Source organism: Pseudomonas sp. S150, from assembly GCF_004526365.1.
GTDB classification, from domain to species: Bacteria; Pseudomonadota; Gammaproteobacteria; order Pseudomonadales; family Pseudomonadaceae; genus Aquipseudomonas; species Aquipseudomonas putida_A.
The window spans coordinates 4,472,004-4,529,094 of record NZ_CP038207.1 but is presented as its reverse complement, the minus strand read 5'-3'; the positions used below and the strand labels follow the sequence as shown (position 1 = coordinate 4,529,094).

Below are 57,091 nucleotides of genomic sequence, written 5' to 3'. Positions count from 1 at the left end.
CACTTTGCGGCGGCGTATCGGCGTGATTTTTCAGGACTACATTCGCTACCAGTTCACCGTGGGCGAAAACATCGGCGTGGGGGATACCTCGGCGTTCAACGATGAATCGCGCTGGCAGGCCGCAGCGGCCGAAGGCATGGCCGCGCCGTTCATTGAAGGCCTCGACCGTGGCTATGCCACGCAGTTGGGCCGCTGGTTTGCTGGCGGTCAGGAGTTATCGGGCGGGCAATGGCAGAAGATTGCCTTGTCCCGGGCGTACATGCGCCGCGATGCCGACATCCTGATTCTCGACGAACCGACCTCGGCGCTGGATCCGGCAGCGGAAGCGGCAGTGTTCGAGCATTTCAGCCAACACACCGAAGGGCGCATGACCTTGTTGATTTCCCATCGCTTTTCCAGTGTGCGCAATGCCGATCAGATCATGGTGCTGGAGGGTGGACGGATACTGGAGAAGGGCGATCACAACAGCCTGATCGCTGCAAACGGGCACTACGCCAAGCTGTTCGATCTGCAGGCTCGCGGCTATCGCTAGGAATCCTGCGCGCTGCGCACCAATGCTGGGCCGGCCACGCGCGGCGCGGGTTTGGACTGCATCAGCGCATCGATCGCCTTGCGATAATTCTGCCCGCCCAGCGCCATGCTGTTGTTGTGGGTGGCACCCGGCACCAACAGCAGTCGTTTCGGTTGTCGGGCGGCGTTGAACAGCTGCTCGCTGAAGCGTGGCGGCACGAACGCGTCGGCCATGCCGTGTACCACCAGCAATGGCATGTGAATCTCGGCGATCTTGTCGATGGAGTCGAATTTCTGCGACAGCAGCCAGCGTACCGGCAGCGAAGTGTTGGCCACCGCCGCCGCCACATCGGCGAGAGAGGTGAAGGTCGACTCGATCACCAGGCCTTTGACCGGCAGCGGGGTATGGTCCCGAGCCGCGTCCTGGCCGAGTTCGGCGGCCAGATCAATCGCCACGGCACCGCCCAGGGAGTGACCGTAGATCAGGCGCTTGCTCGGGTCGGGCTGCAGCAGTTTGAAGCGCTCCCACGCCACACGGGCATCTTCGTACACGCTGCTTTCCGAAGGCAGATCGCCCTTGCTCTGGCCGAAACCACGGTAGTCGATCGCCAGTACCGAGTAGCCGGCCGCGCGCAATTGCTCGATGCGGAACAGCTGTCCGGTGAGGTTCCAGCGCACGCCATGCAGATAGAGAATCGCCGGAGCGTTCGGTCGTTCTGCGGGCCACCACCAGGCATGAATATTCTGCCCGGCCTTGAAGCTCTTGGGCTGCAAGTCGAGTTCCTGCACGCTGCCCGGCAAGCCGTGATACCAGCCGGCCGTGCCCGGTTCGATGCGAAACAGCAGTTTGCGCTCGGTGTGTTCGAGCACCGCACAACTCGTCGGCACGCCAATGATCAGCGCAGCCATGCAGGCGAACGCCAGACGGCGACGACGCAAACGGGTCATGAAGGACAGGAACATTAAACGGTTCACCACAACGCAGACAAAGAAGGCTTTTTACCAGAAGGCTCGGTCTGCGCGTGACTTTTTCGACCACCGTCTACTCGCAACGATTACAAAATGCTGCAGCTCAGCCCACGCGCAGGACGATTTTGCCGATGTGGTCGCCACCTTCCATGCGCGCATGCGCCTGGGCGGCATCGTTCAGCGAATAAACCTTATCGATGATCGGCAGGCAGCGTCCGGCGTTAAGCGCCGGCCACACGTGTTCGCGCAGTTGCTCGGCAATTTCGGCTTTTTCCTCTGCGGTGCGCGCTCGCAGCAACGAGCCAGTGATCACCGCACGCTTGGCCATGATCGCCAGCAGGTCGATGTCGTTGGCCTTGCCGCCACCAAGAAAGCCCAGCATCACCAGCCGGCCATCCATCGCCAGCGCGCTGACATTTCCGTTGAGGTACGAGGCGCCCATGATGTCGAGAATCGCGTTCACCCCCTGGCCTGCAGTTTTTTCGGCGATGACCGTGGCGAAATCCTGCTCGCGATAATTGATCGGCTGCCCACCCAGTTTGCTGATTGCCGCGCATTTATCGGCACTGCCGGCGGTGGCGAAGGCTTCGATGCCGAACTCGCGGCACAGCATCAGCGCGGTGGTGCCGATGCCGCTGGTGCCGCCGTGAATCAGCACGCGCTGACCGCGCTGAGCGTCGCCGAGGCCGAACAGGTTGGCCCACACGGTAAAGAAGGTTTCCGGGATAGCGGCGGCCTGCACCCAATCCAGTCCATCGGGGATCGGCAGGGTTTGCCCGGCCGGGACGTTGCAGTATTCGGCGTAACCGCCACCGTTGGTCAGCGCGCAGACCTTGTCCCCCACGGCAAACTGACTGACACCGGCACCCAGCGCCACCACTTCGCCGGCCACTTCCAGACCGGGGATCGGGTTCATGCCCGGCTTCATCGGGTATTTGCCGGCGCGTTGCAGGGCGTCGGGGCGGTTGATCCCGGCGGCATGCACGCGGATCAGCACTTCGCCGGCTGCCGCGACGGGCAGGGACACACGTTTGGCTTGCAAGACTTCCGGGCCACCGGGTTGAGTGATTTCGATCCGGGTCATTTCGTTGGGCAAAGTCATGTCGATTCCTGTTGCTTTAGGTTCTGAAGATGGGAGCGCAGCCCGCGGGCAATGATTCCCTTCAATTTTCACAGACGCGTGGTTCAGTCGCTGAGGGCAGCCATTTCAGGGCGTGCTCCAGAAGGATCGCCACGGCAATCGCCCCTGCGGCGATCACGAAGAGCATTGCGTGCTGACCGCCCGTGGCATTGAACAGCGCCGAATAGGCAAATCCGGCCAGCGCCTGAAACGTGGCAAACGATACGGTCGCGCGGCTCCAGGCGATTTGCTGGCGATGGTGATCCGGCACCAGTTCATGCACGCGGGCCAAGGCCAGCGGGACGATGCCGGGCGGGAATGAACCGATGATCACTGCCAGCACGGCCAACGCCATGAAAGAGTGGGAAACCGCCAGCAGTCCCAGCGCAATCGCCTGCACCACCAATACCAGCCGGATGCCCATCCGCGCGCCAAGCCGGTCCGCGAGAAAGCCGTAACTTACCGGGCCGACAATTGCGCCCAGGCCATACATCACCCAAACCAGTGCACCAATCTGCGCCCCGGCACCGAGCCCGCGAGCCACGTAATCCACCAGAAACACCATGGCCGGCACCAGACCTGCGGCCATGAATGCGTATTGGCCGAACAGCAAATAGACGGCGGAGGGCGTTGGCTCAACCGTCGCGCCTGCGTGAGTGGCGGTCGGGTGCGGTAGATCAGCAGGCCAGCCAAACCAGCTGATCGCGGTCAGCAACAACGACAATCCGCCCAGTCCCAACCAGGTGGCGGGCAGGCCCATATTCAACAAGGGCGGGACAAGGGTTCCGGAGGCGGCGATGCCCAGGCCGATACCGAGAAAAATCGCACCGCTGGCCAGCCCTTTGCGGGATGCCGGCACGTGGGGCAGAACAGTCGCCGCCACCAGCACCATAATTGCGCCGCCGGTAATCCCCGACAACAACCGCCAGCCAAAGAACCAGCTCACCGACAATGGAAATGCACAGGCAAAAAACGCTGCGGTGACCAGCAGCATCATCAGTCGCAGGGCGTTTTTATTGCCCAGTTGCCGCGCTATCGGCCGGCCGAGCAGGGCGCCGATCAGATAGCCGACCAGATTGGCTGCGCCGAGGTAGACCACGTCGTTGGCAGAAAACCACTGCGCCTGAATCAGCGAGGGAATAAGCGGTGTGTAGGCAAAACGCGCCAGACCAATGCCGACCAGGCTGGCGCAGAGTCCCGAGAAAATCGGTAACGCTGAGGTGGATGTACGCATGACAGCATTCCTGAGGAAGGTCTATGGCGCTCAGGATATCGGCTATCTTTGCTGCGGTAATGCAGCGATTTGGCTTTATAGTGATGCAAATTCGCATCGGTGGAGGGCAGCATGAACTGGGATGATGCGCGGGTATTTCTCGCAGTATGCAGAGAGTCGACCTTACGCGGCGCAGCGCGGGTTTTGGGGGTGGATCAGGCGACTGTCGGGCGACGGATCACGGCGCTGGAAAAGTCCCTGAGCGCGACCTTGTTCCTGCGCACCTCCGACGGCTACGCATTGACCGCAGTCGGCGAAGCCGCGCTCAAAAGCGTGGAGAAAATGGAGCAGTCGGCGCTGGAACTTGAGCGGCAGATTCAGGGCCTGGATGATCGTCTGACCGGCACCGTACGCGTCAGCACCACCGACTCGCTGGCCATCGACTTCCTGATCCCGGCCATTAGCCGCCTGCACGCGCTGCACCCGGACGTGCGTGTGCAACTGGACGCCTCTACGCAGATCCTCAGCCTGGCCAAGCGCGAGGCCGACATCGCCGTGCGCAATACCCGGCCTGACAATCCCGATCTGATCGCGCGGCGGATTGCGCGCTGGCCCGTGGGATTGTTCGCATCACAGGCGTATATCGACGCCCATGGCATCCCGCCTCAGGGTACGGCGTTCGAAGGCCATGATCTGGTGGTCTACCAACCGTATTTGCAGACGCACAAGGACATGACGCTGGTTTGCGAACCGCTGCATCGCGGGCGGATTGTCGCCAGCCTGAGCTCCAGTCTGCTGGTACGCCGCTCGATTGCGGCTGGCCTGGGCGTAGGAGAAATTCCGCTGTACATGGGCGAGCGCGATGGCCTGATCAGGCTTTGGCCGGAGCGCAATCGCCCGCAACCGTATGAGGTCTGGCTGGTGACCCACGCGGACTTGCGCCACACCGCACGGGTCAGGGCGGTGATTGAGCAGATTGTCGAGGCGTTTGCACTGGAGAATGAGTGACGGCTCAAAGCGCTTTGGAGAAGCTACATCGTCTGATGAAACGCCCTACATCCACAGCAGAATCTGCCGGCTTGTGGGCTTGGAGCGCCAGTCCTAAGGTTGATGCAACTCGCAGCGCCAGGAAATCGGTGCGCCAGAGAAGGTATCGCTAACCCAGGGAAGGGGATCGGATTGAAAGCCAGGGAATTCGAGCAATATCAAAGCTTCGACACATTGAGCAAAGGTCGTAACACACAAGCCATGAACGCTATCAGCCGTGAAGAATTCAACGCCAGGATCGAGACCATCGAGGCAAGGATGGATGCTCGGGTAGAGCGAGTGCATGCAGATATCCGAGAGTTCCTTTGCTCCCAGGCAGAGCGAGACAAGGCGAATGAGCGCATTCAGGTCGAACGGGATAAACGCTACGACTCGATGATTCAAGGCATTGCCATCGAGTCCAGAGAGGCGCTCAAAAAGGCGGGTACCGTCAATGCCAACGTCTGGATGGCAACGGCTGTGCATCTGTTTGGTGTGGTCAGCATTGTCGTGGGTGGCTATTTCGCCAGTCAGGCCAACCTGTATGCAGCGATACAAACAACCTTGGCGGCGGTTCAGGCGGGCAAAGAAGTCGGCGCAGCCAAGCCTGCCGAGCAGCCATCACCGGTGTTGCCAAAATAAAAAAACGGCCTTCAATCGAAGGCCGTTTTTGTTGGCTTTGGAAACCCTGCCTCATGGCATTTGCGGCAGCTCTTGCGGACGCAGGTCAAACACCAGCACTTCGGCATCCACGCCATTGCTCAGGGTCAGTGCCTGTTCTTCACGAACCCGCACGCCGTCACCTTCCTGCAGCAACTGGCCGTTGAGTTCAACACTGCCGCGAGCCACATGCACGTAGGCGTAACGGTTGGCGGACAGTTTCAGGGTGGCGCTTTCCTTGCCGTCGAACAACCCGGCGTAAACCCGCGCATCCTGGCGTACTGTCAGCGAACCATCGCTGCCGTCCGGCGAGATGATCAGTTGCAGGCGACCACGTTTTTTTTGCGCACTGAAGTGCTCCTGTTGATAGCGCGGTTTGGCGCCGCTGATCTCCGGCACAATCCAGATCTGCAAAAAGTGCACGGGCTTGGTGGCCGAATGGTTGAACTCGCTGTGCGCCACGCCGCTGCCGGCGCTCATCAGTTGTACGTCGCCAGGGCGGATCACCGAGCCGGTGCCCAACGTGTCTTTATGTTCCAGCGCACCTTCGAGCACGTAGGAAAAGATCTCCATGTCGCGATGCGGGTGCTGGCCGAAACCTTTGCCGGCGGCAACGCGGTCATCGTTGATCACCAGCAGGTCGGAAAAACCCTGTTCACGCGGGTCGCGGTAGCTGGCAAAGGAAAAGGTGTGGAACGACTTCAACCAGCCATGATTGGCGAGGCCACGATCGGAGGCTTTGCGAAGAGTCAGCATGATGAAATCTCCTTGGGGGACGTGAATTCGTCCGAGTGAGGAGAAGGTTACTGTTTACTCTTCGGGGTAATAAGTAGATGGAAATTGAAATACTGTCCCTTTCTGGTTGACAGTTGTGTGCGCTTGATCACGTATTTTTTTCCGACGATTGTGTCGCAGTTGGCCATAATGCTCAGCCAGTCTTGTCCGTCCATTTTTCATTATCAGTGATGTGTACCCCATGAAAACCGTGGCCATGGTGTTGTTCCCCGACTTTCTGCTGCTCGACATGGCCGGGCCGCTGGAAGTGTTCTCGGTGGCCAATCGCTATTTGAAACCGGAGTCGCACTATCAGCTGACGACCCTTGGCACCGAGCGCGGGCCATTGCGTGCGTCCAACGGTGTGCTGGTACACACCGACCGGCATATCGAACAAGCCCTTGAGCGCTACGATTTGCTGCTGGTACCCGGTGGGCCGGGGGCTTACAACGAAAAACACCCGGCGTTGCTGGCCTGGCTGAAAGCCGCCGTGCCCTGTGCCGAGCGATATGGTTCGATCTGCACCGGCGCCTTCGTGCTCGGCCATGCCGGGTTGCTCGACGGCTATCGGGTGACCACTCACTGGAACTACACCGAACGCCTGATCAAGGCATTTCCAAAGGCGAGCGTCGCCACCGACCAGATTTTCATTGAGGATCGCAATCTGATCACCTCTGGCGGGGTCACGGCCGGCATCGACCTGGCGCTGGCGCTGGTGGCGCAGGATCACGGCAAGAAGTTGGCCCAGGACGTCGCCAAAGTGCTGCTGGTGGTGATGAAACGTCAAGGCGGACAGGCGCAGTTCAGCCCCTTGATGGCGGCGGTGGCGCCTCAGGAAACACCGATCACCCGAGTACAGAATTACGTCCTGGACCATCTCGACGAAGTGTTCAGTGTCGAGCGCATGGCAGGATTGGCCAACATGAGTGCACGGCACTTCGCGCGGACGTTTGTCCGCGACATCAATATGACGCCGATGGAGTTCCTGCAAAGTGCGCGTATCGACTGCGCACGAAATCTTTTGGAAACCACTGACCTGCCTTTGAAAACCGTGGCCTACAAGAGTGGTTTTGGCAGTGTTCGGCACATGCGTCTGTTGTTCGCGGAAAAACTTGGCCTTACCCCTGTGCAATACCGCGAACAGTTCAGCTAGAGCGGTTCTGTCCGTTGTGCGCACCCGGATGTCCGTGCTGCGCCCTGTGTGAAGGTTGTGCCGTCATCGCAGGCTGCCAAGATAGTTGGCATGAACAGCCTCAACGATTTGCACTCGGCGTCAGTCCTGTATTTCGGCCCTTACGCCTTTCATTTGCGCCAACGGCTGATCCTCGACGGGGATCGGCAACTGCGCATGGGCGGGCGTGCGCTGGATATTCTGCAGGTGCTGGTCGAGCGTGCAGGCCGAGTGGTCAGAAAGGAAGAGTTGATTGCACGGGTCTGGCCCACTTCGGTGGTCGAAGAGATCAATCTTCGCGTCCACATTGCCGCCCTGCGCCGGGCGCTCGGTGACGGTGAGAACGGCCAGCGCTACATCGTCAATGTGCCGCAATGTGGCTACAGCTTCGTTGCTCCGGTGCACGGCGACAATTTCGAGCACGTGGCCCTGGAACACCTGCAAGCGCCACAACACAACTTGCCTGTGCGGCTGACGCCGGTGACCGGTCGCGATTCAGTGGTGGGCTCGATGGTGCGGCAATTGCCACTGTGCCGATTGATGACCGTGACGGGGCCTGCGGGTGTCGGCAAAACCACGGTGGCGTTGCGTGCTGCAGAGTTGCTGTTACAGCATTTTCGCGACGGGGTCTGGCTGGTGGACCTGGCGGTAGTCAACGACGCCACGCCACTGCTCGATTATCTGTTGCACACCCTCGAAACCGATCTCGTCACGCTGGCAGCGCGTCACAGCTTGCTGGTGCTGGATAACTGCGAGCATCTGCGTGAAGCCTGCAAGGCTCTGGTTGAACGTTTACTGGAGGCCGCGCCACGGTTGTCGATTCTTGCGACCAGTCGCGAAGCATTGCAGGCCAGTCTGGAGACCGTGCAAACCCTGCCGCCACTGGCCATTCCCAAGTCCTCAGCGTTGGGCAGTGTCGAAGAGACCATGAGCTATTCGGCCGTGCAATTGTTTGTCAGTCGTGCCCGAGCCCGGCAGCAGGGTTTTACCCTGCGTGAACAGGATCTCAATGCTGTGCGCGACATCTGTCGGCGGCTCGATGGGCTGCCACTGGCGATTGAACTGGCGGCGGCGCACATTGATGCGCTGGCGTTGGTCGGCTTGCAGTCACAACTCGACAATTGTTTACAGCTGCTCAGCCATGGTCGGCGTACTGCCGTGCCACGCCATCAAACCCTGAAAGCCGCGCTGGACTGGAGCTATCAGCACCTGAGTGAGCAGGAACAGCGGGTGCTGCAACGCCTGTCGGTCTTCAAAACGGCGTTTGCCATTGATGCAGCGATGGGCGTCATCAGTTGCGCGCTATTACCCCCGTCGACGTTGGCCCTGATGATTGATCGGTTGGCGCAGAAGTCTTTGCTGGTGGTGGAGCGGGGCAGTGCCGGGTTGCGCTATCGCATGCTCAACACCACTCGTCGATACGCCCGCGAACAACTGGAACGCAGCGGTGAATCCAACGAGTACGAGCGTCGGCATGCGCGCTTCGTCAGCCGCAGTCGTTGGGTGTCAGGCTCGCAGTTGGCGGCCCAACTCGTCGAGTAACCAGCGCACCTTGCGCAGGTCCGGGGTGGCGTAGCCCTCGGTGAAGCGTTGATAGATCGGGCTCAATAATTCCAGCGCTTCGCGGCAGCGGTTCTGCCGTTGCCACAACTGCGCCAGCGAAGTGGCGCTGCGCAGTTCCCAGGCCAGCGCGCCCTGGGTTTGCGCGATCGACAGTGCCTGGAGCAAGACCTTTTCGGCTTGCCGGGTGTTGCTGTCGGGGCAAGCCGAATCTTCAATCAACATCTGATCGGCCCGAGCCCGCAGAATCTCCGCCGTGCTCCAGCCTGCTGCTCCGCTGTGTGCCCGCTCAAGCAACGCGTCATCAACAAAACTGCTGTCCAGGGTGACCATGATCTCCCTGATCAGACCGCTGTCATCGGTCGCTATCGGCACGGCGGCATCGGCGTCGAGGACCTGCGCGTATTGCCGTGCCCAGCGATAGAACAGCAATACGGAATGCTTCTGCGCCTGCTCCAGCAACAGCTGCAGCAAAGCACGGGCGTTTTGCGGGTCACCGTTGTAATGAGCAATCAGGCAACTGGCCAGCGCCAGGGTGTAGCAGATCGAGGTGCCGTGGTTGATTTGCACGGCGATGTCCAGTGCCTGCCTGGCCGTACGCCAGGCCTGTTCAGGGAAACCTTGCAGCCACAACACCCGGGCCAGCACCGTCAGCGAGGCGACGCTCTGGTCGTACTGCACGCCGAAGCCATGGGTGAAGCGATTGGGGTTGCCGTTTTGCGCCATGCGCTGAATCACTTGCTCGGCATGCAGGCGTGCCTGCTGCTGGTCGCCGGCGTAATGCAGCGCCAGCACCCGCAGGCGATGTGTGCTCAGCGACAGCTGCGGGTCGCCGTGCAGGCCGAGTCGATCGAACTGTTCGCTCTGTTCCAGCGCCGACCGATAGTGGCCACAGCTGAGGTTGACCGCCATGTGCCCGGACACCGCACGCAGTTGGCCAGCCACGTCGTCGTACGCTTGCGCCAGCGCATGGGCATCGACGAATGCGGCGATGGTTTCCGGGGTGCCACCCCAGGTGTGGTAGCAGGCGCTGCCGAGCGCCAGTTTCAGTGCGATCTTCACCCGAGGGCAAGGTTCGGCAGCGTTTTCCAGCAGGGCCAGCGCCTGACGCACGTAACCGCCGTATTCCTTGAGCAGCGACAACTCTTGCCACAGGGGCGCCGAGGTCGCGGCCAGATAAATCCCCACATCATTGGGGCCTGCACCGTTCAGACTCCAGTCGAGCGCCGCGCGCAGGTCTTCCAGACCGCGTGCGTAGCGTTCGATCCACAGGGTGGTTGAGGTCGTTTCCCAATCGGTCTGCGCCTGATACATCAGCGCCAGACAACGTTCAGCGTGGCGTTCGCGGGTTTCGGCGAGTTCGGCGCCTTGCTCGAGTTTTTCCAGGGCATAGCGGCGCGTGGTGTCGAGCAACCGATAGAACACTTCCTCGTCACCGACTTCGACGTTGAGCAACGACTTGGCGACCAGTTGTGTGATCGAACCGAACACCTCGCCGGGCTGGATGTGCTGTCCACCGATCACCGCAGCGGCGGACTCCAGCGTGAAGCCACCCCGAAACACACCGAGCCGGCGCAGGCAGGTCTGTTCGCAATCGGTGAGCAGGTTGAAGCTCCAGTCCAGCGTGGCACGCAGCGTCTGGTGGCGCTCCACGCTGCTCTGATTGCCGGCAGCCGATACCGGCAGACGCCCTTGCAGCTGGCTGAGCAAACCCTGCAGGCCGAGTTCTCCAACCTGCGCCGCCGCCAGCTCCAGCGCCAGCGGAATGCCGTCCAGACGCCGACAGATTTCAAGCGCATCGGGCAACTCGGCGTCGCTCAATTCAAGGCCCTCGTGCGCGGCCAGGGCGCGTTCGGCAAACAGTTGCAGTGCCGAAAAACTCAACGCCTGCGCACGATCAAGCACGGCAATCGGCGGCGGGTAATCGAGGGATTCGAGACGTTGCACATACTCGCCTTCGGCACGCAGGCTCTCGCGGCTGGTGGCCAGAATGTGGATCTGCGGCGCACCGCGCAAAATGCTCTCGCTGAGCAGTGCCATGGCGTCGATCAGGTGTTCGCAATTGTCGATTACCAGCAGCATCTGGCGCTCGCGCAGCGCATTGACGAGGTGGGTCAGCGGATCGTTGTCATGCGGCACCACATCCAGCAGGGCCGCCAGGTGCGAGCAGATCATTCGTGCGTCGTTGATCGGCGACAGATCCAGCAGCCGGATACCGTCCCGATAGTGGCCGATCATCTGCTCGGCAACGCGCAGGGCCACGGTGGTTTTGCCGATGCCGCCGGGGCCGACCAGTGTGATGCAGCGCTGGCGCGGCAACTGCCTGATCAGGCTGTCGACCAGCGGCTGGCGGCCGATCATTCGCGTGCGGCGCAGTGGCAGGTTATGCCGGGTGCCGGTCTCTGCGCAGGTGTGCTGTTCGATCGATTGCAGCCTGATCGGTGCGACAAAGCTGTAGCCGCGCTGCGCCACCGTGACGATGTATCGCTGCCCGCCCTGACCGTCGCCCAGGGCTTTGCGCAACGCCGCCATGTGCACCCGCAGATTGATGTCTTCGACGACGCTGTCCGGCCACACGCCGGCAATCAGTTGCTGCTTGCTCACGACATCGCCGGCATGCGCCAGCAGGATCAGCAGAATATCCATGGCACGTCGGCCCAGGCGTAACGGCTGCTCGCCTTCAAGCAGCAGCCGTTTGCCGGGCTGAATCCGATAGGGGCCGAAACCGAGGGCCTGATTCGGGGGAAGACTCAACAGCTCACTCCTGCGAAATTTTTATAATCCTGCCCACGGCGTGTGAAGCCTCCGTGAAGGGCAGCGCGGATCAGCGTCAGCGGCACGCAAGCCTTCTAATCCGCAGTTTTGCGGACATATTCCGCAGGTTCTGGCATCAGTGCAACGTGCAGATTGCCGGCAATGCTCGAAAGTGATGCTGCGATCGGCATTTTTGCCCGCTGCAATGTTCAGACCAGCGCTTTGTCTCGCGGACAATTAACAACGATTAACTCGTCTGTGTTCGCTTCAACCCCAAAAATCCGCTGAATCAAGCCTGGCCTCAGGCCAGGACCTGATGGCTGCAATGGAGTGCACCCGAGCGGAGGACGGCGCAATGAGCAACGTGGTGGTGGTCTATCACAGCGGCTATGGCCACACTCGCGTCATGGCAGAAGCCGTGGCGCAGGGCGTCGAACGGCACTTGGGCAGTACCTGTCGGTTGGTGGCGGTAGAAGAAGTCGAGTTCTATTGGGATGAGTTGCACCGCGCCGACGCGATCATTTTCGGTGCGCCGACTTACATGGGCAGCGCGTCGGCGGGTTTCAAGCATTTCATGGAGGCCAGCGCGGCGTTCTATCTGGCGAAACCGTGGCGCAACAAGGTTGCCGCCGGGTTCACCAATTCCGGAAGCCTGTGCGGCGACAAGCTCAATACATTGCTGCAAATGGCGGTGTTCGCCGCGCAGCATTCGATGATCTGGGTGGGGCTCGACCTGCTCCCGGCGCGCTCGGTGGCGGGCTGCTTCGATGGACAGTTGAATCGTCTGGGCAGCGCGCTCGGGGCCATGTCCCAATCCAATGTCGAACAGCCCCCCGAGCAGGCGCCGCCGCTCGAAGACCGGCGTACGGCGGCACACCTGGGCGAGCGGGTGGCGCAAGTGGCGCAGCGTTTGAGGCAGCAATGAAGCGCAGGGAAATGAGCTTGGCGCGCGGCAGCGTCTAGACCGCCAGGCGTATGCCGACAGGCGCGGCCGCTGGTTGCGGTCTTTCGGGCTTCATGCCCGGCACCTCACGACACCGCCAGGCGAAAGGGCTGATCCCTTCGCTGCGGGTGAAGATATGGCAGAAGTGCGCCTGATCACAGAAGCCACATTCCAGGCTGATCTGCGTCAGGCTCAAGTGGGTGAGCCGGATCAACTGCTTGGCGCGAGCGATGCGCTGGGTGCGGATCCAGTCCTGTGGCGAGAGTCCGGTACTGCATTTGAACGCCCGGGAAAAATGACTGCGTGACAACGAACAGGCCTCTGCCAGCTCGGTGACTTCCAGGCTTTCACCCAGGCGATCGAGGATCAACTGTTTGGCCCGCCGTTCGCGTTGCGGACTGAGGCCGCCGATGCGCGGTGTGCGGAATTCGCTGGAGGGGGCGAGGGCGACTGTTTGTTGTAAGTGAGCCATGGCCAATGTCCGTGTCGGGGGGGCAACGCACGCTCGGCACGTTTCCCTCTGGTCAAAAAAACAATGTTTCGCAGAGGGTTTCATTGTTGGACGGGGCCGGAAGACTGACGAGTTAAACGTTGTTAATTGCGCCGTAAAACGTTGAACTCAGCACATCGCTGCAAGTCGCTGCCCTCGACAAACATTTCCAATGGGTGTCGATGGAATACGGCCCATACAAACGCGCGGCCAACGTACCGTTGATCAAGTAAAGTACGGCGCTACCGCACCCGACTGAACACGACTTCTCAAGCAAGGAACACGAGCCCATGAACCGTAACGATCTGCGTCGCGTCGACATGAACCTGCTGGTGATTTTCGAAGCGCTGATGTTCGAAAAGAACCTGACCCGCGTCGCTGAAAAACTGTTCATGGGCCAACCGGGCGGTCAGTGCGGCGCTGGGGCGTTTGCGCGACTTGTTCGATGATCCGTTGCTGCTGCGCAACGGTCGCAGCATGGAGCCGACCGCCCGCGCACTGGCGATTCTGCAGGAGCTGCAACCGGCGATGGATGTGATCTCCGGCGCGGTCAGCCGGGCCAAGGAATTCGACCCGGCGAGCAGTTGCGACGTGTTCCGCATCGGCCTGTCGGGACGACGCCGAGTTCGGTCTGTTTCCGCCGCTGCTGCGACAGCTTCAGCAGGAAGCACCGGGGATTGTCGTGGTGGTGCGCCGTGCCAATTATCTGTTGATGCCGGCGCTGCTGGCGTCCGGGGAAATCTCGGTCGGCGTCAGTTACACCACCGATCTGCCGGCCAACGCCAAGCGCAAGAAACTGCGCGACATTCCCTGCAAAGTGCTACGCGGCGATGATCGCCCGGGGCCGCTGACGCTGGACGAATACTGCGAGCGCCCGCACGCAATGGTGTCGTTCTCCGGCGACCTGAGCGGCAACATTGACCTGGACCTGGCCAAGGTTGGCCGGCGTCGGCGCGTGGTGCTCGGCGTGCCGCAGTTCAGCGGTTTGCGCGCGTTGCTCGCCGGCACTGAAATGATTGCCACCGTGCCGGACTATGCCGCGTGTGCGCTGGTCGAAGGCTGCGCCTTGCGCGCTGAAGATCCACCGTTCCCGATCGACGCCGCACAGCTGTCGATGGCCTGGAGCGGGGTGCATGACAACGACCCGGCGGAGCGCTGGCTGCGCTCGCGGATCAGCCAGTTCATGGCGGCGCCGCTGGATATCCCGCATTCCTGATGCGCCAAATTTCCCTGTGGGAGCGGGGCTTGCTCGCGAAAGCGGTGTGTCATTCAACAATGATGCTGGCTGACCGGACCCCACAGTCGGATCGCCGCCCGCACCAGGCTCGCTCGCACAGGAATCCGACTCGCCTGAAAGAGAGCACATCCATTCAATTTTCCCTCGCCCGCACCGAGCATGATTCAACCCGATAAGGATTAAAGGGTAGGGTCATGAGCGCATCACAACACGATGAACAGGCACAGGATGTCGGTCTGCTGTTTCTGCGGGTCAGCGGCGGGCTGTTCCTGCTGTGGGTCCACGGTTTGCCCAAGCTGCTGGACTTCAACGCGCAATTGCAGCAGATCGAAGACCCGTTCCACCTCGGCGCGCACCTCACACTCTGCCTGGCGATTTTCGCTGAAGTCCTCTGTCCGCTACTGATCGTCGCCGGGGTGCTGGCGCGATTGGCCTGCTTGCCTATTCTTTTTGTTCTGCTGGTGGCGCTGCTGGTCGTGCATCCGCAATGGAGTGTGGCCGAGGGGCAATTCGGCTGGTTGCTGTTGATCCTGTTCGCCACTGTGTTTATCGCCGGGCCGGGACGCCTGGCGCTCAATGTTCGTCTGCCCGGAGTGCTGCGTTATGCCTGAAACCCTGAGTCCAAAAGCACCGGGGGTCGGTGAAACCGTGACCCTGATCGTCAAGCACCGGGTCAAGGCCGGGTTTGAACAGCCTTACGAAGCATGGTTGCGCAACATCGTCCGGGTCGCCGGGCAGCGCGACGGTCACCTCGGGGTCGACGTGGTGCGCGGCAAACTGGCCGGTCTCGACACCTACACCTGCGTCCTGCGCTTCTGCTCCACCGAGGCCATGCAGCTGTGGCTGGAGTCGCCGCAGCGCCAGGCGCTGGTGGATGAGGCGGCGCCGATGCTCGCTGATGGCGACCAGACCGAAGTCGCGCCGGTCAACGAATTCTGGTTCGCGCCGCTGGCCGATGCCGCGAAGCCGCCGCCGCGCTGGAAGCAAGCGGTGATCACCCTGCTGGTGATTCTGCCGCACACGCTGCTGGTGCCGCTGATCTGGGGGCCGCTGCTCAAGCTGCATCCGCTGCTTTCCAACTACGTGGTCGCCACGTTCCTGATCACCCTGACCATCGTCCTGTCGGTGGTGTACGTGTTCATGCCCCGCGTGACCCGGTTGTTCGCGCCGTGGCTGGAAGCCGGTCAGGCCCATGCTCACGTCGAGCCGGCGAAACAGCCGTCACGCTGACACCCATTCATCTACTCGAAAGGAACTGCGATGAACGCCGATCTGATTCTGTTCAATGGCCAATTTCATACCGTAGACCGCAGCAAGCCGCTGGCCAGTGCCGTGGCGATCAAGGACGGCCGCTTTGTCGTCGTTGGCAACGACACCCAGGCCATGGCCCTGCGTGGTGCGGCCACGCAAGTGATCGACATGCACGGACGCTGCGTGATCCCCGGCCTCAACGACTCGCACCTGCACCTGATCCGTGGCGGCCTCAACTACAACCTCGAACTGCGTTGGGAAGGCGTACCGTCGCTGGCCGATGCGTTGCGCATGCTCAAGGAGCAGGCCGACCGTACGCCGACTCCGCAGTGGGTGCGTGTGGTCGGTGGCTGGAACGAATTCCAGTTCGCCGAAAAACGCATGCCGACTCTTGAAGAGCTCAATCAGGCCGCGCCAGACACCCCGGTGTTCGTCCTGCACCTGTACGACCGCGCGCTGCTCAACCGCGCCGCACTGCGCGTCGCCGGTTACACCCGCGACACACCGAACCCACCGGGCGGCGAGATCGTCCGTGATGCCAACGGCAATCCGACCGGGATGCTGGTGGCAAAACCCAACGCGATGATTCTGTACTCGACGCTGGCCAAGGGGCCGAAGCTGCCGCTGGACTATCAGGTCAACTCGACCCGGCAGTTCATGCGCGAACTCAATCGCCTCGGCCTGACCAGCGCGATCGATGCCGGCGGTGGTTTCCAGAACTATCCAGATGACTATCAGGTGATCGAGCAACTGGCCAAGGATGATCAGTTGACCGTGCGCATCGCCTACAACCTGTTCACCCAGAAGCCCAAAGAAGAGCTGACTGATTTCCAGAACTGGACCGGCAGCGTCAAGTTGCATCAGGGCGACGATTACCTGCGGCACAACGGCGCTGGCGAGATGCTGGTGTTCTCCGCCGCCGACTTCGAAGACTTCCTCGAACCGCGTCCGGACCTGCCGCAGACCATGGAACAGGAGCTGGAACCGGTGGTGCGCCATCTGGTCGAGCAGCGCTGGCCGTTCCGTTTGCACGCCACGTACAACGAATCGATCAGCCGCATGCTCGACGTGTTCGAGAAGGTCAATCGTGACATTCCGTTCAACGGTCTGCCGTGGTTCTTCGACCACGCGGAAACCATCACCCCGCAGAACATCGAGCGGGTGAGGGCGCTGGGCGGCGGCATCGCGATTCAGGATCGCATGGCGTTCCAGGGTGAATACTTCGTCGACCGTTACGGCGCGAAAGCCGCCGAAGCCACGCCGCCGATCAAACGCATGCTTGCCGAAGGCATACCGGTCGGCGCCGGCACCGATGCCACCCGGGTATCCAGCTACAACCCGTGGACATCTCTGTACTGGATGGTCAGCGGTCGCACCGTCGGCGGTCTGGCCTTGTACGAAGAAGGTCTGCCGCGCACTACCGCACTGGAACTGTTCACCCACGGCAGCGCCTGGTTCTCGTCGGAGCAGGGCAAGAAGGGCCAGATCAAGGTCGGGCAACTGGCGGATCTGGCGGCGCTGAGCGCGGACTTCTTCCACGTCGAAGAAGAAGCGATCAAGTGGATCGAGTCGGTGCTGACCGTGGTCGGCGGCAAGATCGTTTACGCCGCCGGCGATTTCGAAGACCTCGGCCCACGCTCGATCCCCGTGCTGCCGGACTGGTCGCCGGTGGTCAAGGTGCCGGGCCACTGGCGCCCGAACTCGCCTTTGCAGGCGCAAGTGCACCAGTGCGTCGGTGCTTGCGCAGTGCACGCGCACAGCCATGAAAAAGCCCGACTGTCGAACGCACCGGTCAGCGACTTCGCCGGTTTCTGGGGCGCGTTCGGCTGTTCCTGTTTCGCTTTCTGATCACTACAAAAAAGCGCCGGCCAACCGGTCGGCGCGTCACGCAACAACCATCCACCGAGGAGTTTCCCATGAGCGTTCCCTACAAGCGTCTGAACAAAGATGATGCGGTCGTGCTGCTGGTCGACCACCAGACCGGTCTGATCTCGCTGGTACAGGATTTCACCCCCAACGAGTTCAAGAACAACGTGCTGGCACTGGGCGACATCGCCAAGTTCTTCAAGCTGCCGACCATCCTCACCACCAGTTTCGATGCCGGCCCGAACGGCCCGATCGTGCCTGAGTTGCGCGAGCAATTCCCCGATGCACCGTTCATTCAGCGCCCTGGCCAGATCAATGCCTGGGACAACGAAGACTTCGTCAAGGCGATCAAGGCCACCGGCCGCAAGCAACTGATCATCGCCGGTGTGGTGACGGACGTTTGCGTAGCATTCCCGACCCTGTCGGCCATTGCTGAAGGTTTCGAAGTGTTCGTGGTCACCGATTCTTCCGGCACCTTCAACACCACCGTGCAACAAGCCGCGTGGGCGCGCATGTCGGCCGCCGGTGCACACCTGCTGAACTGGTTCTCGGTAGCGTGCGAGCTGCAAGGTGACTGGCGCAACGACATGGAAGGCCTGGCGCATCTGCTGTCCGAACGCCTGCCGAACTATCGCAACCTGATCAACAGCTACACCAAGTTCACGGCCAAGTGATGCCTGAAGCCCCTCACCCTAGCCCTCTCCCAGAGGGAGAGGGGACTGACCGAGGGGTTTGTTCGCGATACGCCGACCTGCAATACCGAGCCGATCTCCGAAATTGAAGTACACGGAGATCGGCTCCCTTTCCCCTCGTTTGGGGGAGAGGGGACTGACCGAGGGGTTTGTTCGCGATACGCCGACCTGCAATACCGAGCCGATCTCCGAAATTGAAGTGCACGGAGATCGGCTCCCTTTCCCCCTCGCCCCCTTTGGGGGAGAGGGTTGGGGTGAGGGGGGCTCTTGATCTTGCTCTCGCATCAGCGCTTTTGCAGCCAACCTAAAAAACCACCCTTGCGCACCGCCACCGGTTTGGCCATCAACGCCAGCCGGCTGTTCTGCTGTCGCACGGCTTGCAATTTGTTCAGCGCCTGGCCGACTTCGCTGCGTTGCGCCATGCACTGGCGGGTCAGGGCTTTGTCGAGGCGATAGATGATGCTCGACGTCAGCGCGGTGAACGTGGCTTGCGACGGGGTATCGGCGAGGATGCTCTGTTCGCCCATGACCTCGCTCGGCCCCATGCGTCCGGCCTCGGTCTGGCCGTTGCCGTCGGGCACGGTTGCACTGACCACACCAGTGGCGATGACAAACAGACTGTCGGGCACTTCATCCAGCCCCAGCACCACCTGACCGGCCGCGTATTGCTGCGCGACCATCGATTCGGCGAGGCGATCACGTTCTTCATGGCTCAGCGAGCGGAAAACTTTCACTTCATCGAGCAAGGCCCGGGCGCGGGTCGAGGGCTCGATCACGCCATCGGGATGCCGGGAAATTCCTGCGGCTTCGAGATGTCGATGGGCGAGGTCGAACAGTTGATTGCGCACTTCGCCTTTCTTGCTCAGTTCACTGATGAAACCGCTGGCGACATACTCCGACATCTCCTCGCCGGCCTCTTTCAACACGGCTTTGGGCGGCGGATTGAGCAGCAGACTGCTGCTGCCCTGCAGCGTGCGGTCGAGGGCGTCGAGCACCCGCCGCGGGCGAATGTGATTCGGCACCTTGATGCTGATCGACACCCCGTGCAGGTTGGTCGGACGACTGAGATTGACGATCTTCGCCTTGGCCGCCACCGAGTTCGGCACCACGGCCAGCGTGCCGCTGCTGGTCAACAGATGCGTGGCGCGCCAGTCGATGTCGATGACCTTGCCCTCGACACCGTCGATCACCACGAAATCGTCGACCTGATACGGCTTGGTGGTGTTGAGCACGATTCCCGAGAACACGTCGCTCAAGGTGCTTTGCAACGCCAGACCGACGACGATCGCCACTACCCCGGAAGTCGCCAGCAAACCTTTGACCGGCAGTTCCAGCACATAGCCGGCGGCCGCGACGATCGCCGCCAGAAACACCAGCGCACCGATCACGTCTTGCAACAGCCGACCGCTGTGGCCGATGCGCCGCATCAGTGCCAGACCGATCACCTCGGTGAGCACCCGCGCAGCGTACAGCCACCAGACAATCCCCAACGCCGTTGCGCCCAGTTGCATCACCCGGTCATCGGCGAACAGCGGCGCCTGCAACGGGCTGATCTCGGCGTTGATGATCAATGCGCTGAACGCCAGAAACAGCGCCAGGCGAATGCCGACTCTCGGTGCCCGATGCTGAAACGGCGCGAGGTGCCAGAGCAGCGCATCGAGCAGCAGCAGGGCGGCGCTCCAGGACAGTGGGTGAGTGAGGAGGATGGACATGGCGATCTCCGGAACTGCATGAACGTTGGTGTAGAAGAGGCTTTTGTGGTGAGGGGATTCATCCCCGATGGACTGCGCAGCAGTCCCCTGCCTTTCTGGTTAGCGGCGGGGTCGCTTCGCAACCCATCGGGGATGAATCCCCTCACCACAAGGGTTCCTGCAGACAAAAAACTCGCCACACCGTCAGGTGTGGCGAGTGAGGGGGGCTCAGTTCAGATGTGTTTTCAGCTCAGCCGCGGCCTGCCGCACGGCCGCTTTCACTTCGGGAATCTGGCTCAGTGGGTTGAGCAGGCCAAAGTCATGAATCATCCCGTTGTAACGCACCGACGTCACCGGCACACCGGCCGCATCCAGATGCCGCGCATAGCCTTCGCCTTCATCACGCAACACGTCGAACTCGGCGGTCTGCACCAGCGCGGCGGGCAGGCCCTTGAGCTGTTCGCTGTTGGCGTTCAGTGGCGAGGCGTGGATCTGTGCGCGCTCGGCCGGGTTGGTGGTGTAGTTGTCCCAGAACCATTGCATCATGCCCTTGGTGAGGAAGTGGCCCTCGGCGAATTGCTGGTACGAGCCGTCGTCGAACTGTGCGTTGGTCACCGGCCACATCAGCAGCTGGAAGCGCAGGGCCGGGCTCTGCTTTTCTTTGGCCATCAGCGCCACGACCGCCGCCATGTTGCCGCCGACGCTGTTGCCGGCCACCGCCAGACGCTTGCCGTCGACCCCGATCTGCTTGCCGTTTTTCGCGACCCATTGGGTCGCGGCGTAAGCCTGATTGATCGCTGTCGGGTACTGCGCTTCCGGCGACGGCGTGTAATCGACGTAGACCGCGACCGCTCCAGAGCCGACCACCAGATCGCGAATCAGGCGTTGGTGCGTCGGGTAATCGCCCAACACCCAACCGCCGCCGTGGAAGAACATGAACACCGGCAATTCACCTTTGACCTTGGCCGGCCGCACCACTTTGAGGTTGATCGTCTGGCCATCGACCTTGATTGCCTTGTCACTGACTTCAACTCCGGACAGGTCAACCTTTACCGAGGCCTGAGCGCCGGTCAGCACTGCACGGGCATCCTTCGGGCTGAGTTGCTCCAGCGGTTTGCCGCCGCCGGCGGCGAGGGCTTCGAGGAACGCTTGGGTGGTGTGTTCGACACCCGGGCTGCCGGCGGCGAATGCGTTACCGATGGACAGGGCGAGGAGGGATGCGGTCAGGGTCTTTTTGATGTTCATGCTCAATTCCATTTTCGAAAGTTATTGGTGTTGTGTCGGGCTGTTTTCAAACCGTGAGCACAGATTAATGAGCTGTCGAAAAGTGAAAAAGCGGCTATAAAGCGTTTGACTGTCTACCAGAGAGTGACAATGAACCCGTTCGAAGACATGCGTATTTTTTGCCAGGTCATGGACTCCGGCAGTTTCACTGCTGCGGCCGATCAGTTGGGCCTGTCCAAGCAGTTCGTCAGCCGCCGTTTGATGCAGCTTGAAGAGCGCCTCGGTGTGCGGCTGTTGAATCGTTCCACCCGACGCCTCGACGTCACGCCACTGGGCCAGAGCTACTACGAATCGGCGCTGCGTCTGCTGGGCGAAGTGGAACAGGTCGAGCAGGGCATCGCCGGGCAGACCGCCGAGCCGCGCGGGACCATTCGCGTCAGTGCGCCGCTGTCGTTTGCCGTCGCGCATCTGGGGTGTCTGCTGCCGCTGTTCCTGCAGCGCTATCGCGATGTCACCGTGGAGGTGGATTTGAGCGACCGCCCGGTGGATCTGCTTGGCGAAGGTTATGACTTGGCGCTGCGCATTGGTGTGCTGGAAGACTCGACGTTGATTGCGCGGCGCATCGCCGCCATCGAACGGGTGTACTGCGCCAGCCCGGCATATCTGGCCGAACGTGGCACGCCGCTCAATCCCGAAGACCTGCACAGCCACGACTGCCTGCCGTACGGCCACGGTCGTTCGGTGCAATGGCGCTTCAACGCGGGGCAGGGCAAGCCGCTGCTGGTCAATGTCACCGGACGCATGCGGGTGAACAATGGCGAGCTGCTGAGGGACGCGGCGGTGCAGGGGATGGGGATTACTTATCTGCCGACGTTCATCGTCGGCGCGGCGCTGAAGGACGGGCGGCTGATGCCAGTGCTCGACGACTACCGCCCCGAACCGCTGACCCTGTCGGCGGTGTATCCGCAGCACCGCCAGGCTTCGCGCCCGGTGCAGGCGCTGGTCGAATTCCTGCGCGAACGCCTGAACCAGATGTGACCACGCCAAAAGTGTGGGAGCGGGCTTGCTCGCGAAGAGGTCGTGTCAGTCGATGAAGATGTTGGCCGGACCGACGTCTTCGCGAGCAAGCCCGCTCCCACAGGTTTTGTGACGTGTGCAAATCTTGCGTTCTATCTGAAATCTTGTGGGAGCTTTTTGCAGCGATGAGGCCCGGTCGCAAAAATCTCTACGAAGCCGCCGCATTACCCCCTGTGGGAGCGGGCTTGCTCGCGAAAGCGGTGGTTCAGGCAATGAAGATGTTGGCTGGGCCGACGCCTTCGCGAGCAAGCTCGCTCCCACAGTGGAACGGCGGTGTGGCTTACAAAGTCGCAACAACCGTACTGATCGGGCTGTTCTAGACTCGGGTCCGCTCAATCACGAGCATCGCCCGGAGTGCGCCATGGAAGTGCCCAACAATAAAACCGCCATCGACAGCAATCGACAGGCGTGGAACGATTCTGCTCGTCATCACCGTGAGTCGGCGGAATGGCAAGCGCTGTTGAACGACGTGTCAAAGGCTGATTTTTCTTGCCTCGACGACACCTTGCGTGGCGTGCTGGAACAGGTCGGCGTCGACGGCAAAGCGCTGATTCAACTCGGTTGCAACAACGGCCGCGAAAGCCTGTCGCAGTTCGCCCTCGGTGCGTGCAGCGTGGTCGGCGTCGATCAATCGGAGGCGTTTCTCGAACAGGCCCGTGAGTTGAACCAGCGCTCGCCGTACAACGCCGAATTCATCGAAAGCGATATCCATCACCTGCCGGCTGCGCTGCACAGCCGCTTCGACGTGGCGCTGATCACCATCGGCGTGCTGAACTGGATGCCCGACATCGGCGAGTTCTTTCGCCATGTCGCGCTGACTCTCAAACCGGGCGGCAAACTGGTGATCTACGAAACCCATCCGTTTCTGGAAATGGTCGACCCCGACGCCGAAGACCCGTACCGCCTCGCCAGCTCCTACTTCCGCGCCGAGCCATTCGTGCAGGAAGAACCGATCGTCTACGTCGGCAAGGTCGAACAGCAGGCTGCCAAATCCTACTGGTTCGTACACACCCTCGGTGCGATCTTCAGCGGCGCCATCGCGGCCGGCCTGAACATCGCGCACTTCAAGGAGTATGCGCACTCGAATCGAGAGGAGGTGTATGACCAGTATCTGAATCGCGAGGCGCAGATGCCGTTGTGCTTCACCTTGGTCGCTCGCAAAACCTGAGAATTTGTTGCTCCATCTGGCCTCATCGTGAGCAGGCTTACTCCTACACGTGATCGGTGTCGTACACAAATCCACTGTAGGAGCGAGCCTGCTCGCGATGGCGGCCGAATGGCCGCCATGCCTTTTACAACCGAATCAAGCCTGCGCCGCCGCACTCACCGCCGGCCGCTCCGGTTTGCGCAGGGGTTCCAGGCGTGAGCCTTGATAGTGGCTTTCGCGGTAGAAGCGCCAGCGGCCGAACAGGCCGTAAACGTGGGTGATGCGCCCTTGTTCGTGGTAGCCCATGCGGATGTGCAGTTTCATTGCCGGAATGTTGCGCGTTTCGCAGGTGTCCACGACGGTATGACAGCCCTGGGCGGCCATGGCTTCCCAGAGGGCGACTTGCACGTCCACCGACAGGCTGGTGCCGAAATACGGGCGGGCCATTTCGCCGCCGAATTCGAAGAACTCGCCGGGTTTGACCGGGAACCAGCAGCCGTAATAGTGGCGGTCGTGGTAATCGCGAATGCTGCCCCAGATGAATGCCACCGCGTGGCCGTCGGCATCGAGGTACATGTGCCCGGTGTGACCTTCAGCGGCGAGTTCGGCCATGGTTTCCACGCGGTCACCGAAATGCTTGGCGAACGCCCCGGTGTTGTGCGGTGTGATATCGACTTTGCGCACTCCCTCGTATGGCCGCAGCTTGTGTGGCGGCACCGGGGTCACCAGATCGCGCTCCATCCACAGCAGCTCCCAGTGGAAGAACACGTAGCGCTTCCACAGACTGGCGAAGAAGTTACGAAAGCCTTTTTGACGAATCCGGTCACGCAGTTTTCCGATGACGTTCATGTTGCCCTCCGTGGCCGAAGCCCGGTGTGGTGGATGTTGCTGTTGTGGGGATGAATCAATCGAGTGCCGCGGCACCGCGTAAAAAATCCTTGTGCAGATCGGCATAGGACACCCGTGGCACACCCGGCAGCCGCTGCTCCAGCACGTGGCTCAGGGATTCTCCGGGATTGAGGTAGGCATCACCGAAATCGCTGCCCAGCTGATTCGGGTGGGCAACGACTTCCAGCACGCCGTCGCTCGGCGCGGGGTCGTTACGCAGATCCACCGGCGTGCACACATAGTCCGCCGTGGCTCCGGCCAGACTCTGCAAGCGCCAGTTGAGCAAACCTTTGAATATGCGTTTCGGCAGACTGAGGTTCTGCCCCAGGTTGCGCGCCAGGCGAATCGGCACGCCTTGCCGGGCGGCAAAGCGCGCCACGATTTCGCCGATCGGCCAGATGTTGTGCACGTGCTGATGCGAGTCGATATGGCTAGGTCGCACGCCATGTTCGACGCAGCGCTGCCACTGCGCCTGCAACTCTTCACGCACCGCGTCGCGATCTTCGCGACTCAGCCAAAAGCTGTGCCGTGGCAGGCTCAGATCGAACACGCCGTGGCCGTCGCAGAAGGTGCGACTGCGCAGGATCGAGGTACTCAGCGGCCGCCCGTAGGTCAGGTTGAAATGCAAGCCGACCCGACCTTGCAGCGACGGATGCCGGGCCATTGCGCAGGCCGCTTCGAAGGCCGGCATGTTGGCCATGGCCGTGGCCGAGCTGATGACCCCGGCCTGAAACGCGGTGAAGATCGTCGCGTTTTCGTTCGGGCTCAAACCGAAATCGTCAGCGTTGACTATGACTTGGCGAGGCATGATCGCCCTCCGTGGTGATGACGACAGGTGTGGGCGCCGGTGCCGGTCTGGCCGCACGTCGCGCGCGCCATTGCTGCACCGTCGGTTTCAAGCGCTGCCAGAGCCGCAATCCCAGCCCCAGCAACATCCCGCTGGGGCGCCAGGAATAGAAACTCCAGCGCCAGTGTTCCAGTTGTCCGGTCATGCGTTCGTGCAGTTGGTGGCTGGAGTTTTCCAGACTGACCCGCGAGGCATCGATCCAGCGCCAGTGCTCATCCAGTCCCCAGCGAATCCATTCCTCCAGCAGCACCCGGCCGCTGCCCAGATCGGCGTATTGCGGCAGGAACGCGAGGTTGTAATCGAAGAGTCGGCCCTGCTCCAGCAAGCCGAGGCGATAGCTGATGCAACGCCCGTTGAGTTCCAGCGTCACCACCCGTACCAGGCCCTGGCCGGCGAGGGCGGTGAAGGCGCGTTCGATCCATTGCCGACTGCGCTCGCTGGCAAAGATGCCCACGCCTTCGTCGCCTTTCCAGCTCACCGCTTCGACTTCGCTGATCGCCCGCAACAGCGGACCCATGCTCAGCGCGTCGGGGCAGATGCGTCGCACCTGGGCGCCACACGCGGCAATCCGTTTGCGCGCCCGCCGCAGCTTGTAGCGCGGGTCGCCGGAGACCTCCTGGTGATCCGCGTCGCTGATCAGATGCACCGGCACCCGGCAACTGAGGCGGCGTTCGCCCGCAGAACTGTGGGCCATCCATTCGGTCAGGGCGCTTTCCTCACCCGCCGGCTCGGACAATTCGTTGAGTTGCAGCAGGGCGTGCGGCAGCTGTCGGCGGATCAGGTGCAAGGCTTCGCGCATGTCTTCGCCCTTGAGCAATGACAGCAGCGCCAGCCGGTCCGCCAGCGGATATCCCAAGTGGTGCAGTACACGAAACGGCACGCCGGCAAAGCGCTCACGGCCCGCTACCAGCGGCAGGCACAGGCGCAATTCGTCCGCTTCCCAACCGAGCAGGATGTGCAGGCGCTCACCCGCGCCCAGTGCCTGCTCCGCCGCGCACAACCAGCCCAGGTGGTTGAACGGCGTGTGATCCGTCACCTGCAGGCGCAGCGCTTCATAGGCGGCTGCCGGGAAGTCGGCGGCGCACAGTGAAGTGCGCCATTCGAATCGCGCCGTCATAGGCTCAGACCGCCGTGGCTGTGACAGGTGGGCGGGACGGTTTGCGCAGCGCATCCAGTCGCGAACCGCTGTAGCGGGTTTCGCGGTAGAAGTGCCAGCGACCGAACAGGGTGTAGACGTTCATGATCCGGCCTTGCTCGGTGTAACCCATGCGCAGGTGCAGTTTCAGCGCCGGGACGTTGTGGAATTCGCAGACGTCCACCACCTTGTCGCAGCCCTGGGCCGCCATGGCTTTCCACAGTTCCAGTTGCAGGTCCACCGAGAGCTCGCTGCCCCAGTAGGCACGGGTCAGCTCGCCACCGAATTCGAAGAACTCGCCGGGTTTCACCGGGAACAGGCAGCCGTAGTAATGCCGGTCGAAGTAGTCCCGTGCGCTGCCCCAGATGAACGCCACGGCATCGCCTTGATCGTCCAGGTGCATGTGTCCGGTGTGGCCTTCGTTGGCCAGCTCGGCCATGGTCCCGACGCGGTCGCCGAAGTAGCGGGCAAAGGCGCTGGCGTTGTCGGCGGTGATCTTCACCACCCGCAGCGGCGGATACGGTTTGAGGCTGTGCGGTGGCACCGGACTGACCAGGTCGCGCTCCATCCACAGCAGTTCCTGATGGAAAAACACGTAGTGCTTCCACGCCTTGGCGAGGGTGGCGCGCAGGCCTTTTTGTTTGATGTGCTGGCTGAGTTTGCTGACGGTACCCATGTTCTGTACTCCTGAACTCTTTGGCACGGCGAACCCTTGTGGTGAGGGAATTCCTGTGGCGAGGGGATTCATCCCCGATGGGCTGCGAAGCGGCCCCAGTTTTTCAAGATGAAAAGCGGCGATTGCTGCGCAATCGATCGGGGATAAATCCCCTCGCTACAGGTTGTGTTCGCCTTGCGTTTTGCAATATTCGGGATTGGGTTCATGACGCGCTCCAGCTCAACGCGAACAGGGTTTCCCCTGGCAAGTCGAAGCTGACGCGTCCGTCGCGGCAGGCGAATGGTGCGTCGCGGCTGCGGTTGTCCGCGCCGAAGTAACGCAACGCACCGTTGTTCAGCGGGCACTTGGCGCCACTCAGGTCAACACGCTGCAAACGCGTGCCCTTGTTCACACCGAGCAGACCCCGCTGCTCGTCGCCGGCCATCGCCAGCACATCGACTTCAAAGCCATCGTTCTCTAGCCACAGCACTTGGTGCAGCCAATGCTGCGCGATGAACTGCTGGGCCAGCCCCACCGGTTTCAGCTCAAAACGCTCATCGCCCAAAACCCGGATCATGCCCTTGGGATACTGCGGTTCATCGGCGGCCTGAAACCAGTTGAGCATGCTCAGCAAACCGTCTTGCGAAGCGTTGATCACCACCGACGCCCACCACAGCGAGGCGTAGTGCGTCTCCTGATCGTACGGGCTGAGGCTGGAACCGCTGGACATATTGGTCTGATCCAGCAGCAAGGCTTTGCGCGGCTGACCGTGGGCGTCGAGGCCGACCAGTTCGGCGGCGCGGTGCACGCTGTCGCGGTAGACCCGGGTAGCGAGCAGGTCGCGGATCATCCATTCGTGCCACGCCAGTGCGTCGATCTGCTTGGCGGATTCGTCGAGCAAGCGCCGCGCCCAGTCGATGCCGCGCTTGTCTGCTGCGTTGTCGGCAAACGGCCCGTTGACCAGCCGTGAACTGGCCGGCATGGCGATGCGCACGCCAGCCTTGGCATTCGCCGGATCGCTGCGCACCTGTCTGGCCATGCTGGTGAAAATCGCCCGGTATTGCTCGAAGCTCGAATAGTTGAGGTTCGGCTCATCAGCAAAACCGATGTAGTGCGTGCCCGTGCCGCCCAAGGCGCGGGTGCCGGCGAGCCACGCATCGAGGCCGCCATTGCTTTGCACGTCGGCGCGCAGATCGGCCTGACGCTGGCTGCCGGCGAGCAAGGTGATGTCCTGACGGATGCCGAAGCGCTCCTGATAAGCCTTGCGGAACGCGTCTTCGAAGTGCGGATTCTTCGCCGTGACATCGACAAAACTGTAGTAACTGGCGGCGGTCGCTTTCAGCGCATCCAGCACCGCGTGACTACTGGCGGGTGGCATCACGTAGGGCAGGGCGATGCCCAGATCCGGCGTGCGCCCGAGGATTTTGTCGTGCAGGGTCAGGTGGATCTGGCCGGTCTCTTCGCGCACGGGTTTGAGTTGCTGCGGAGTCTGCGCAAACCGATTGGCCGTGCCGTCGAGCCAGAACGCCGCTTTGCCGCTGCCTTGCAGGCGCAGGCGCCAGACCTGTTCGCGCTCGCTGACCGGCAACGCCAGTTGATCGAACTGCCAATAGGCGCGATAGGGTTTCAGTGTCAGCGTCAGTGACTGATCATCGCCCACACCCGCTGCGCCTGCAACGCATTGACCCCGCCATGGAACTTGCCGGCGAGCACCGCGTGTTCCCCCGGCGCGACCTTGAAATACAACTCGTCGCCGTTCTGCGTCTGCGCGCTGAAATGCACCTTGGCCGGTTCGAACAGCGCCACGGTGTGCTCGTCGTGTTCGACCCGGTAATTGCGGAAGCTGTAGCCGGGAATTTCCAGGCGATAACTGGCGGCACCCGGCAGCAACGCCCAGTTCTGGGTGCCGCGGGTTTCGCTGGCCTTGATCACGCGTTCGCCCTGCAATTTGCCCTGGCCGTCGAGCAGGTACAGATGCTCTTCGTTGGCCTCGGCCTGCCACGCGGGTGTCCAGCGCACGGTCACGGTGTCCGGACGGTCGGTTTGCAGGTACAGGCTGCCGTCGCGGATCTCGCCCCAGCGCATCGACGCGGCAAAGGCGTCCAGCGACAGGCCGAGACCGAGCAGCAGGACCAGGCCTTTCATGCGGCCTTCCGTTGCAGCATTTGCCACATCGGCGCGATGTCACTGGGCAGGATGATCAAAGTTTGCCAGAACGCCACGCCGCTCAAACGGCAGTACAACACCAGCATCGCCACGGTGACGGCCAGATAGGCAATCGATGAAGCCGCCGCTGCGCCAACGATGCCGTAGGCCGGAATCAACACCAGGTTCAGCGCCAGATTGAGCAGGGCGCCGAGGCCCATCAGCAGCGACACCGTACCGGGGCGGTTTTTCCCCAGCAGATCCAGACGCAGGATGCTCGCGTAGCACAGGCCGAGCAGCCCCGGCAGCAAGGCGAGCAGCGCCGGATACGCCGGTTGGTAAGCGATGCCGAACAGGGTGACGATCAGCCAGTTGCCGATCACGGCCATGCTCAGGCACGCGCCGAGCATCACCGTGGCGGTCAGGCGCAGGGCCAGCGGGGTGACCTTGTCCATGCCTTCGTCCTGTTGTAGCAGGCGTTTCATCAGCGGGCGTGGTCACCGCTTCCGGCACGATCAGCAGCAGTTCGGCGGCGGCACTGGCCATCGCGTAATGACCCAGTGCGGTGCTGCCGAGCAGGGCGCCGATGAACAGGTAGTCCGAGCGCAGAATCACTTGCTGGAACAGCAGGTCCGGATGGCTGCGGGCGCTGTAGCGCAGCAGTTCGTTCTGGCTGGTACGATCCCACTGCAACTGCAGCGGTTGCGCCCGTTTCAGCCAGACCCAACCGGCCAGCACCACCAGGCTGATCCCGGGCCAGCCAACTGATCAACGCCGCTTCCAGCGCCGCGCTTTTCCACATCCAGAACAGCGCGAGGAACAGCAGCAGTGGCGCCAGTGATTCGGTCAGGCGCAAGGCGTTGAACGCGACCACGCCGCCGGAGGCGTTGTGCAGGGTCAGCAGGCCACTTTTCAGCACGGTCAGCGGCACCGCCAGCAGCAACAGCCAGGCCAGCAGACCGAGCTGCACGGTGACATCCAGTTCACTGCCGAACTCACGTACCAGCGCCACCACCAGCAAGGTCAGCAGGCCGGCGAGCAAGCAACCAAACACCAGCACCTGACTCAGCAGCAGCCCCATCGGCCGTTGTTTGGCGGCTTGATAACCCACGGCCGAATTCAACCCGCCACTGGTGGCAGCGCTGATCAGATCGGGCAGGGTGCTAAGCAGCGCGAACAACCCGCGTTCACTCGGCCCGAGGATCCGCGCCAGCAACACGTTGCGCAGCAAGCGCAGGGCGATCATCGCCAGTTTGGTGCCCATGCTCAGCGCCAGATGCTTGAGGTAATGGCTGCGGCTCATGGCCGGTTTCCACGAAAGATGCGCCACGACAGCAACTCCGGGTTGCGCGCAGTACGCTGGCTGACGCCGAAACGCGGCAGGTTCAGCGGATCGCCTTCACCGCGATAGATCCCGGTGCCGGTGCCCAGGGCGAACGGATAATCGTGCGCGGCAATCTGTTTTCTTACTCGCTCGTCGTTGTTGCCGTTGGGGTAGCAATACACCGGCAACGGCCGGTTGCAGCCGTTGCTCAAGGCGTCGCGGCTGCGGCTGATTTCTTCGCTCAGGCGCACATCGTCCAGTTCAGTGAGGATCGCGTGGCTGGCGCCGTGCGGGCCGAAACGCACCAGCCCCGAAGCCTCCAGCGCGCGTACCTGATGCCAGTCCAGCGCTTGCGGCTGCGCTTCGGGCGGGCATTCGTCGGTGAGGCGTTCGAGCATCGCCGGTTCAAGGGTTTTCAGGCTTTGCAGGTAATGCAGCAGCGACAGGCTGCGCCGATCAACGTCGATGTCGTCGACCAGCACCGGCACCGGGTGGTGGAGATCATGTGCAGGCATTCGATCAAGTGCATGCGGGCCTTTTCGCCGTGGCTGCCCCACAGGGTTTCGCCAAGGCTTTCCCACACCAGAAGCGCTGACGGCTGCCGATGAAATCGGTGGAGAGAAAAATGCTCGCTGGCACCTGATGTTTTTGCAGCAACGGGAACGCATTGACCGCGTTGTCGCGCCAGCCATCGTCGAAGGTCAGCGCCACCCGTGGGCGTTCGCTGCGCAATGCGGTGGGCGTGAGGATGTCCATCAGCGGCACGCAATCGAAGTGCCGGCGCAGCCACACCAGCAGGTGCTCGAACGCCTTGGGCCCGACACACAGCTCATTGCGGTGCGGCAAGTCGGCGGCGCGGTCGTTGGCCAGCACCCGATGCAGCATCAGAATCACCCCGGCGCCGTGCAACTGGTTTCGTCCCACGGGCGAGTTGAGGTAAAGCCAGCCACTGGTGCGTTTTATTAATTGTTTGATCGCCATGGCTTCGGTCCTCTCAACGGTTTTGTTCAGGGTTCCACTGGGCATATCGGTGGCCGCGCAGGAACTGCCACAGGCCGAGACTCATCCCGGCGAGGGTGACCAGCAGGAACGCGGCCAGACGAAACGGTTTGGGCAAGCGATGTTGCGAGTCCAGCAGTCCGGCCAGCGCAATGGCGTAGCCGAACAGTTGGGCGATCAGGGCCAGTCGATAGAAACCGTGGTCGTCCCACAGCCAGAAGTTGCTCAGCAGCAACGGCAGCAGGAGGATCGGTGCCAGGCGCCGGATCAGTTTGTGGCTGATCAGCGCCAGCGAATACAGGCCATGTTTGAGCGGGTTGAGCAGCTCACTGCGCTGGGCGAGGCTTTGCAGGCCACCGACGGTGACGCGTTGACGGCGGCGGAACTGTTTGTCCGCTTCGTCGACACCGTGGTCGATCACTTGCGCCTCGGGCACGTACACAATGCGCTTGAAGGCCACCGGTGCACAGGTGCTGAGAAAGAAGTCGTCGTTGACCTCCGCCGGCACGCTCTGGAACAGCTCGCGGCGCAGGGCGAGCAGGGCGCCGTCGGCCGAGACCATGCAGCCGGTGCGGTTCTCCACCCGACGCAGCCAGCCCTCGTAATGCCGGTACAGACTGTCGCCGACGCTGAGGCCGCCGCCGGTCACCGGAATCACCATGTGCCCGGCGCAGGCCCCGACGTTGGGGTCGCTGAGTGGCGCAAGCAGGTAGCCAAGGGTTTCCCGCGACCATTGGTTGTCGGCGTCGGTGAACACTAGAATATCGCCAGTCGCCAGGGCTACGCCGGCATTCAGCGTCGCGGCTTTGCCCTGGCGCGGCAGGTCGAGCACAGTGATGCGCGAATCAACCACTTTGTGCGCGCAAGCCACGGTGTCGTCGGTCGAGCCATCGCTGGCGAGAATGATCTGCAGCGTGGCCGGCTGATAGTCCTGCGCCAGCAGCGTGCGCAACTTGTGCTCGATGTGCCGCGCCTCATTGTGCGCGGCAATCACGATGCTGATGTTCAGCGGCGGCGCCGGGCTGTGGCGCCAGGCCGGGAACAGCGGCGCCAGTACAGTCAGCAGCAGCGGGTAGCCAAGGTAGGCGTATACCGGCAGCAGCAGGCACATCCAGAAAATGAATTCAGCCACGGGCAGGCCTCCTGGCGTTCCAATGACACAGACTGAGAATCAACGCCGCCCCGGCCAGGTGCAGCCGCACCCAGTGCAGGCCCCACAGTTGCAGGGTCAGGCCCACATCATGATGGCGTGAACTCTGGCGAATGCTCAGCACCAGCGCCGGTATCGTGGTCAGCATCACCATGACGGCCGCGTGGTGCGGAAAACCGTTGAGCAGTGCGGAAATCGCCAGCAAGTCGAGCAGCCACGCGCCAAGCGAGAGCAGCGGAAAGCGCAGCAGGCGCAGGCTGAAACCGTGAGTGCGCAGCAGTTGCAGATGACTGCCCTGACGCCACATTTCCTTGCCCATCCACTCGCGCCAGTTCATCTCGTAGCCCCAATGCAGGGCCACGCTGCTGTTCACCGACAGCAGCCGCGCGCCCTGTTCGTGCAGGCGCAGGGTAAATTCCTTGTCTTCGCCGGTACGCAGGTGTTCGTTGAAGCCGCCGACCTTGTCGAACCAGCACCGGCGCATCAGCAGGTTGGAACTGGGCAGCCAGTCCACCGGGTGCGAGGCCTGACTCGACGGGCGCAGCGTGCGCCGTTGCCAGGCGGCGGCGTACCACGGCGCAGTGGCGGGGGTGTGCAGGTCGAGACCGAACACATCGGCCTGACCCTCGGCTTGCAGTTCGAACAAGGGCTTGAGCCAGTCTTCGGGCATTTCGACGTCGGCATCAATGAACGCGATCCACTCGCCGCTTGCCAGCAGCGCACCGCGATTGCGCAGCGCGCCGATCAGCAGGCCCGGCAGCACCAGCACCTGTGCACCGAACTGGCGGGCGATGTGCGGGCCGTCGTCGCTCGAACCGTTGTCGACCACAATCAACTCGCACTCGACATCGGCCGCATGCGCGGCTTTTTGCGCTGCCAGCAGCGTGCGGCCGATGTGCCGGGCCTCGTTGTACATCGGGATGATGATGCTGATGCGGCTCATGTTCTGGCCTCGGTCAGTGGCGCTTGCTCGGCCTTGAGGCGCAGCACGCTGGTCAGCGCGAGCATGATCCACAGGTATTTCTGGTTCGGTGCGCTGAGGAACATCAGGAACAGGGTCAGCGACAGAAAGCTCACCCCGAGGTGGGTCATCAGGTCCGCCTGCTGCCAATCGCGCCGCAGCATCCACGCGGCGCGGGCACGGATCAGGTTGTACAGGCCCAGGCCGAGCATGCCGACAAACAGCAGGCCGGCGGGAATCCCCAGTTCACTGAAAATTTCCAGGTAGGTGTTGTGGGCACGACGATACAGGTCGCCGATCTTGCGGTTGGCGGAAAACGCTTTGGCGTAACCGGTGGTCGCGTAGTGCAGCGGGAAGGTGCCGGGACCGGAGCCGAGCAGCGGGTTCTCGCGGATCATCTGCCCGCCGACCACGATGTACGAGGCGCGCCGGCCGAGGGATTCGTCGTCGTGGCCCTTGGCGCCGGCGCTCAACACGCTCAGGGACTGAATGCGCGCGAGGTAACCGGCGGGCATCGCGTAGATCGCCAGCGGAATCACGATGGCTGCGCCGAGCATGGCGAATCCCAAGTGCCGTGGGCGAATGCGGGTCAGTTGCGCGCGGTAGTGCCAGCAGCCGATCAACAGACTCAACGCCACCACCACCAGCCCGGAGCGCGATTCGGTCTTGGTCATGCCGCCGAGCAGCAACAGGCAGCAAGCGCCCCAGAACAACCGATGCAACAGATTCGGCCCGCGAATCACCAGCAGCAGCGCCAGCGGAATGGCGAAGGCGATCAGCAAGGCGAAGGCGTTGGGGTCTTCCAGCAGACCGGCAGCGCGGCCCTGATCCTGGAATTTGACTGAAAACATCGCCATGGCACAGGTGGCGCTGACACTCAGGGTCACCAGTCGGGCGAACAGGTCGAGGTTCAGTTCACGGCCGATCAGCAGGGTGATGACAAACAGGATCAGCCCGACGCTGAGTTCGCGCAGATGCCCCAGCGACATGCCCAGGTCATCGGTGTTGAACAGGCTGAGGAAATACAGCGCCAGAAACCACAGCAGAAACCGCCAGATATTGCTGCGCAGGCGCTCGGAAGGAATCTGGTGCATGGCCAGTTGCAGCATCAGGATCACCGCCAGCGAAGCGCCGATCAGTTTGCTTCCGGACAATGCGCTGTCCTTGAAGAAACCTTCGAACGGCACCAGCGCGGCAATGCCCAGCAGGCCCCAGGCCGGCTTGCGATACAACACTGTGAAACCCACCAGGCCAATGACCGCGCCGGGTGCGAGAAACGGATAAGGGCTGGCGAGCAGACCGATGCACACCATCCCGAGCAGCGTGACGATCGAGAGCGGGAAAATCATGCGCGTGCCTCCCGTGCCGTGCGGATGTACAGCTGCGACCAGCGTTCGGCCAGGGCCTTGAGGTCGTAGCGATCCTGTTGCGTACGCTTTGCGTTGTCGCACAAATGCCGGGCCAGTTTCGGCTCGCTCAGCAGGTTGTCGAGCTGACGGGCGAGGTCGGCGCTGTCGGCAGGTGTCGCCAGCAGACCGTTATGCCGGTGCTCGAGCACATCGGGAATGCCGCCGACGGCGAACGCCACCACCGGCACGCCGCTCTGCATCGCTTCGAGCAGAATCATCGGCGTGCCTTCGGTGCGCGAGCTGATCACCAGCGCATCCAGGCGCTGCCACCACGGTTGCATGGCGGTCTGGTAGCCGGGCAGACGAATCCGTTGCTGCAAACCTGCGGCGTCGATCCGCGCCTGCAACGCCTCACGTTCCGGGCCGTCGCCGAGCATCACCGCGTCCAGTTGCGGATGCTGGTGACACAGCGGAATCAGCGCATCGAGAAACAGATCCGGGCCTTTCTCGCTGCTCAGGCGCCCGACGTAACCGGCCAGCCAGCGCTGGCGGTCAACGGTGCTGACCAGCGCGTCGGCGGCGGGCAATCCATTGGGGATCACCTGCAGTTTGTCCGCCTGCACGCTGGCCTGACGATGCAGCACGGCGATGCTCTCGGCCACACACACCACCCGATCCACCGACGCGGTGCGGCACAACTGCAGACTCAGCCAGGTGTAAAACTTCTGCTTGCGGCTGCGCGGGGTGAAGCCGTGTTGGGTGATGACCAGCGGCAAACGCAACAGCGTCGCGCCGACCCAGCCGAACAGCAGCCCTTTGAAGTTGTGCGTATTGATCAGCGGCCGTTCGCTGCGCCGGGCCCGCAGGTGGCGCAACAGCTCACCCAGCCCGGCGCAACCACGGCAGTCCACCCCGGCCTCGCGAAAGCGCGCGATCAACGCCGGCGGTGCATCGAGGAACAGCACCTGGTGCTGCCCCGGTGTCGCCAGGCAGTGATCGAGCAACATGCGCTCGGCCCCATAGAAGCCGCCGCTGCTGAGCAAATGAATGATCGGCAGCGCGGCGTTCGGGGTGGACAGCGTGTTCAATTGCGCACCCAGTGCACGAAGCTTGGCACGGTCCAGTTCTTGTGCGGATTGCTCGGCAGCACGTTCTCGTCGTTGATCACCAGCAACACCGGCAGGCCCAGTTCGTGGGTGATTTGCGCCGGGTGTTTGAAACGGTGATCGAAGAACTCACGCACATAGACCAGGGCAATCGCCAGCAGCAGACCGGTGAACAGCCCGAACGGAATGATCAGCAGCGGTTTGGGGAACGCCGGCTCGGTCGGCTCGAACGGCGGGCTGAGCACCTTGGCGTTCGACAGGTCGTCGTTGAGCGAACCGGCGGTGCTGCTTTCGGCAAAGCGTTGCGCGTAGGTCGAGAACGCCGTGTGCAGCGCGTCGATTTCCGTGTCCATCTGCCGCAGCTTGCTCTGGGTCTGCTGCAAGGTGTGGATGCGGTTCTTGAACTCGGCGATGCGCGCGGTTTTCTGATCGATCACCTGTTGCACCACGGCCAGATCGTTGGTGCGCTCCTGAATGCGGTTGCTCACCACTTTGAGGAACTGCTGGCGGGTGCGGGCGATCTGCTCGCGGGTCAGCAGCATCGGCTCGCTGCCGGGCTGGAACACCGCGAGGTCATTCATGTAGCGGCTGACCTGAGTGGTCAGTTGCTCGCCCAACTGTTTGATTTCCCGATCCTCGAACGCCACGTTATCGACGGTGGTGGTGAAGGTGAAGGGGAACGTGTAGTCGTTGAGCTTGTTGCTGCTGGCGGCCGTCAGCGCGGTTTTCAGGTATTCGAGCCAGCGCTGGCTCTGTAGCAGACGATCCTGGTACAGGTTCAGGGCTTGCTCTTCGGTGTTGATCGCGTTCAGGCGGAAGGTGATTTCTTCCTTCGGATCGGACGATGCAACACTTTCCAGCAGCGCCTGCCGATTACCTTCCAGCCCGTCGAGACGCACCTGATACAGGTGCTTCTTGGTTTCGTAGAAGGATTGCGGCAGGTCGATCGATTGCAGCGCCTGACGGCTGCCCAGATAGTTCTGCAGCAGAGTGGCGACGAACGTCGTGCCCTGATGCGGATCGGGGAAGCTGTAGACGATCGAGATCACGTTGGAGCCGGGCAGGGTCTCGATTTTCAGGCTGTTGATCGCATCTTGCGTCAGGCCGTCGAGCACGGTGTCACGCACCGGATCGGTTTGCAGCCCGAGCATGTTGCGCAGCGGATTGATCACGTACTCACGCAGCGGCGAAGAGACATAGCGGCGGAACGGGTCGCTCACCAGTTTGGCGAAGATGCCCACCGGCGGGTTGTACTCGCCCTTGTCGCGCAGCTCGCTGATGGTCTGGCGGATCAGCGCCGGGGACCGCAGGATGTTGCTTTCGGTTTCCATGTCCGCCAGCGACGGCGGAATGAAGGTGGCGTTATCGACCGTCAGTGACGTGGTGGCGTCACCCTGGGAGAGTTTTTTCGACTGCACGATCACCTGAGCGGTGATATCGAAGCTCTGTTTGAGCACCAGCGGCAGTACCAACGCGATGACTGCAAAGATCAGGAAGACCCGTTTCACCAGTTGCTTGTTGGCGAAGAAGATCCTGAAGAACTCATGCAGGTAGTTTTCCTTTGGATTCATGATCGGTCACCTGAGAGTCAGTTACTGCTGCTGCTTTTGTTGTCGACGCGGTAGCCGAAGCTGAAGCCCACGCCCTGAAACAGCACCACGTCAGCCAGTTGCCGGGCGAGATCGCCGGCACTCGCCAGTTTGGTTTTCGGCACGAACAGCATGTCGTCCGGTTGCAGGTAGGCGATCTGCGACGCATCGCCCGACAGGGCTTTTTCCACGTCGTAGTGCACGGCCTGCACCTGGTTGCCGTTGCGCCGCATGATCACCACCGAGTCCAGCCGCGCCTTGACGTTGGTACCGCGCGCCAGGGTCAGCGCTTCAAGCACCGAGACCGGACGGCGGATCGGGTAGGAACCCGGTTGGCCGACTTCGCCGAGCACGTAGATCTCGTTGCCGGCGGTGGACTTGAGCATCACATCGACGCTCATCCGCCCCGGCAATTGCGCGTATTTCTGGTTAAGGAAGGTTTCCAGTTGGTTGATGGTCATGCCTTGCAGCGGCACCGCGCCGATTTCCGGAAAACTCGCATAACCGTCATTGCCCACGGTGATCTCGCGGCTCATGCCGGTGGCCGGGTGATTCAGTGCGCTTTTCAGGTTCTGCTCATTGGTCAGCGGGCTGATGACCTGCACGGTCAACTGATTGCGGTTGGGCTGGAACAGCTGTTTGCGCTGGTAAGCACGCTGGATTTCATCGCGCGCCTCGTCGGCGGTCAGGCCGGCGATTTTCACCGAGGTGTTGGCGCCTGGCAGGTTGATGGTGCCGTCGGGCAGCACCAACTGGTTGCCATTGAGCTGGCTGGCAGCGGTGAAGTTCAGGCCGATCTGGTCACCCGACTGCACGCGGTAAGCGTCCGAACCGCTGGTGCTGATGTGGAAGATCACATCCAGCACGTCTTGCGGGCGCAGGGTCTGTTCGACCTTGGGCATATCGGTGGCCTGGGCATTGGCCGGGGTGGCGGTGAGAATGTTCACCGGCATGTTCTGGGTTTCGGAAGTGCTGGAGCAGCCTGCAAGCGGCAGCATCAGCAGAACAAGTATCTTGGCGTTCATGGCGTCATCCTTCGCGTTTGCTTACAGGTTTTTGTAGAGCCACTTTGGCATGTAGTACTTGCGCCGGTTGAACACGCTGCCGACTACTTTCGCGCCGGCCTGGGTCAGGCGTTGCACGGCGGCCTGGGCGACTTCCCAGCGGGTGTCCTCGGCGCGGACCACGAACACCACGCCATCGACCTGAGTGGCGAGCACCAGCGTGTCGGCGGCGGAATACACCGCGTCGCCGTCGATCACCACGAATCGGTACTGGGTGCCCAGGCGGTCGAGCAGCGGGCTCAGGCGCTCGGCGGTCAGGTGTTCGAGGGTGCGGATCGGCCGGCCATTGGGCAGCACATGAAACGGTAGGCTCGAGACCTGCACCACGCAGTCCTGCAACAGCGGCGGGTTGTTCGGGTTGAACAGCAGGTCGCGCAGGCCGCGCTCCTTGCCCAGGTTCAATTGCTGCGTGAGGTTGCCCGCTGACTGGCTGGCATCGACCAGCAACACCTGGCCGCTGCTCATCTGCGCCAGTTGGCTGGCCAGCGCCAGCGCGCTGGTGGTGGTGCCCGCGCCGGGGTTGGCGGCGGTCAGGAACAGGATCCGCAGATCCAGATCCAGCACGGTCGAAATCAGGTTCGATTCGCTGGGGTTGGCAATGCTCAGGCTTTTGTTGGTTGAACCGTCCATTAGCTTGCTCCGTGGCCGCTGAATACTTTGAAGGGGGTTTTCAACAAGATCTTCAGATCAAGCAAAAGGCTTTGCTCGGCGATATAGCTGAGGTCCAACTCAACGCGCTGGTCGAAGTCGATGTTGCTGCGCCCGGAGATCTGCCACAGGCCGGTCATGCCGGGGTAGATGCTCAGGCGCGCAAGGTGGTTGTCCTTGTAGCGGTAGGCGTTGAACGAAGTCGGCCGCGGGCCGACCAGGCGCATGTCACCGCTGACCACGTTGAACAGGTTGGGCAGTTCATCGAGGCTGGTACGCCGCAGGAAACCGCCGATGCCGGTGATGCGTGGATCCTTGTCGATCTTGAAGTCGATGGCGTCGACCCCGTGCTTGTTGAGGTGGCGCAGCGATTCCTTGAGTTCTTCGGCGTTGCAGACCATGGTGCGGAACTTGTACATGCCGAAGGTGCGGCCGCGATAACCGGTGCGTTTCTGCACGAACATCACCGGTCCCGGGCTGGTGAATTTGATGGCCAGCGCCAGGCCCAGCAGCAGCGGCGAAAACACCACCAGAATCAGCAACGCACCGAAGCAGGCCAGCACCCGGTTGGTGCGTGACAGCGTCCATGGCCGGCCGCCGTCGCGGCCGGTCAGCCAGCCCCGGCCCTGCCGGTGGATGGCGCTATCGAGGCGCATTCGGTGCTCGGGATCCATGCGCTTGTCGCGGCGCATCTGATTGATCGGTACACCTTGTTCATGTCCAGTCATGGGGTCCTCCGCTGATGTTCAGCCGCGAGCGGCGCGTGGGCGATAGGCAGTGGGGTAGTAGTCGCGAAACCAGGCGATGAAACGCCCCAGTCCTTCATCCAGCTCGATCCGGGGCTGGAACCCGGTGGCCTGGGCCAGATCATCGGTCTCGGCACAGGTGTTGAGCACATCGCCCGGTTGCAGGGGCAAGAGCTCGACAATGGCTTTCTGGCCGAGGTGTTTTTCCATCAGCGCCAGATAGGTTTTCAGCTCCACCGGGTGGTGGCCGCCGATATTGAACAGGCACCACGGCGCCATGCTGCTGCCCGCGTCGGGATGTTCACGATCCCACTCCGGGTGGTTGTGCGGCGGATGGTCGGTGAGGCGCGCGATGCTTTCGACGATGTCATCGATGTAGGTAAAGTCGCGCTGGTGCTCGCCGTAGTTGAACAGCTTCAGCGGCGTGCCTTCGGTGATCGCCCGGGCAAACTGAATGGGCGACATGTCCGGCCGACCCCATGGCCCGTAAACGGTGAAAAAGCGCAGGCCGGTGCTGGGAATGCCGAACAGATGGCTGTAACTGTGGGCCATCAGCTCGTTGGCTTTTTTGGTCGCGGCGTACAGCGACAGCGGATGATTCACCCCGTCATGCACCGAATACGGCGTGTGCTGGTTGGCGCCATACACCGAGCTCGACGAGGCGTAGATCAGATGCTCGACCGGATGGTGGCGGCAGCCTTCGAGAATGTTCAGGAAACCGCTGAGGTTGCTGTCGAGGTAGGCCTTCGGATTCTCCAGTGAGTAACGGACCCCGGCCTGCGCCGCGAGGTGGATCACCACTTGCGGTTGCTCGCGGACAAACAGCGCTTCAATCGCCGCGGCATCGGCCAGATCGATCCGCGCCAGCGGGAAATGCCCGACCTGATCGCGCACCCATTGCACCCGATCGTGTTTCAGTTGCGGGTCGTAATAGCCGTTGAAGTTATCCAGGCCGACCACCGCATGCCCGTCGCGCATCAGCCGCAACACGCAATGGGCGCCAATGAAGCCGGCTGCGCCGGTGACCAGGATTTTCATGGGCGCAGTCCTTCCGGAGCGATGTGGCGCAGGCCGATGCCGCTGTAATGCAGACCGGCGGCGGCCACGTGTTCCGGGTTGTAGAGGTTGCGACCGTCGACAATCACTTTCGAGCGCAGCTTGCTCGCCAGCAACTCGAAATCCACTACGCGAAAATTCTTCCACTCGGTGCAGATCACCAGCGCATCGGCATCTTCCAGGGTGTCGTCGCGGGTGGCGCACAGGTGCAGGTCGTTGCGATAGCCGTACAGGCGCCGGCATTCGGACATGGCTTCCGGATCGTAGGCCTGCACGCTGGCGCCTTCGGCCCACAGCGCGTCCATCAGGTAGCGGCTGGGGGCTTCGCGCATGTCATCGGTATTGGGTTTGAACGCCAGGCCCCAAATCGCAATCGACTTGCCGGCCAGGCCTTGCGGAAACTGCGCCTTGAGTTTGCCGAAGAGGATGTGCCGCTGGCTGTCGTTGACGTCGGTGACGCTGCGCAGCAATTTCAGCGGCATGCCGTTGTGTTCGGCGGTGTGCAGCAGGGCGCGCAGATCCTTGGGGAAGCATGAACCGCCGAAGCCGCAACCGGGGTAAATGAAGTGGTAGCCGATGCGCGGGTCGGAGCCGATGCCTTTGCGCACCGCTTCGATGTCGGCGCCGAGCAGTTCGGTGAGGTTGGCCAGTTCGTTCATGAAGCTGATGCGCGTGGCGAGCATCGCGTTGGCTGCGTACTTGGTCAGCTCGGCGCTGCGGTTGTCCATGAACATCAGTTTTTCGTGGTTGCGGCAGAACGGCGCGTACAGCTCGCTCATCTGCTCGCGGGCTTCGTCATCGCGGGTGCCGACGATGATCCGGTCCGGGCGCATGCAATCGGCGAGGGCGCTGCCTTCCTTGAGGAATTCGGGGTTGGACACCACGCGGACCTTGAGGGCACTTTTGCCGCGACGCAGCAACTCTTCGCTGGCTTTGGCGGCGACCTGGTCAGCCGTGCCGACCGGCACCGTGGACTTGATGATCAGGGTGCGATCGGCCTCCATGTGCGAGGCGATCTCCCGGGCGACGTTGAGCACGTGGGTCAGGTCGGCGGAACCGTCTTCATCGGCCGGCGTGCCCACGGCGATGAAAATCAGCTCGGCATGCTCCACCGCGTCGCTGGCCTGAGTGCTAAAGAGCAAGCGGCCGGCCTTGATGTTTTCTTCGAGGGTGCTGGAAAGACCTGGCTCACTAATAGGTGGCACAGCTTGTTGCAGTTGCTTGATCTTGTTGGGGTCAATATCGACACATAAAACCCGATGCCCTACATCTGCAAGTGCGGCGGCTTGAATTAATCCGACATAGCCGGTGCCAAATACGCTCACGTCCATCTGCGCACCCTCGATAGAGCGAAAAGAAGAAGTTCGGAAGAAGACTGTAAAAGGGGTATAGCGCAGGGTTTGGAAAGCGTGTCAGCAAAATGACATGTTGCACCTGTATAACACTTGAGCGCTTTTTGGCGATTGGCCATCAAGTCATTGCTGCGATTGGATTTGTTGTTTTTTTGCAGATTTGTTCAGATTTCAAATAAGCGATAAACGGTTGTAAGTCTTTAATTTAAAGGCTTCTAGCGTTTTGTGTGTGTCAGATTTGAGTCACCGGTTTTTTGACGCTTTCTAAAGAAAACAGTCAATTCTTGCGCTTTGATGGCTGGGTGCTAGTGTCAGGTTCTGACCGACAAACCTTTGACTCCCTGCCGTTTTGCACGAGCGGTATCGCCATGTTCAGATATACCAAAGAAGTACTTTTAATTGTTTATTTGCTGCTTTATTCCGAATATTACGTTGATCGGTTAAATGCTATCGGCGTCGGTTTTGCTGTACTTCTTTTTGGCGCGATGTTTTTGGCGCTTACTTTAGCGTTATATCTAACGGCTTATATTCGTCAGGCTCTCATTCGCCACTTGTTCGCAATAACACTGTTTGTCTCGGCGGTGTTTTTCGATGTCTATACCCGGGTCACCGCGGATTACCTGAGCTACAGCAGTTTTGTCTCGCTGGTGTACTCCGGCGGCTTCATTCAGGAGGCCGCCTACCAGTATCGCGACGCGATCATTCATGGCGCGCTCAGTGGTCTGCTGTTGCTGTTCGGCATCGGTCTGAAACCGCGCCATGCACTGGTGGTGCCCAACGCGTTGCGTGTGGCGGCGCCGGTGTGTGGTGTGCTGCTGTTGAGCGCGGTGTTGTTCCTGCGGGCGGGCGAGGGCGCGCGCGGTTTGCCGATCATGTACACGCCGCTGGCCTATCTCAACCTGTTCGCTTATGAAGCGCTGCACAACACGGTCGGCCCGCGCGAGCCGGTGACGCTGGCGCGCAACGCAGTGGCGATCAATCACGACATCGTGCTGATCATCGACGAAAGCATTTCCGGCAATTACCTGGACATCAACGCGCCGTTCGGGGTGCACAGCAACCTTAATCAGGCGCATCCGGGCGTCGACATTTTCAACTACGGCTACGCCGCATCCATCGCCAATTGCAGCGCCGACACCAACGTCACGTTGCGCTACGGCGGCACCCGCGACGATTACATGCGCATCAACAGCACGCTGCCGTCGATCTGGCAGTACGCGAAAAAGGCCGGGTTGCGCACGGTGTACATCGACGCTCAGCGCACTGCCGGCAATCTGCAGAACCTGATGACCGACACCGAGAAAAAAGACATCGACGAATTCGTCCAGTTTGACCAGACCAGCGTGCGTGACCGCGACATGGCTGCCGCCGCCAAGCTGATCGAATTGCTCAACGATGATCAGCCGGAGTTGGTGGTGATCAACAAGGTCGGCGCGCATTTCCCGGTGCACGACAAATACCCCGACGCCTTCATGGCCTACCGTCCGACCTTGCCGCGCGGGCAATTCACCGAAGTGGCGGATACCGGTAAGCGCGACGGTTTCAACGGCCAGCCGGATGATTGGGTGCTGTACCGCAACGCCTACAAGAACACCGTGCTGTGGAATGTCGGCGAGTTCTTCGCCCGGGTATTTGCCCAGGCCAATTTGCACAATGCGCTGCTGATCTACACCTCCGATCACGGCCAGGACCTGCATGAACGCGGCAACCCCGGGCTTAATACCCACTGCGGTGGCGATCCGGTGGAGGAAGAAGGGCTGGTGCCACTGGTATTGATTCAGGGCGATCAGCTGCACGGGCCGGACTGGGCGCAAGCGTTGCCGGCGAACAAGGACCGCTCCAGTCACTACAACATTTTTCCGACGCTGCTGCAGTTGATGGGTTATGACCTGGCGGGAGTCGAGGCGCTGTACGGCAAACCGTTGACGCTGCCGACAGCGGACGACTTCACCTTCAACTACCGCTTCAATGCACGGCTGGGGGCCAAGCCTGAGTGGAAGCACATTGATCTGAAGACCATCGTCACACCGGGTGCGGCGGCGACCAGTGTGGCGACCGGGGATTGAGATTTGTGCCGGTTTCACTGGCCTCATCGCTGGCAAGCCAGCTCCCACAGGGATTGAGGTTGTTCACAAATACTGAATACACCCAAAAACACTGTGGGAGCTGGCTTGCCAGCGATGAGGCCAGTGCAAACACCACTGATCTGAAGAGACCGCAATCCGCTATCCTTGCCCCACACTGACCCAACGGATGGCGGCATGCTTCAGGTTCAAGGCGTGTTCAAAAGTTACCTCACCCCCCAAGGCCCGTTACCGGTGCTGCAAGGCGTCGACCTGACGCTCGAAGCCGGCAGCAGTCTGGCGCTGATGGGCGAATCCGGCAGCGGCAAAAGCACCTTGCTGCACCTGATCGCAGGCCTCGACAAGGTTGATCGCGGCAGTATTCACAGCGGCGAGCATCGGCTGGAGCAGATGAACGAAGCGCAACTGGCCGACTGGCGCCGCACGGAAATCGGTCTGGTGTTCCAGCAGTTCAACCTGATCGGCAGCCTGCGGGTCGAGGACAATCTGGCGTTTCAGGCGCGTCTGGCCGGGCGCCATGAGCCGCGCTGGCAGGCGCATCTGGTGCAGCGTCTGGGGCTGGGCGATTTGCTCAAGCGTTATCCCGAACAACTGTCGGGCGGCCAGCAGCAGCGGGTCGCGCTGGCCCGGGCCTTGGCGTCGCGGCCGAAACTGCTGCTGGCCGACGAACCCACCGGCAGCCTCGACGAAGCTACCAGCGACGAAGTGCTGCGCCTGTTGCTCGAGTTGCTGGATGACACGCCGACCACGCTGTTGATGGTCACGCACAGCCCACGCGTGGCGGCGCGACTGGCGCAGCGGGTGGTGTTGTCCAGCGGCCGTCTGACGTGAACGTATTCTGGCAAACCCTGCGTGCGTTGCTCAGCCACTGGCGGCGGCATCCGGTGCAGTTTTTCAGTGTGCTGACCGGGTTGTGGCTGGCGACCAGTCTGCTGACCGGGGTCGAGGCACTGAACAGTCAGGCCCGCGACAGTTACGCCCGGGCCAGTCAGATGATCGGCGGCGAACCCCAGGCCAGTCTGGCCACACCGAGCGGTGCGACGTTCACCCAGCAGTGGTTCATCGATCTGCGCCGCGCAGGCTGGCCGGTGTCGCCGCTGCTGCAAGGCCGTTTGGTTCTCAAGGATCACCCGGATCAGCGCCTGCAACTGATGGGCATCGAGCCGGTGTCGCTGCCGACGGACGCTGCGGTGGCCGGGCAGGCGATGCCGATCGAGCGCATCGTCGCGTTCTTCTCGCCGCCGGGCAGCACGTGGATTTCACCGGAAACCCTGCACGCCTTGGGCCTGACCGAAGGCGCCACGCCGCAAACCGCCAGCGGCCAGACGCTGCCGCCGCTGCACGCGCAAAAGGACATGGCGCCTGGCGTGTTGCTGGTGGACATCGGCGTCGCGCAAACTGTGCTCGAACAGCCCGGGCAACTGTCGCGCTTGTTACTGCCCAAGGATTTTCACGCCGAGCTGCCGGCCGCGTTCAATGGCCGGCTGCAGCTCAAAAGCAGCGCCGAGGAAAACAATCTTTCGCGCCTGACCGAGAGCTTTCACCTCAACCTGGATGCCTTGGGCTTTCTCTCGTTTCTGGTCGGGCTGTTTATCGTGCACGCGGCCATCGGTCTGGCACTGGAACAACGTCGCGGCCTGCTGCGTACGTTGCGCGCCTGCGGGGTCAGTGCGCGGATGTTGATCGGCTGTCTGGTCGTCGAGCTCGGTGTGCTGGCGTTGGCTGGCGGGGTGTTCGGGGTCATCGGCGGATACTGGCTGGCGAGCGCGTTGCTGCCGGATGTCGCCGCCAGCCTGCGCGGTCTGTACGGCGCGGAAGTGGCGGGGCAGTTGCGCTTGAGCCCGTGGTGGTGGTTCAGCGGTATTGGTTTGAGCCTGTTCGGCGCGTTGCTCGCCGGTGCCAACAGTCTGCTGCGTGCGGCACGCTTGCCGCTGTTGGCGGTGGCGGATCCGCAGGCCTGGCATCAGCAACATGCGCGCTGGTTGCGCCGTCAGGGTTGGCTGGCGGCGGTGCTGGGCTTGATTGCGCTGCTGGCGTTGCTATTCGGTGACAGCCTTGGCAGTGGATTTGTGTTGATGGCCGGGTTGCTGCTCGGCGCTGCGCTGGCGTTGCCGGTGGTGCTCAGCGCAGTGCTTACTCCTTTGCTCGGGCGTAGTCGTTCGGTGCTCGGTCAGTGGTTTCTCGCCGACTGCCGCCAGCAACTGCCGGCACTCAGTCTGGCGCTGATGGCGTTGCTGCTGGCGCTGTCGGCCAACATCGGCGCCGGCAGCATGACCGCCGGTTTTCGCCAGACCTTCGACGACTGGCTCGAACAACGCCTCAGTGCCGAGCTGTACCTCAACCCGGTCAATCCGGCGCAATCGCGCGAGATGTACACCTGGCTCAAACAACAGCCGAACGTCAGCGCGGTGCTACCCAACTGGCAAGTCGCGGTGACCCTGCAAGGCTGGCCGGCGGATGTCTTCGGGGTGATCGATCATCCTTATTATCGCCAGCACTGGCCGTTGCTCGAGGCGATCGCCGGTGATCCGTGGGCGCATCTGGCGAACGACGATTCAGTGATGCTCAGCGAACAACTGGCACGACGGCTGAAGGTGCGGGCGGGGGATCATTTGAACGTGCCGACACCGGGCGGGGCGTGGTCACCGCGGATCGTCGGGATCTACGCCGACTACGGCAATCCCAAGGGGCACGTGTTGGTCAACAGCAATCATTTGCTGCGGTTGTGGCCGTCACTGACGCCGAACCGTTTCAACCTGCGCATCGCGCCGCCCGATATCCCGCCGTTTTTGCGCGCACTGCAAACGCGCTTTCAGCTTGATGACAGCCGCATCGTCGATCAGGCGCGGCTCAAGGGTTGGTCGGTGCAGGTTTTCGAGCGCACTTTTGCCGCCACTGCCGCGCTCAACAGCCTGACTTTGGCGGTAGCCGGTGTGGCGCTGTTCATCAGCCTGCTGACCCAGAGCCAGAGCCGCCTCGGGCAATTGGCGCCGCTGTGGGCCTTGGGCGTGACGCGCCGTCAGTTGATGCTGCTTAACCTCGGCCAGACCTGGCTGCTGGCGGTGCTGACGCTGGTGCTGGCGTTGCCGTTGGGGATCGCGTTGGCGTGGTGTCTGGATGCGGTGATCAACGTGCAGGCATTCGGCTGGCGTTTGCCGTTGCGGATCTTTCCGCTGCAACTGCTGCAGTTGCTCGGGCTGGCGTTGCTGGCGACGCTGTTGGCCTCGGCGTGGCCGCTGTATTCGTTGTACCGCACGCAACCGGCGGATCTGCTGAGGACGTTTGCCCATGAGGATTAACCGGGTTGCGCTGCTGTTCGCGTTGCTGCTGTTGGGCGGTTGCGATCAGCCTGTGCCAGAGCAGAAGGGTTTTGCCGGGCTCGGCGATCAGGCCGCGCAGTTCACACCGGTGGTGCCGGGGCGGGTGTTCAGCTTCCCGGCAGATCACGGCGCACATGATGGTTTTCGTATCGAGTGGTGGTATGTCACCGCCAATCTCAAGGACCGGCAGGGCCACGATTTCGGCGTGCAATGGACGCTGTTTCGCAGTGCGTTAAAACCTGCGGCAGACCAACCGGGCTGGGCCAACCAGACGATCTGGCTCGGGCATGCCGCAGTGACTTCGGCCACCGCGCACCATGCCGCCGAGCGCTATGCCCGAGGCGGAGTGGGGCAGGCCGGGGTGAACGTCGCGCCGTTCGAGGCGTGGATCGATGATTGGCGCTTCGCCAGTCAGGCGCAGGATCCGCTGACCGATCTGCAACTCAGTGCCAGCGACAAAGCTTTCAGCTATCAATTGCACCTCACCTCCAGTCGTCCACTGGTGTTGCAAGGTGACAACGGTTTCAGCCGAAAATCCGAACAGGGTCAGGCTTCGTACTACTACAGTCAGCCGTTTTTTCAGGCCAGCGGCACCCTGCAAATCGACGGCCAGACTTACACCGTCAGCGGCCCGGCGTGGCTGGATCGTGAATGGAGCAGTCAGCCGCTGGCAGCCAATCAGACCGGGTGGGACTGGTTTTCCCTGCACCTGGACAGTGGTGAGTCGCTGATGCTGTTTCGCACCCGGCAAACCGACGGCGCGCCGTATCTGACCGGCACCTGGATCAACGCCGACGGCCAGACCGAAACCCTGCACGGCGCGCAGATCAGACTCACACCCAAGGACACCGCAAAAGTTGCCGGCCGCCAGATGCCGGTGCGCTGGTCGATCAGCATTCCCGACAAACACCTCGACATCAGCCTCGACGCGCTCAATCCCGACGCCTGGATGAACCTGCGCATCCCTTACTGGGAAGGGCCGGTGCGGATCAGCGGTAGCCATGGCGGGCGCGGCTATCTGGAAATGACCGGGTACTGACGCTCACACGCAAAACCTGTGGGAGCGGGCTTGCCCGCGAAGGCGCCGTTACAGCCACCCACAGAGCAATTGCCCGGAACTCCGCCCCGTCTACCACCCTCTACCGATCAATCCCGGCCCATTTCCGAGACCCGGCGAGGAGCCCGCCCATGAGCGACGACCTGCAACCCCCAGACCTCACCACCTGGCAGCGCCTGTTCGACGATCAGACCTACTGGCAGCAATCCCCCGACGCTCACTATTTCGACCTGCAACGCATTGCCGACGATCTGCTCGGCCAGGGCGCGATCGATCTGGAGCAGTGGCAGATCCTGCGCGCCAAGGCCGATGACCTGCATAAGAATTCGCCAGCCGTGAACGTTACCAATGAACTGGATGACCCTGACGCCTGAGGAGAACCACCATGAAACCCGTATCCCCCAGCGAACACCCCGACGAACCCCGGCCACCGGGAGAAACCGAGCGCGACAACGACGCGCTGCGCCCGACCGACCCCAAACAGCGCGAGGACAGCGGCAAGGGCACCACCAGTGGCGAGTCCACCGCGCAGGAGACCGCCGCGTCAGAAACGAAAGCCAAGCCCTGAACAGCGTCTATGCTCAGTGGCACATTCGGCGCCAAACAGACGTTGGCGCCGGTTGCTGCCATTCATTACAGGGAAAGTACCGCTTATGAAGCTCCACGCTCTGGCCAAGGCCATCACCCTCGCAACCGTCCTGTCCGCCACCAGCTTCGGCGCCATGGCGGCCGATATTCCGCTGTCCGCCACCGTCGAGGCCGATCAGGTCACCACCAAAGTGCTGGCCGTCGATGCAGCCAACCATCAGATGGTGCTGGAAGGCGCCGAAGGTCGTCAAGTTCACGTTCAGCTCAGCGACAAGGCGAAAAACCTCGCCAATCTTCAGGTCGGCGATCTGGTAAAAGTCGAAGTACAACGCTCAGTGGCGGCTTACCTCGATACCGATGTAGATAAAGGTCTGCCTGGCACCGTCGAGCGTAGCGGCGAGCTGCGCAACGCTCCGGGCACTGAAAACCCGGGCGGCGAGGCTTATCGCCAGATACAGGTGCAACTGAAAATCACCAAAATTGATTTGAAGAATAATCAGGTGACCCTGGAAAACCCTCAAGGTCAGTCGAAAATCCTCGACGTCAAAAAGCCTGAAATTCAGGCCAAGCTGAAAGATCTGAAAGTCGGGCAGAGCGTAGTTGTCACTTATACCGATGTATTAAAAGTGACCAGTCAGCATGAAAGCTGAGTATTAACTCTACAAGATGATTGTTCTTGTACAAATTATTGTATGAGAACAATCATCTGAAATGAGCTGAGCCGTGCTTTGAAAGTTTCACGAAAGGATTTCGTCGATAAATATCTATTAACTTTTTCGTACATAAAATTTACCTTTGTGTATGACGACATATCTGCCAACTTCTATTAAAATCCTTCCCGTTCGCCCAGTGTCAGGGCTCTTTACCGGTGCATGGATTGCCAGGCCATTACACTGGGCGAACACCTCTTCGGAGCGGATGTATACAATTTCAGATAAAAAAAGGGCGACTTTGCAGTCGCCCTTTTTTGTGTTCGCGATTATGCCGATGCCTGCCCCTCAAATCGTTTGAGGGTGGCTTCATACATCTTGGTGCGGCGGTGGTTTTTGCCGTACGTGCCGGCGGCGGCGACGGTTCCTGCCTGGATGTGATCCAGATAGCGGAAAATCTTGCGTGGTGACAGCAGCTTGATGCCATAGCCCAGACCGACCATTCGATCCTGCAGGGTATAACCGGGCACTCGGTCATCCATGCAAAAGTGCAGTCCATGGGACTTCATCAACTTGGCGTTCCACAAAGTGCAGAAACTCTTGAGGTGAGTTTCCCGATAAGGTTTCGGCTCTTTACTGCGCAAACCCAACGCAGTTTTCGCCCGGCGAATATAGTGTTTGCAAAATCGCGAAGTTAACCGCCAGGTGTCTCTCACGATCCCACGATTGATTTGTTCGACACACCCGACTGCGGCGATATCCGAAGTCCTAGTGCACTCGCGCAACATCATCGCGAAGACTTCCTTGTCGTAGACAAAGGTGTCGGTGTGCAGCAGAAACAGATAGTCGGTTTCAACTTTTTCCAGCGCCAGATCCAGCGCCTTGCCATGCGCAATATGTCCCGCTTCTTTGCCGGGGGAGGGACGTTCGATCAGATTGATCCAGTCCAGCGAACGCAAGTAATCCAGGCTGGCATCCGCCGAATCATTGTCCACCACCCAAACCGGAATGCGCTGCGCCCGGACGTGCTCGCGCAACAACTCCAGGCACATCCGGGTGATGTCCGGGGTTTTGTAATTTACCAATACAAGACTGAAATTCGACTGCGTAACGGCTGGTAAATCAAACTGGCTCATTCGGGAAGCTCATCCGCGGTTGATCGGCGACAGGTGTCTCTCGGGCCGGGATGCTAGCGACGCAAGCTTAGTTGAAGCTTAATTCGGCGTTCAGCAAACACGTCAAAGTGTGTCGAGCCAAGACACCTCGCGCGCGACGTACGCTAAACTGCGCACCCCTTTTGCACGCTTCAAGGAACAAACGGCGCCCGCCGTAGACTCACGGATGAAACCACTTTCCCTCTACCACCCGGCCCTGTACTGGCTGCGCGTGTGGCAAAAAAGACTGTTCCGCCAGATCGCCTGGCGTTGCTCCAGCAAAAGCTATTCGCGCCTTGTTGCCGACGCTGACCGTCTGCCATTCCGCTACCTCAAACACACCTCAAAACTCATCCGCAAACTCGGCGACTCCGACCTCGCCCTGCAACAAAGCAAAGTCATCAACCTGAAACTCGCCGTCGCCGCCATCGACGGCCTCATCATCGCCCCCGGCGAACACTTCTCCTTCTGCCGCCTCGTCGGCCGCCCAACCCGCAAACGCGGCTACGTCGAAGGCATGGAACTCTCCTTCGGCGAAGCGCGACGCGGTATCGGCGGCGGAATCTGCCAACTGAGTAACCTGATCCACTGGATGGCGATCCACTCACCGTTGATAGTCGTTGAACGCTCCAACCACAGCTTCGACCCATTCCCGGACGAGGGGCGAGTACTGCCATTCGGTTCCGGCGCGGCGATTTTCTACAACTACGTTGACCTGGTACTGCACAACCCGACGGATCGGAGTTTTCAGTTGAAGTTGAACGTGGGGGACACGCAGCTGGAGGGGGAGTTGTTGTGCGATCAGGTGCGGGAGTATCGGTATCACGTGTTTCAGGAAGGTCACCGGTTTGTGCGGGAGGGGGAGCGGGTGTATCGGGAGAATGAGATCTGGCGGGAAGTGCGGGAGAAGGGGCAGGTGGGGGAATTGGTGGAGCGGGTGAGGTTGTATCGGAATCGGGTGGTGGTTAAGTATGAGGTGATGGACGAGTTGATCGGGTAGGGCGCACAAATAGCTACGATGATATTGGCGCCCACTGATCAGTTTCTGAAATAGAGCTCATCCAGTTGGCGTTTGCGTATGGATAGATACTCTTCCCGAGAGTGTCAGATTTTTTGTGTGCGGGCCGGTAATGGCCTGCCGTCAGGCAGGCCTTCATTTCACCAGTTCGGCCTGATGAATCGGTCTCCATATAAAACCGCAAACTGATTCATGGCGCTTTTCCAGTCATGGGCGGGCGCTGCCCCAGTTGGCGGTGATGTTTTTCAGCGCCAGCCAGATCAGTTTTGTCGCCGCCTCATCGGTTGGAAAGTGGCCTCTTGTCTTGATGATCTTGCGTAACTGCGAATTGATGCTTTCGATCGCGTTGGTGGTGTAGATCACTTTGCGTATCGCGGGGTGGGAACACGAAAAATGGGATAACCCGCTCCCAGGCGCGTCTCCAAGCCGCCGCTATCGTCGGATACTGCTTGCCCCACGGCCCCGCTTCGAAGGCGTCCAGAGCCTGTTCGGCGACATCGGCATTGAGAGCTTGATAAATCGGCTTAAGGGCCTTGGCCAGTTCACGGCGCTTGTCCCACGCCGCGTAATCAAGGCTGTTGCGGATCAAATGGACGATGCATGTCTGCAGCGTTGTCTCTGGAAACACCGCACTCAAAGCCTCCGGCATACCTTTGAGCCCGTCAGTTACCGCGATCAGCACGTCTTCGACGCCCCGGGTTTTGAGGTCATTGAAGACCTTCATCCAGAACTTGGCACCTTCAGTGTTCTCGATCCAGATCCCCAAAATATCTCGGGTCCCATCCGGCAGCACGCCCAGAGCCAAGTAGATGGCCTTATTGCGAACCACGCCTTCGTCACGGATCTTGACCCGCAGAGCATCGAAGAAAATGACCGGATACATGGGCTCAAGCGGGCGTTGCTGCCAGGTACTGACTTCCTCCAGAACCGCATCGGTGACGGAGCTGATGAAGTCATGAGAGACATCTGTGCCGTACTGTTCCGAGAGGAAAGCACGAATCTCGCGAACGCTCATGCCACGGGCATACATGGCGATGATTTTGTCGTCGAAACCCGTGAAACGGCGCTCGTGCTTGGGGATCAGGATCGGGGCGAAACTGCCGTCGCGGTCTCTGGGAATATCCAGACGCAACGGGCCGTCTTCGGTCAGCACGGTCTTGCTGCTTCTGCCATTACGCTGATTACTCGAATCCTCAGGGCGCTCCGCGCCCTGAGGATAACCAAGGTGGTGCCCCATCTCGGCGCCAAGGGCTCGCTCGATCAGCGCTTTCTTAAACGCCATCGCGGCATCCTGAATAGCGTCGGCACTCATCGGGCCGCTGACGAACTGGTCGATCAGCTCTTGGGGAATGGAAGGAAGGTCACGCTGGGCCTCTCGGGCCGGTCTCTTTTTGGTCGGCATACATGCACCTCTGCGACATGTTATGCCCGAACACAAAATTTATGACACTCCCCTCTTCCCATACCTTGGGGAAGTCTTCATCTTTGGTCAGCGGGAAGGTCAGATAGATGTGCCTTCCAACCACACTGATGTATTGCCTCACACGCTTGAAGGCGGGTTGTTCGTAAGCTGCCACGCTTTCGTCATAGGCGTCATGGTAGTGATGGATGCTCACTCGGTGCGGGGCGATCATGCACCGCGAGAAATCGATCACCCAGCAGCTGTCAACGGCTGTGCTCAAATAACCGTGGACACCGTCGCTGGATAGACGAATGCACGAATTAGCCTGGGTGCCGTCGTCATCGTTGACCAAAATGATCTTGTCCGCGAAGTAATTGATATTTCTGCCGTCAGGTCCTTGCAGGAGCAAGCTCCAGCCTTCGGCTCCCATGCGGAATTCACCGTTGTTTTCGAAGGTGGCGATCCAGTTATTGGCGAGTGTGATTTGATGTTTATTCATGGGTGCTCATGTAAACCGAAGGGCCGCAAAGTAATGGGTATTTTGTTTTGAACTCCAATAGAGAGTTTTCATTTTCTGCACGGATTAAAAAATACTCGTCAATCTTCTCTATTTTGATAGTGAGGCTCTCTCGAGTAGGTATGTTTTTTAAGAGTAATTCCTTGACTCCGTTGCAGCTCAAGCCAATGCGGCAAGTGTTGAATCCCATCTTTATCCATTTTTCAGGTGCGGAGTCGGGGATTTCTGGGATATCGAATTCGAAGGTTATGTTAGGTCTGTTGTTGTCGATTGTTATTTGGAATAACTTTATCGTGCTAATTTTAATAGGTTTGGTGAACACTCTATTGAATAAGGTGTTGCCATCAAGTTCATTCCAGGTTTTCATTTTTTTTCCTTGAAGGGGTAGTGTTCTTTGGTGCCGGGGACCTTTCAGGTTCTAGTGTCATCGAAGGTAAAAGAGGCAAAAGGGCCAGATTTGTTTTCAATATCTTTTGGGTTGTCATAAATAATAAATCTGTCCCCTTTTGTCTCAATAGGAAGTAATAGTAAAGGTAATATGTCGAGGCAGGGGTCTAGTTTCATTGTTCATATTTCGGAAAGTATTTTGTTTCATTGTTTTTGAAAGCTCTATCGAGCGGTTGAGGTTTTTGTTGTGTGCACTGCAATTCTTTTATGTTGGCCAATTTCCTAGAGTGCTTCTTTGATTGAAAATCTCTGCAAGGAATTCTGAACAATTTTTCTTTCTCCCGATTCGCCACTATTTTATATTGAGTGCAATCGATAGCCTGCATCAAAATCGCATATGGTATGCAAATTGCTGTAGCTAATATCGAATATACCCTGAATTTCAGGTTGAACGCGATTTGCCTGTGAGTTTAATATCCCTACTGATTTCTGAAGTTCGTCGTATGTGGGTATATAAGTGTGGTTTGAAGCAGTGAAGTCGAGGGTTACTTTTTTTGGTGAGATGATGGCAAGGTTGATTAATAATTCAGGAGTTGAGAATGATCTTCCGCCGATATCGTATATTTTATCTTTGTTCTCTAATTTTGGGCCGTAAGATTCGTGCGTCAAGTAGCCACTGTCCTGGTTTAATAAGCGTATTAATTTTTCGTGACCTTTTATTTTTTCAAATGTGATGATGGCTTGCTTAATGACCAGGAAACCGTCCTCGTCCATCTTTTCTAGAAAGCTTGGGTTCTGGTTTTTTATTGAAGAAACTACCGATTTTTCTATTAAGTTAAGGACAAAATTAAATAGTTCTAGTTGGAATTTGTCTTGAATATTTTCGTTTGGAGGTATGTTTATATACGAGATAATTCCGCCTGCATTATCGAAGTCGATAGCGCCAAAGGATTCTGTAATGTCAATTGAAAAGTTCATTTTGCTCTCTCGATAAAAAATTGATCAAGTTTTTTTGAATCGATTTGGTTGCCATCAGTTGTTTTATGGTGTTTTGGGTTGAGTTTTGTTTATAAAGATATTCTTAGACCTAATTAATTTTTTGTTTTTAGTGATTTTTATGTATTTGTTTGCGTGAAAATGGGGCTGAAAAGGGGGCAGATTTATTTCCTTCAACGAAAACAATCCGCCCCTCTCCTCATTGCAGTTCAGCAACTAGAGAGGATATTCACACCGCCATGGAGTAGTGAAAAGTTCTGGATCGACGTTAAGCTTTTCAAGAAAGGCGTTGATTTCCGCTTCAGAGTTCATGGTTTCTATTTTTAAGATATTGATGTCTCGGTCGTCCACGCCGTCACTTGTTTCAAGTGTTTCGGTTGAGATTGTAAATATCACTGTTGCATATCGGAAATTTTTTGATTTATGGATGAAGTCATAATGGTTATATGGATCATTGGTAAAGGGGTATTTGTAAATGGCGTATACTGAAATCCATTTTCTTAGTGAAGGGTTTTCGGATTCTAGCTCTTGCGCAATGTTGTTGTAGCCTGTTCCGTCGAGCCCAAACCATACACTTCGTGGGATACATTTCTGGGTTGTCATTTTTCGACCCTAGAACCGATTTGGCCAATAAATTCGGATTATTTTTCAAAGCGGAAGGGAACAGATTTATTTTGATTGCTTTTTTGGGCTGCCTACACAAAAAATCTGTGCCCTTTATTCGTTTTTCTATCGTGTCGGGTGTTCGCTAATTTTAATGCGATATTTTTATGGGAGTAGCAGAGTTTTTAAACTTTGAATTCTTTAAATGGCTATCATCAGCTGTGCCGAAGTCCTGATCTGCATGTTTTTTCAAAGCTGTTCAAGATTAAGGGTGCATCCCTTTAGCTTTAATCGTTTGATTTTCTCATCAAATGTGTACTTTGGCAGATCTTTGTTTTTTAAATCGTACTGTTGCCTAAGCAGACGAAATAGTTTTCCTATATTTTTCTTGCTTCTCTCGTCAAGACTTTCGATTAAGTCGTAACTATTGCTCGATAAAAAGGCTATTTTATTTTTAAGTGTGTAGTAGGTGCTTATATTGGAGAATAATCCTTCGGCATCTGAATAATCTTCCTTCAAATATTTTGCGTAATCTTCAAATATCGATGTGAGTAAATTTTGTGCGGCTTTCTGATTTTTTAAAACGCTGCACATTTCCTGCCAGTTGCTAATAAAAAGATGGTCTCCCCAGTCGGAGCCTCGAGCAAAATATTGTCCATTTCCTTTAAAGAAATCAGATATTTCGTGAAGGTCTAAAGCAGTTTCAAAAGTGGTCTTCATTGAAGATTTTCCCAGTCATCGAAATTTTTCAATGAAAAATGGGGCGGATTTATTTTCTGAAAAGAAGGCCAAAGGGAGGGCGTTCAATCCCTTTTGATCAAAAAGTGGCAAGCTGAAGCAGTATAGGTATGCTCAGTTTCTTGGTGAGTGATTTCACCAGAAATAGAAATCCATTATTTTTTATAAATTGAAAGTGTTTATGTGTT

General features: G+C 60.1%; 49 protein-coding genes and 5 pseudogenes (1 of these 54 running past the window's edge). 21 read left to right on the top strand and 33 right to left on the bottom strand.

What is annotated here, in order from left to right; all coding sequences use genetic code 11:
* Window positions 1-532, top strand: the final stretch of a protein-coding gene (locus E3Z29_RS20720) for an ABC transporter ATP-binding protein (RefSeq protein WP_134786801.1). 1,280 nt of this gene lie to the left of the window's left edge; the window shows 532 of its 1,812 coding nt (coding positions 1,281-1,812); the start codon falls outside the window, past its left edge; it ends in the stop codon at window positions 530-532.
* On the opposite strand, the gene E3Z29_RS20715 is transcribed toward E3Z29_RS20720, so the two are convergent.
* The 3 genes from E3Z29_RS20715 to E3Z29_RS20705 all read right to left on the bottom strand — a co-directional run bounded on the left by E3Z29_RS20715 (window position 529) and on the right by E3Z29_RS20705 (window position 3,833).
* Window positions 529-1,473, bottom strand: coding sequence for an alpha/beta hydrolase (locus tag E3Z29_RS20715; RefSeq protein WP_098964607.1), 945 nt, complete (start codon window positions 1,471-1,473; stop codon window positions 529-531). The genes E3Z29_RS20720 and E3Z29_RS20715 overlap by 4 nt on opposite strands.
* Before the next feature lie 109 nt (window positions 1,474-1,582).
* A complete protein-coding gene (locus E3Z29_RS20710) occupies window positions 1,583-2,581 on the bottom strand; it encodes an NAD(P)H-quinone oxidoreductase (protein ID WP_134786800.1) in 999 nt (332 codons plus the stop codon).
* Window positions 2,582-2,642: 61 nt separating this feature from the next.
* Window positions 2,643-3,833, bottom strand: coding sequence for a YbfB/YjiJ family MFS transporter (locus E3Z29_RS20705; RefSeq protein ID WP_134786799.1), 1,191 nt, complete (start codon window positions 3,831-3,833; stop codon window positions 2,643-2,645).
* 111 nt (window positions 3,834-3,944) lie between these two features.
* Here E3Z29_RS20705 and E3Z29_RS20700 point away from each other — a divergent pair, with 111 nt between their 5' ends.
* Window positions 3,945-4,820, top strand: a complete 876-nt coding sequence (locus E3Z29_RS20700) for a LysR family transcriptional regulator (protein ID WP_134786798.1) — start codon at window positions 3,945-3,947, stop codon at window positions 4,818-4,820.
* Between the two features lie 171 nt (window positions 4,821-4,991).
* Window positions 4,992-5,480, top strand: a complete 489-nt coding sequence (locus tag E3Z29_RS20695; RefSeq protein WP_247842636.1) for a hypothetical protein — start codon at window positions 4,992-4,994, stop codon at window positions 5,478-5,480.
* A gap of 51 nt (window positions 5,481-5,531) precedes the next feature.
* Here the strand turns inward: E3Z29_RS20695 and E3Z29_RS20690 are convergent, their stop codons facing one another.
* Window positions 5,532-6,254 carry a pirin family protein gene (locus E3Z29_RS20690; RefSeq protein ID WP_095136690.1) on the bottom strand — a complete coding sequence of 241 codons (723 nt, stop codon included), beginning with the start codon at window positions 6,252-6,254 and terminating at the stop codon, window positions 5,532-5,534.
* 220 nt (window positions 6,255-6,474) lie between these two features.
* Between E3Z29_RS20690 and E3Z29_RS20685 the strand changes: the two genes are divergently transcribed.
* Entirely contained in the window at window positions 6,475-7,425 is a 951-nt protein-coding gene (locus E3Z29_RS20685) for a GlxA family transcriptional regulator (RefSeq protein WP_134786797.1), read from the top strand.
* Window positions 7,426-7,515: 90 nt separating this feature from the next.
* Entirely contained in the window at window positions 7,516-8,985 is a 1,470-nt protein-coding gene (locus tag E3Z29_RS20680) for a winged helix-turn-helix domain-containing protein (protein ID WP_134786796.1), read from the top strand.
* Here the strand turns inward: E3Z29_RS20680 and E3Z29_RS20675 are convergent.
* Window positions 8,950-11,757: a winged helix-turn-helix domain-containing protein gene (locus tag E3Z29_RS20675; protein WP_134786795.1), complete on the bottom strand. Its 2,808-nt coding sequence runs from the start codon at window positions 11,755-11,757 to the stop codon at window positions 8,950-8,952. The genes E3Z29_RS20680 and E3Z29_RS20675 overlap by 36 nt on opposite strands.
* 355 nt (window positions 11,758-12,112) lie before the next feature.
* Here E3Z29_RS20675 and E3Z29_RS20670 point away from each other — a divergent pair, with 355 nt between their 5' ends.
* Window positions 12,113-12,682: a flavodoxin family protein gene (locus E3Z29_RS20670; RefSeq protein ID WP_027611586.1), complete on the top strand. Its 570-nt coding sequence runs from the start codon at window positions 12,113-12,115 to the stop codon at window positions 12,680-12,682.
* A 34-nt stretch (window positions 12,683-12,716) separates the two neighbouring features.
* Here E3Z29_RS20670 and E3Z29_RS20665 read toward each other — a convergent pair whose 3' ends face one another.
* Window positions 12,717-13,172 carry a helix-turn-helix domain-containing protein gene (locus E3Z29_RS20665; protein ID WP_134786794.1) on the bottom strand — a complete coding sequence of 152 codons (456 nt, stop codon included), beginning with the start codon at window positions 13,170-13,172 and terminating at the stop codon, window positions 12,717-12,719.
* A 308-nt stretch (window positions 13,173-13,480) separates the two neighbouring features.
* Here E3Z29_RS20665 and E3Z29_RS20660 point away from each other — a divergent pair.
* From E3Z29_RS20660 to ycaC, 5 genes and pseudogenes are all read left to right on the top strand, one after another.
* Window positions 13,481-14,406, top strand: a pseudogene (locus tag E3Z29_RS20660) (LysR substrate-binding domain-containing protein).
* Window positions 14,407-14,621: 215 nt separating this feature from the next.
* On the top strand, window positions 14,622-15,038 hold the full coding sequence (locus E3Z29_RS20655) for a DoxX family protein (RefSeq protein ID WP_098964597.1): 417 nt from the start codon (window positions 14,622-14,624) through the stop codon (window positions 15,036-15,038).
* Entirely contained in the window at window positions 15,031-15,657 is a 627-nt protein-coding gene (locus E3Z29_RS20650; protein ID WP_098964596.1) for an antibiotic biosynthesis monooxygenase, read from the top strand. The genes E3Z29_RS20655 and E3Z29_RS20650 overlap by 8 nt, the downstream gene beginning before the upstream one ends.
* Before the next feature lie 30 nt (window positions 15,658-15,687).
* A complete protein-coding gene (locus tag E3Z29_RS20645; RefSeq protein ID WP_123588412.1) occupies window positions 15,688-17,526 on the top strand; it encodes an amidohydrolase in 1,839 nt (612 codons plus the stop codon).
* Between the two features lie 68 nt (window positions 17,527-17,594).
* Window positions 17,595-18,218 (top strand): isochorismate family cysteine hydrolase YcaC, encoded by a 624-nt coding sequence (gene ycaC / locus E3Z29_RS20640; protein WP_007961287.1) that lies wholly within the window; start codon window positions 17,595-17,597, stop codon window positions 18,216-18,218.
* Between the two features lie 302 nt (window positions 18,219-18,520).
* On the opposite strand, the gene E3Z29_RS20635 is transcribed toward ycaC, so the two are convergent.
* Entirely contained in the window at window positions 18,521-19,948 is a 1,428-nt protein-coding gene (locus E3Z29_RS20635; protein ID WP_134786793.1) for a mechanosensitive ion channel family protein, read from the bottom strand.
* A 207-nt stretch (window positions 19,949-20,155) separates the two neighbouring features.
* Complete coding sequence (locus tag E3Z29_RS20630; RefSeq protein ID WP_134786792.1) at window positions 20,156-21,172, bottom strand: alpha/beta hydrolase; 1,017 nt, start codon at window positions 21,170-21,172, stop codon at window positions 20,156-20,158.
* A gap of 129 nt (window positions 21,173-21,301) precedes the next feature.
* Between E3Z29_RS20630 and E3Z29_RS20625 the strand changes: the two genes are divergently transcribed.
* Window positions 21,302-22,189, top strand: coding sequence for a LysR family transcriptional regulator (locus E3Z29_RS20625; protein ID WP_096796201.1), 888 nt, complete (start codon window positions 21,302-21,304; stop codon window positions 22,187-22,189).
* Window positions 22,190-22,589: 400 nt separating this feature from the next.
* Window positions 22,590-23,396 carry a class I SAM-dependent methyltransferase gene (locus E3Z29_RS20610; protein WP_134786791.1) on the top strand — a complete coding sequence of 269 codons (807 nt, stop codon included), beginning with the start codon at window positions 22,590-22,592 and terminating at the stop codon, window positions 23,394-23,396.
* A gap of 135 nt (window positions 23,397-23,531) precedes the next feature.
* On the opposite strand, the gene E3Z29_RS20605 is transcribed toward E3Z29_RS20610, so the two are convergent.
* From E3Z29_RS20605 to E3Z29_RS20525, 18 genes and pseudogenes are all read right to left on the bottom strand, one after another.
* Window positions 23,532-24,224 carry a GNAT family N-acetyltransferase gene (locus E3Z29_RS20605; protein WP_134786790.1) on the bottom strand — a complete coding sequence of 231 codons (693 nt, stop codon included), beginning with the start codon at window positions 24,222-24,224 and terminating at the stop codon, window positions 23,532-23,534.
* A gap of 55 nt (window positions 24,225-24,279) precedes the next feature.
* Window positions 24,280-25,071, bottom strand: coding sequence for a ChbG/HpnK family deacetylase (locus E3Z29_RS20600; protein ID WP_134786789.1), 792 nt, complete (start codon window positions 25,069-25,071; stop codon window positions 24,280-24,282).
* Window positions 25,043-26,227: a GNAT family N-acetyltransferase gene (locus tag E3Z29_RS20595; RefSeq protein ID WP_134786788.1), complete on the bottom strand. Its 1,185-nt coding sequence runs from the start codon at window positions 26,225-26,227 to the stop codon at window positions 25,043-25,045. Before E3Z29_RS20595 ends, E3Z29_RS20600 begins: the two co-directional genes overlap by 29 nt.
* Window positions 26,228-26,231: 4 nt before the next feature.
* The gene (locus E3Z29_RS20590) at window positions 26,232-26,921 is read right to left on the bottom strand and encodes a GNAT family N-acetyltransferase (RefSeq protein WP_134786787.1); all 690 of its coding nucleotides are present in this window, start codon (window positions 26,919-26,921) and stop codon (window positions 26,232-26,234) included.
* Between the two features lie 202 nt (window positions 26,922-27,123).
* A pseudogene (locus E3Z29_RS20585) lies at window positions 27,124-29,045 on the bottom strand (hypothetical protein).
* A pseudogene (locus E3Z29_RS20580) lies at window positions 29,042-30,348 on the bottom strand (lipopolysaccharide biosynthesis protein). Before E3Z29_RS20580 ends, E3Z29_RS20585 begins: the two co-directional pseudogenes overlap by 4 nt.
* Window positions 30,345-31,350: pseudogene (locus E3Z29_RS20575) on the bottom strand (polysaccharide deacetylase family protein). Before E3Z29_RS20575 ends, E3Z29_RS20580 begins: the two co-directional pseudogenes overlap by 4 nt.
* Window positions 31,351-31,363: 13 nt before the next feature.
* A complete protein-coding gene (locus E3Z29_RS20570) occupies window positions 31,364-32,500 on the bottom strand; it encodes a glycosyltransferase family 2 protein (RefSeq protein ID WP_134786786.1) in 1,137 nt (378 codons plus the stop codon).
* Complete coding sequence (locus E3Z29_RS20565; protein ID WP_134786785.1) at window positions 32,493-33,461, bottom strand: glycosyltransferase; 969 nt, start codon at window positions 33,459-33,461, stop codon at window positions 32,493-32,495. Before E3Z29_RS20565 ends, E3Z29_RS20570 begins: the two co-directional genes overlap by 8 nt.
* Window positions 33,458-34,828 (bottom strand): O-antigen ligase, encoded by a 1,371-nt coding sequence (locus E3Z29_RS20560; protein ID WP_134786784.1) that lies wholly within the window; start codon window positions 34,826-34,828, stop codon window positions 33,458-33,460. The genes E3Z29_RS20565 and E3Z29_RS20560 overlap by 4 nt, the downstream gene beginning before the upstream one ends.
* Entirely contained in the window at window positions 34,825-35,916 is a 1,092-nt protein-coding gene (locus tag E3Z29_RS20555; RefSeq protein ID WP_134786783.1) for a glycosyltransferase family 4 protein, read from the bottom strand. The genes E3Z29_RS20560 and E3Z29_RS20555 overlap by 4 nt, the downstream gene beginning before the upstream one ends.
* Window positions 35,913-37,505 carry a Wzz/FepE/Etk N-terminal domain-containing protein gene (locus E3Z29_RS20550; protein ID WP_098964574.1) on the bottom strand — a complete coding sequence of 531 codons (1,593 nt, stop codon included), beginning with the start codon at window positions 37,503-37,505 and terminating at the stop codon, window positions 35,913-35,915. The genes E3Z29_RS20555 and E3Z29_RS20550 overlap by 4 nt, the downstream gene beginning before the upstream one ends.
* Window positions 37,506-37,522: 17 nt before the next feature.
* Window positions 37,523-38,548 (bottom strand): polysaccharide biosynthesis/export family protein, encoded by a 1,026-nt coding sequence (locus E3Z29_RS20545; RefSeq protein WP_098964572.1) that lies wholly within the window; start codon window positions 38,546-38,548, stop codon window positions 37,523-37,525.
* 21 nt (window positions 38,549-38,569) lie between these two features.
* Window positions 38,570-39,217, bottom strand: a complete 648-nt coding sequence (locus tag E3Z29_RS20540) for a CpsD/CapB family tyrosine-protein kinase (protein ID WP_134786782.1) — start codon at window positions 39,215-39,217, stop codon at window positions 38,570-38,572.
* Window positions 39,217-39,891, bottom strand: coding sequence for a sugar transferase (locus E3Z29_RS20535; RefSeq protein WP_227698837.1), 675 nt, complete (start codon window positions 39,889-39,891; stop codon window positions 39,217-39,219). The genes E3Z29_RS20540 and E3Z29_RS20535 overlap by 1 nt, the downstream gene beginning before the upstream one ends.
* Complete coding sequence (locus E3Z29_RS29970) at window positions 39,846-39,953, bottom strand: ESPR-type extended signal peptide-containing protein (protein WP_223849599.1); 108 nt, start codon at window positions 39,951-39,953, stop codon at window positions 39,846-39,848. The genes E3Z29_RS20535 and E3Z29_RS29970 overlap by 46 nt, the downstream gene beginning before the upstream one ends.
* Window positions 39,954-39,981: 28 nt before the next feature.
* Entirely contained in the window at window positions 39,982-41,019 is a 1,038-nt protein-coding gene (locus E3Z29_RS20530; RefSeq protein ID WP_134786781.1) for an NAD-dependent epimerase, read from the bottom strand.
* Window positions 41,016-42,368, bottom strand: coding sequence for a UDP-glucose/GDP-mannose dehydrogenase family protein (locus E3Z29_RS20525; RefSeq protein ID WP_096796216.1), 1,353 nt, complete (start codon window positions 42,366-42,368; stop codon window positions 41,016-41,018). Before E3Z29_RS20525 ends, E3Z29_RS20530 begins: the two co-directional genes overlap by 4 nt.
* 389 nt (window positions 42,369-42,757) lie before the next feature.
* Here E3Z29_RS20525 and E3Z29_RS20520 point away from each other — a divergent pair, with 389 nt between their 5' ends.
* From E3Z29_RS20520 to E3Z29_RS20490, 7 genes are all read left to right on the top strand, one after another.
* Window positions 42,758-44,455: a sulfatase-like hydrolase/transferase gene (locus tag E3Z29_RS20520; protein ID WP_134786780.1), complete on the top strand. Its 1,698-nt coding sequence runs from the start codon at window positions 42,758-42,760 to the stop codon at window positions 44,453-44,455.
* 195 nt (window positions 44,456-44,650) lie between these two features.
* Window positions 44,651-45,304 carry an ABC transporter ATP-binding protein gene (locus E3Z29_RS20515; RefSeq protein WP_096796218.1) on the top strand — a complete coding sequence of 218 codons (654 nt, stop codon included), beginning with the start codon at window positions 44,651-44,653 and terminating at the stop codon, window positions 45,302-45,304.
* The gene (locus E3Z29_RS20510) at window positions 45,301-47,772 is read left to right on the top strand and encodes an ABC transporter permease (protein WP_134786779.1); all 2,472 of its coding nucleotides are present in this window, start codon (window positions 45,301-45,303) and stop codon (window positions 47,770-47,772) included. The genes E3Z29_RS20515 and E3Z29_RS20510 overlap by 4 nt, the downstream gene beginning before the upstream one ends.
* Window positions 47,762-48,832, top strand: a complete 1,071-nt coding sequence (locus E3Z29_RS20505; protein ID WP_134786778.1) for a lipocalin-like domain-containing protein — start codon at window positions 47,762-47,764, stop codon at window positions 48,830-48,832. The genes E3Z29_RS20510 and E3Z29_RS20505 overlap by 11 nt, the downstream gene beginning before the upstream one ends.
* 149 nt (window positions 48,833-48,981) lie before the next feature.
* Window positions 48,982-49,224: a hypothetical protein gene (locus E3Z29_RS20500; RefSeq protein WP_098964563.1), complete on the top strand. Its 243-nt coding sequence runs from the start codon at window positions 48,982-48,984 to the stop codon at window positions 49,222-49,224.
* An 11-nt stretch (window positions 49,225-49,235) separates the two neighbouring features.
* Complete coding sequence (locus E3Z29_RS20495) at window positions 49,236-49,418, top strand: hypothetical protein (RefSeq protein WP_134786777.1); 183 nt, start codon at window positions 49,236-49,238, stop codon at window positions 49,416-49,418.
* An 85-nt stretch (window positions 49,419-49,503) separates the two neighbouring features.
* On the top strand, window positions 49,504-50,088 hold the full coding sequence (locus E3Z29_RS20490; RefSeq protein ID WP_134786776.1) for a hypothetical protein: 585 nt from the start codon (window positions 49,504-49,506) through the stop codon (window positions 50,086-50,088).
* 329 nt (window positions 50,089-50,417) lie between these two features.
* Here the strand turns inward: E3Z29_RS20490 and E3Z29_RS20485 are convergent, their stop codons facing one another.
* Entirely contained in the window at window positions 50,418-51,224 is an 807-nt protein-coding gene (locus tag E3Z29_RS20485) for a glycosyltransferase family 2 protein (protein ID WP_098964560.1), read from the bottom strand.
* 205 nt (window positions 51,225-51,429) lie between these two features.
* Between E3Z29_RS20485 and E3Z29_RS20480 the strand changes: the two genes are divergently transcribed.
* Window positions 51,430-52,242: a VanW family protein gene (locus E3Z29_RS20480; RefSeq protein ID WP_134786775.1), complete on the top strand. Its 813-nt coding sequence runs from the start codon at window positions 51,430-51,432 to the stop codon at window positions 52,240-52,242.
* 158 nt (window positions 52,243-52,400) lie between these two features.
* On the opposite strand, the pseudogene E3Z29_RS20475 reads toward E3Z29_RS20480, so the two are convergent.
* The 6 genes and pseudogenes from E3Z29_RS20475 to E3Z29_RS20450 all read right to left on the bottom strand — a co-directional run bounded on the left by E3Z29_RS20475 (window position 52,401) and on the right by E3Z29_RS20450 (window position 56,885).
* Window positions 52,401-53,662, bottom strand: a pseudogene (locus E3Z29_RS20475) (IS256 family transposase).
* Window positions 53,622-54,161 carry a hypothetical protein gene (locus E3Z29_RS20470; protein ID WP_256662025.1) on the bottom strand — a complete coding sequence of 180 codons (540 nt, stop codon included), beginning with the start codon at window positions 54,159-54,161 and terminating at the stop codon, window positions 53,622-53,624. Before E3Z29_RS20470 ends, E3Z29_RS20475 begins: the two are co-directional and overlap by 41 nt.
* Complete coding sequence (locus tag E3Z29_RS20465) at window positions 54,154-54,546, bottom strand: Imm50 family immunity protein (RefSeq protein ID WP_134786774.1); 393 nt, start codon at window positions 54,544-54,546, stop codon at window positions 54,154-54,156. Before E3Z29_RS20465 ends, E3Z29_RS20470 begins: the two co-directional genes overlap by 8 nt.
* A gap of 377 nt (window positions 54,547-54,923) precedes the next feature.
* Window positions 54,924-55,544 (bottom strand): hypothetical protein, encoded by a 621-nt coding sequence (locus tag E3Z29_RS20460; RefSeq protein ID WP_134786773.1) that lies wholly within the window; start codon window positions 55,542-55,544, stop codon window positions 54,924-54,926.
* 234 nt (window positions 55,545-55,778) lie between these two features.
* Window positions 55,779-56,165 (bottom strand): hypothetical protein, encoded by a 387-nt coding sequence (locus tag E3Z29_RS20455; RefSeq protein ID WP_134786772.1) that lies wholly within the window; start codon window positions 56,163-56,165, stop codon window positions 55,779-55,781.
* 249 nt (window positions 56,166-56,414) lie between these two features.
* Window positions 56,415-56,885, bottom strand: coding sequence for a hypothetical protein (locus E3Z29_RS20450; RefSeq protein ID WP_097088783.1), 471 nt, complete (start codon window positions 56,883-56,885; stop codon window positions 56,415-56,417).
* Window positions 56,886-57,091 lie beyond the last annotated feature (206 nt).

Coding starts and splice junctions, on each gene's coding strand:
- E3Z29_RS20560 (WP_134786784.1), bottom strand. CDS start 34,828: ATGATTTTCCCGCTCTCGATCGTCACGCTGCTCGGGATGGTGTGCATC.
- E3Z29_RS20540 (WP_134786782.1), bottom strand. CDS start 39,217: ATGGACGGTTCAACCAACAAAAGCCTGAGCATTGCCAACCCCAGCGAA.
- E3Z29_RS20535 (WP_227698837.1), bottom strand. CDS start 39,891: ATGCGCCTCGATAGCGCCATCCACCGGCAGGGCCGGGGCTGGCTGACC.
- E3Z29_RS20685 (WP_134786797.1), top strand. CDS start 6,475: ATGAAAACCGTGGCCATGGTGTTGTTCCCCGACTTTCTGCTGCTCGAC.
- E3Z29_RS20505 (WP_134786778.1), top strand. CDS start 47,762: ATGAGGATTAACCGGGTTGCGCTGCTGTTCGCGTTGCTGCTGTTGGGC.
- E3Z29_RS20645 (WP_123588412.1), top strand. CDS start 15,688: ATGAACGCCGATCTGATTCTGTTCAATGGCCAATTTCATACCGTAGAC.
- E3Z29_RS20605 (WP_134786790.1), bottom strand. CDS start 24,224: ATGAACGTCATCGGAAAACTGCGTGACCGGATTCGTCAAAAAGGCTTT.
- E3Z29_RS20670 (WP_027611586.1), top strand. CDS start 12,113: ATGAGCAACGTGGTGGTGGTCTATCACAGCGGCTATGGCCACACTCGC.
- E3Z29_RS20485 (WP_098964560.1), bottom strand. CDS start 51,224: ATGAGCCAGTTTGATTTACCAGCCGTTACGCAGTCGAATTTCAGTCTT.
- E3Z29_RS20565 (WP_134786785.1), bottom strand. CDS start 33,461: ATGAGCCGCATCAGCATCATCATCCCGATGTACAACGAGGCCCGGCAC.
- E3Z29_RS20550 (WP_098964574.1), bottom strand. CDS start 37,505: ATGAATCCAAAGGAAAACTACCTGCATGAGTTCTTCAGGATCTTCTTC.
- E3Z29_RS20710 (WP_134786800.1), bottom strand. CDS start 2,581: ATGACTTTGCCCAACGAAATGACCCGGATCGAAATCACTCAACCCGGT.
- E3Z29_RS20665 (WP_134786794.1), bottom strand. CDS start 13,172: ATGGCTCACTTACAACAAACAGTCGCCCTCGCCCCCTCCAGCGAATTC.
- E3Z29_RS20470 (WP_256662025.1), bottom strand. CDS start 54,161: ATGAATAAACATCAAATCACACTCGCCAATAACTGGATCGCCACCTTC.
- E3Z29_RS20680 (WP_134786796.1), top strand. CDS start 7,516: ATGAACAGCCTCAACGATTTGCACTCGGCGTCAGTCCTGTATTTCGGC.
- E3Z29_RS20500 (WP_098964563.1), top strand. CDS start 48,982: ATGAGCGACGACCTGCAACCCCCAGACCTCACCACCTGGCAGCGCCTG.
- E3Z29_RS20495 (WP_134786777.1), top strand. CDS start 49,236: ATGAAACCCGTATCCCCCAGCGAACACCCCGACGAACCCCGGCCACCG.
- E3Z29_RS20460 (WP_134786773.1), bottom strand. CDS start 55,544: ATGAACTTTTCAATTGACATTACAGAATCCTTTGGCGCTATCGACTTC.
- E3Z29_RS20480 (WP_134786775.1), top strand. CDS start 51,430: ATGAAACCACTTTCCCTCTACCACCCGGCCCTGTACTGGCTGCGCGTG.
- E3Z29_RS20630 (WP_134786792.1), bottom strand. CDS start 21,172: ATGAACATCAAAAAGACCCTGACCGCATCCCTCCTCGCCCTGTCCATC.
- E3Z29_RS20700 (WP_134786798.1), top strand. CDS start 3,945: ATGAACTGGGATGATGCGCGGGTATTTCTCGCAGTATGCAGAGAGTCG.
- E3Z29_RS20465 (WP_134786774.1), bottom strand. CDS start 54,546: ATGAAAACCTGGAATGAACTTGATGGCAACACCTTATTCAATAGAGTG.
- E3Z29_RS20545 (WP_098964572.1), bottom strand. CDS start 38,548: ATGAACGCCAAGATACTTGTTCTGCTGATGCTGCCGCTTGCAGGCTGC.
- E3Z29_RS20655 (WP_098964597.1), top strand. CDS start 14,622: ATGAGCGCATCACAACACGATGAACAGGCACAGGATGTCGGTCTGCTG.
- ycaC (WP_007961287.1), top strand. CDS start 17,595: ATGAGCGTTCCCTACAAGCGTCTGAACAAAGATGATGCGGTCGTGCTG.
- E3Z29_RS20600 (WP_134786789.1), bottom strand. CDS start 25,071: ATGCCTCGCCAAGTCATAGTCAACGCTGACGATTTCGGTTTGAGCCCG.
- E3Z29_RS20715 (WP_098964607.1), bottom strand. CDS start 1,473: ATGTTCCTGTCCTTCATGACCCGTTTGCGTCGTCGCCGTCTGGCGTTC.
- E3Z29_RS20455 (WP_134786772.1), bottom strand. CDS start 56,165: ATGACAACCCAGAAATGTATCCCACGAAGTGTATGGTTTGGGCTCGAC.
- E3Z29_RS20610 (WP_134786791.1), top strand. CDS start 22,590: ATGGAAGTGCCCAACAATAAAACCGCCATCGACAGCAATCGACAGGCG.
- E3Z29_RS20625 (WP_096796201.1), top strand. CDS start 21,302: ATGAACCCGTTCGAAGACATGCGTATTTTTTGCCAGGTCATGGACTCC.
- E3Z29_RS20525 (WP_096796216.1), bottom strand. CDS start 42,368: ATGGACGTGAGCGTATTTGGCACCGGCTATGTCGGATTAATTCAAGCC.
- E3Z29_RS20520 (WP_134786780.1), top strand. CDS start 42,758: ATGTTCAGATATACCAAAGAAGTACTTTTAATTGTTTATTTGCTGCTT.
- E3Z29_RS20530 (WP_134786781.1), bottom strand. CDS start 41,019: ATGAAAATCCTGGTCACCGGCGCAGCCGGCTTCATTGGCGCCCATTGC.
- E3Z29_RS20595 (WP_134786788.1), bottom strand. CDS start 26,227: ATGACGGCGCGATTCGAATGGCGCACTTCACTGTGCGCCGCCGACTTC.
- E3Z29_RS20490 (WP_134786776.1), top strand. CDS start 49,504: ATGAAGCTCCACGCTCTGGCCAAGGCCATCACCCTCGCAACCGTCCTG.
- E3Z29_RS20515 (WP_096796218.1), top strand. CDS start 44,651: ATGCTTCAGGTTCAAGGCGTGTTCAAAAGTTACCTCACCCCCCAAGGC.
- E3Z29_RS20650 (WP_098964596.1), top strand. CDS start 15,031: ATGCCTGAAACCCTGAGTCCAAAAGCACCGGGGGTCGGTGAAACCGTG.
- E3Z29_RS29970 (WP_223849599.1), bottom strand. CDS start 39,953: ATGAACAAGGTGTACCGATCAATCAGATGCGCCGCGACAAGCGCATGG.
- E3Z29_RS20690 (WP_095136690.1), bottom strand. CDS start 6,254: ATGCTGACTCTTCGCAAAGCCTCCGATCGTGGCCTCGCCAATCATGGC.
- E3Z29_RS20705 (WP_134786799.1), bottom strand. CDS start 3,833: ATGCGTACATCCACCTCAGCGTTACCGATTTTCTCGGGACTCTGCGCC.
- E3Z29_RS20635 (WP_134786793.1), bottom strand. CDS start 19,948: ATGTCCATCCTCCTCACTCACCCACTGTCCTGGAGCGCCGCCCTGCTG.
- E3Z29_RS20590 (WP_134786787.1), bottom strand. CDS start 26,921: ATGGGTACCGTCAGCAAACTCAGCCAGCACATCAAACAAAAAGGCCTG.
- E3Z29_RS20450 (WP_097088783.1), bottom strand. CDS start 56,885: ATGAAGACCACTTTTGAAACTGCTTTAGACCTTCACGAAATATCTGAT.